Below are 57671 nucleotides of genomic sequence, written 5' to 3'. Positions count from 1 at the left end.
GGCTGGGCGGGGTGCCCTTGGTGCAGTTGGAAATGGTTGGCAGCTTGGCGCGCGGCGGCATGCATGAAGCGCTGCTGCTGTCTGCGGGCCAGCTGTTTCGTGTGCGCCCAGGCGATCGCTTGGGCCGCGATGAAGGCGTTGTGGTGCGCGTCGATGCGCAGCAGGTCGAAGTGCGCGAGCGATGGTTCGTGGCCAGTGCATGGCAAGAGCGCACAGCAATACTCACGCTCAGAAAACCCTTGGACAAGGAGGTCCTGGACAACGATGAAGAGGCTATGGAAATGGGTGGCGGCGTTCGCGCTGTCAATCCCGATAGCGTCAGCAACGTCCTACCGGGGTGAGCCGCTGTCGCTGAACTTTCAGGATGTGCAGGTGCGCGCCGTGTTGCAGGTGCTGGCTGATTACGCCGGTGTGAACCTGGTCGCCAGCGACTCGGTGCAGGGCAGCATCACCTTGCGCCTGCAGGACGTGCCGTGGGACCAGGCGCTGGATCTGGTGCTGCGCAGCAAGGGCCTGGCCCGCCACGAGGAGGGCAATGTGCTGCTTGTGGCGCCTGCGGCCGAACTCGCCGGGCAATCGCTCGACGCCCGGGTGGGCCAGGTGTTGGATGCGCAGTTGCAGCCCTTGCGGCGCGAGCTGATGCCGATCCATCACGCCAAGGCCTCAGAGCTCGCAGAGCTGTTGCTGGCAACCCTGGCGGACGACGGCATCCTGACCGGGCGAGGCAGTTTGAGCGTCGATGCGCGCACCAATACCCTGGTGGCGTATCAACCCGCTGATCGCCTTGCCGAGCTGCGCCAACTGGTGGCGCAACTGGATGTGCCGGTGCGCCAGGTGGCGATCGAGGCGCGCATCGTCGAAGCCAATGTCGATTACGAAAAGAGCCTTGGCGTGCGTTGGGGCAAGCCCTTGTACGCCGAGAATGTGCGGCCAGGCAAAGAGCTGTTCGTCGACCTTGGGGTGGAACGGACCGCCGCCAGTGTGGGCCTGGGCCTGCTGCGGGGAGACATCTTGCTCGACCTTGAGCTCAGTGCCATGGAAAAGAGCGGCAATGGTGAAATCATCTCGCAGCCCAAGGTCGTCACGGCCGACAAGGAAACCGCCAGAATCCTCAAAGGCACCGAGGTGCCCTACCAGGAAACCAGCAAGAGTGGCGCCACCTCCGTGTCGTTTCGCGAAGCGTCGCTGTCGCTGGAGGTCACCCCGCAAATCACCCCGGACAACAAGGTCATCATGACCGTCAGGGTGACCAAGGACGAACCAGATTACGTCAATGCCTTGAACAATGTGCCGCCAATCCGCAAGAACGAGGTAAACGCCAAGGTTCGCGTGGCTGACGGCGAGACGATCGTGATCGGTGGCGTCTACTCGACCACGCAAAACAATGTGGTCGACAAGGTGCCATTTTTCGGCGATCTGCCGTATGTTGGGCGGCTGTTTCGACGCGATGTACTACAAGAGAAAAAATCCGAGCTGCTGGTCTTCCTGACTCCGCGTATCATGAGTGACCAGGCGATTGCTGTGAGTCGTTGATTCTGTGCGAAATTTGATACTTGTGGGGCCCATGGGCGCTGGTAAAAGCACCATCGGACGCCTATTGGCCAAAGAGCTGCGCCTGCTGTTCAAGGATTCCGACAAGGAAATCGAACTGCGATGCGGCGCCAACATCCCGTGGATCTTCGACAAAGAAGGCGAGCCGGGTTTCCGTGACCGTGAGCAGGCGATGATCGCCGAGCTCTGCGCGCTCGATGGCGTGGTTCTGGCGACCGGTGGCGGCGCGGTCATGCGTGAAGCCAATCGCCAGGCGCTGCACCAGGGCGGCCGGGTGATCTACCTGCATGCCTCGGTGGAGCAGCAGGTCGGGCGTACCGCTCGCGATCGCAATCGCCCTCTGTTGCGCACCGCCAATCCGGAAGCGACCCTGCGTGCCTTGCTCGAAGCCCGCGATCCGCTGTACCGCGAGATCGCCGACCTGGTCGTTGAAACCGACGAGCGGCCACCGCGCATGGTGGTGATCGATATTCTCGAACGCTTGCAGCAGTTGCCGCCCCGATAAGCCGGGACTATTCTCGGCCACCAGCGCCGAGGCGAGGTTCAACTTACCGCGTGCGTCGCTCAAGCGGCGCCGCGCCCAAGTACATTGTGGGGATACATGCAGACACTAAAGGTCGACCTGGGCGAGCGTAGCTACCCGATCTACATTGGCGAAGGCCTGCTGGACCAGCCTGAGCTGCTGGCGCCGCATATTGCCGGGCGGCAGGTCGCCATCGTTTCCAACGAAACCGTCGCGCCACTGTACCTCGAACGCCTGGCCAAGACCCTTGGTGCGTATTCAGTGTTGCCCGTGGTGTTGCCTGATGGCGAAGCCTACAAGAACTGGGAAACGCTGCAGTTGATCTTCGATGGCCTGCTCACCGCCCGCCACGACCGTCGCACCACCGTGGTGGCCCTCGGCGGCGGCGTGATCGGCGACATGGCCGGTTTTGCCGCCGCCTGTTACCAGCGCGGCGTTGATTTCATCCAGGTGCCAACCACCCTGCTGTCCCAGGTCGATTCCTCGGTCGGTGGCAAGACCGGCATCAACCACCCGCTGGGCAAGAACATGGTCGGTGCTTTCTATCAGCCCAACGCAGTGCTGATCGACACCACCAGCCTCAAGACCTTGCCCGCGCGTGAGTTGTCCGCGGGCCTGGCCGAAGTGATCAAGTACGGTCTGATCTGCGACAAACCTTTCCTCGGTTGGCTTGAGGACAATATGAATGCCCTGCGTGCCCTGGATAGCGCGGCGCTGACCGAAGCCATTCGCCGCTCCTGCGCGGCCAAGGCTGCCGTGGTCGGCGCAGACGAGCGCGAATCGGGCGTGCGGGCGACTCTGAACCTTGGACATACCTTCGGGCATGCCATCGAAACCCATATGGGTTACGGCGTCTGGCTGCACGGCGAAGCCGTGTCGGCGGGCACGGTGATGGCCCTGGAAATGTCCATGCGCCTGGGCTGGATCGACCAGACCGAGCGCGATCGCGCAATCCGCCTGTTGCAGGACGCAGGTTTGCCGGTGGTGCCACCACAGGAAATGACCCCGGCGCATTTCATGGAGCATATGGCGGTCGACAAGAAGGTGCTCGACGGTCGTCTGCGTCTGGTGCTGTTGCGCCAGATGGGCGAGGCCGTGGTAACCGACGACTATCCGAAAGAGATTCTTCAGGCCACGCTGTCGGCGGATTACCGCGCGATCGTGGCCCAGCTTTGAGGTTGTGACAGCGCAATGACCAGTTTGCATGCCGATGAGGCCTTTCTCGACCATTACCAGTTGAGCCACGATCCGTTCGCGCCCCGCGTGCCCGGATTCAAGTTTTTCCCGGCCCAGCGCAAGCCTGTGCTGGGCCAGCTGCATCACCTGGCCCGCTACAGCCAGCTGATGCTGGTTGTCACCGGCCCCCTGGGCAGCGGCAAGACCTTGCTGCGCCAGGCCCTGGTGGCCAGTACCAACAAGCAATCGGTGCAGAGCGTGGTGGTTTCCGCCCGTGGCGCAAGCGACGCGGCCAGCGTGCTCGGCCAGGTCGCGCAGTCGCTGGAAGTGGCTCAGCCCGAGGTCCAGGCCATCCTGTCCAAGGTGGTGCAACTGGCGCTGACCGGGCAAGAAGTGTATTTGCTGGTGGATGATGCGGAACAACTCGACGAGTCGGCACTCCAAGCGTTGCTGGAGCTGGCGGCGGGTGTTCCGGAAGGGCGCCCGCACGTGTTCCTGTTCGGCGAATCGTCGCTGATTGCTGGGTTGGATGAGCTGAGTATCGAGGACGAACGATTCCACGTCATCGAGCTCGCCCCCTACAGCGAAGAAGAGACCCGCGAGTACCTGGAGCAGCGTCTGGATGGCGCCGGTCAGGGCATCGAGGTGTTCACCCGTGAACAGATCGTCGATATCCATGAGCACTCCGACGGTTGGCCTGGCAATATCAACCAGGTTGCCCGTGACACTTTGATCGAAGCCATGATCGCCAGCCGTTCGACGGCCAAGCGACCATCCATGGGGTTGAAAATGCCTAAGAAACACGTGCTCGCGCTGTCCGCTGTGGTCGTGGTCGCCGTTGCTGCCGCGGTTCTCATGCCCAAAAAAGGCGACAAGGCACCTGCCGAGGTGCCGGCTACCCAGGCTCAGTTGCCATCAGGTGAAGGCCAGCCGGGCGCTGCCCAGGCCAATAACGGCAACCCGGCCATCGAGTTCTCCGGCTCGTCCCAGCCGATGCCACTGCCGCTGGTTGGGCAGTCGCAGCCGGTGATGCGTGAGCCGCTGGCCCAGGCCGCTGGCATGGGTGATGGCGAAGAAGGCAGCCCGGCAGGCAATACCGCACTGCAGCCTGGCAACCCGCCGACCGTGACCACCATCGCACCGCCGCAAGGTGTACCGGCGGGGCCTGCACCTGCGCCTGCGCAGCCAATCGCCAGTGCGCCGGTGCAAGCGGTTGCGCCTGCGCCAAAACCTGTCGCAACCCAGCCTGTAAAACCGGTTGCGCCTGCCAAGCCTGCGCCTGCGCCGACCCAGGTCGCTACCGCCAAGCCAGCCCCCAAGCCAGCGGCCAAGCCTGTCGAGAAGCCAGCGGCCAGCGGCAGCAGCGGTGGTGGCTGGTATGCAGGCCAGAAGCCGAGCAATTACGTGGTGCAGATCCTCGGCACCAGCTCCGAAGCGTCGGCCCAGGCGTTCGTCAAGGCTCAGGGTGGCGACTATCGCTACTTCAAGAAAAACCTGCAGGGCAAGCCACTGTATGTCGTGACCTACGGCAGCTTCGCCAACCGCGACGCAGCGGTAGCGGCAATCAAGAACTTGCCAGCGAAGGTCCAGGCTGGTAAACCTTGGCCACGTACCGTCGCCAGCGTCCAACAAGAGCTGGCCTCGGCCCGCTGATACCTGCCGGGCGGCATCACCCCGCCGCCCAGTTGCTGAGCGAATCCTGACTTTTCGTCTAGCCTGCTGCGCCTGAGCGCGGCAGGCTTTTCTGTCCCAGACTGCCGGCCACAAGCCTCTCTTGCAGTCATGGCTGAAACGCTTCAGACTCAAGCCGAGCCGCTATCACGGCGCATGGCGCAAAACATTCAAAATTGCGACATAAATTTTCAATGGTGAGACATGAAAATTTGTGGGCATCGCTGTCGCTGTGCAACAATGGTTTTCCATGACCACCGCAAAAAAAGCTGGCGTTTGATCGGCGTGGATGGTAAGTGGTTGTTAAAAAAGAGATTTGCCTCCGGTTGAGAGGTGAACCTGGTGAGAAAGTGTCTATGAAAACAGGTCTGTACCATCCCGAAGAATTCAAGGACAACTGTGGTTTTGGCCTGATCGCCCATATGACGGGCGAGCCAAGTCACCACCTTCTGCAAACCGCCATGCAGGCATTGACGTGCATGACCCACCGCGGCGGCATCAACGCCGACGGCAAGACCGGTGACGGTTGCGGTCTGCTCATGCAGAAGCCCGATCAATTTCTGCGTGCCGTGGCCCAGGAACAGTTTGCCGTCGAGCTGCCCAAGCAGTACGCCGTCGGCATGGTGTTCTTCAACCAGGACCCGGTCAAAGCCGAAGCCGCCCGCGCCAACATGGACCGCGAGATCCTCGCAGCCGGCCTCACGCTGGTTGGCTGGCGCAAAGTGCCGATCGACACCAGCGTGCTCGGCCGCCTGGCCTTGGAGCGCCTGCCGCAGATCGAGCAGGTGTTCATCGGCGGTGAAGGCCTGAGCGATCAAGAATTCGCCATCAAGCTGTTCAGTGCCCGTCGTCGTTCGTCCGTGGCCAACGCCCACGACACCGACCACTACATCTGCAGCTTCTCGCACAAGACCATCATCTACAAAGGCCTGATGATGCCGCGCGATCTCGCGGCGTTCTATCCAGACCTGGGCGACGAGCGCCTGCAGACCGCAATCTGCGTGTTCCACCAGCGTTTCTCCACCAATACCCTGCCGAAATGGCCGCTGGCGCAGCCGTTCCGCTTCCTCGCCCACAACGGCGAGATCAACACCATCACTGGCAACCGCAACTGGGCCATGGCCCGTCGCACCAAGTTCGCCAATGACCAGATTCCAGACCTCGAAGAACTCGGCCCGCTGGTCAACCGCGTGGGTTCCGACTCGTCGAGCATGGACAACATGCTGGAGCTGATGGTCACCGGTGGCATCGACCTGTTCCGCGGCGTGCGCATGCTGGTACCGCCAGCGTGGCAGAACGTCGAGACCATGGACGCCGACCTGCGCGCCTTCTACGAATACAACTCCATGCACATGGAGCCGTGGGATGGCCCGGCCGGTATCGTCATGACCGAAGGCCGCCACGCGGTGTGCCTGCTCGACCGTAACGGCCTGCGCCCGGCGCGCTGGGTGACCACCACCAATGGCTACATCACCATCGCGTCGGAAATCGGCGTATGGGATTACAAGCCTGAAGACGTCATCGCCAAGGGCCGTGTCGGCCCAGGCCAGATCTTCGCCGTGGACACCGAAACCGGCCAGATCCTCGACACCGATGCCATCGACAACCGTCTGAAGTCGCGCCACCCGTACAAGCGCTGGCTGCGTCAGCACGCCACGCGTATTCAGGCGACCTTGACCGATGACCAGGGCGCGGCCAGCTACGATGCTGACCAGCTCAAGCAATACATGAAGATGTTCCAGGTCACCTTCGAGGAGCGTGACCAGGTGCTGCGCCCGCTGGGTGAGCAAGGCCAGGAAGCGGTCGGTTCGATGGGTGACGACACGCCGATGGCCGTGTTGTCGCAGCGCGTGCGTTCGCCGTATGACTTCTTCCGTCAGCAGTTCGCCCAGGTCACCAACCCGCCGATCGACCCGCTGCGCGAAGCGATCGTCATGTCGCTGGAAATCTGCCTGGGTGCCGAGCGCAACATCTTCCAGGAGTCCCCGGAGCACGCTTCGCGGGTAATCCTCAGCTCGCCGGTCATCTCGCCTGCCAAGTGGCGCTCGCTGATGAACCTGGAGCGCGAAGGTTTTGACCGCCAGTTGATCGACCTTAACTACGAGCAAGGCATCGGTCTGGAAGCGGCCATCCGCAACATTGCCGACCAGGCTGAAGAGGCCGTGCGTAGCGGCAAGACTCAGCTGGTGCTGAGCGACCGTTACATCGCCCCAGGCAAGCTACCAGTGCACGCGTCGCTCGCCGTGGGCGCGGTGCACCACCGCCTGACCGAGCAGGGCCTGCGTTGCGACAGCAACATCCTGGTCGAAACCGCCACTGCCCGTGACCCGCACCACTTCGCCGTGCTGCTGGGCTTCGGTGCCTCGGCCGTCTACCCGTACCTGGCCTACGAAGTGCTGGCCGACCTGATCCGCACCGGTGAAGTGCTGGGCGATCTGGACGAGGTGTTCAAGTACTACCGCAAGGGCATTTCCAAGGGCCTGCTGAAGATCCTGTCGAAGATGGGTATCTCCACCATCGCTTCGTACCGGGGTGCGCAGCTGTTCGAAGCCATTGGTCTGGCCGAAGAAGTGGTCGGCCTGAGCTTCAAGGGCGTATCGAGCCGCATCAAGGGTGCGCGTTTCGAAGACCTGGAGAGCGACCAGAAGCTGCTCGCGGCCGAAGCCTGGAGCGCGCGCAAGCCGATCCAGCAAGGTGGCCTGCTCAAGTTCGTCCACGGGGGTGAATACCACGCCTACAACCCGGACGTGGTCAACACCCTGCAGGCCGCTGTGCAGCAGGGCGACTACGCCAAGTTCAAGGAATACACCACGCTGGTCGACCAGCGCCCGGTGTCGATGATCCGCGACCTGCTCAAAGTCAAAGTGGCCGACCAGCCGCTGGCGATCGAGCAGATTGAACCGCTGGAGGCCATCCTCAAGCGCTTCGACTCCGCCGGTATCTCGCTGGGTGCACTGTCGCCAGAAGCCCACGAGGCGTTGGCCGAGGCCATGAACCGCCTGGGCGCACGCTCCAACTCCGGCGAGGGCGGTGAAGACCCTTCGCGCTACGGCACCGTGCGCAGTTCCAAGATCAAGCAGGTGGCCACCGGCCGCTTTGGCGTCACCCCGGAATACCTGGTCAACGCCGAAGTGCTGCAGATCAAGGTGGCCCAGGGCGCCAAGCCCGGCGAAGGCGGGCAACTGCCAGGCGGCAAGGTCAACGGCCTGATCGCCAAGCTGCGCTATGCGGTACCAGGCGTGACCCTGATCTCGCCACCGCCGCACCACGACATCTACTCGATCGAAGACCTGGCCCAGCTGATCTACGACCTCAAGCAGGTCAACCCGCAGGCACTGGTTTCGGTCAAGCTGGTGGCCGAGGCGGGCGTTGGCACCATCGCCGCAGGCGTGGCCAAGGCCTATGCCGACCTGATCACCATCTCTGGCTACGACGGCGGTACCGGTGCTTCGCCACTGACCTCCATCAAGTACGCCGGCGCGCCATGGGAGCTCGGCCTTGCCGAAACCCACCAGACCCTGCGCGGCAACGACCTGCGCGGCAAGGTACGGGTGCAGACCGATGGTGGCCTGAAAACCGGCCTCGACGTGATCAAGGCGGCCATCCTCGGCGCTGAGAGCTTCGGCTTCGGCACTGCGCCGATGATCGCCCTGGGCTGCAAATACCTGCGCATCTGCCACCTGAACAACTGCGCCACCGGCGTGGCCACCCAGAACGACAAGCTGCGCAAGGACCACTACATCGGCACCGTCGACATGGTGATCAACTTCTTCACCTTCGTCGCTGAAGAAACCCGCGAGTGGCTGGCCAAGCTGGGCGTACGCAGCCTGGGTGAGCTGATCGGCCGTACCGACCTGCTCGACGTGCTGCCAGGCGACACCGAGCGCCAGCAGTACCTGGACCTGACGCCACTGCTGGGCAGCTCGCACATTCCGGCGGACAAGCCGCAGTTCTGCGAAGTCGACAAGAACCCGCCGTTCGACAAGGGCGAGCTGGCCGAGAAGATGGTCGACATGGCCATGCCGGCCATCCGCGACCAGGCCGGTGGCGAGTTCAGCCTCGATATCTGCAACTGCGACCGTTCCATCGGCGCGCGTATCTCCGGTGAGATCGCCCGCCTGCACGGCAACCAGGGCATGGCCGCTGCGCCGATCACCTTCCGCTTCAAGGGTACTGCGGGCCAGAGCTTCGGCGTGTGGAACGCCGGTGGCCTGAACCTGTACCTGGAAGGCGACGCCAACGACTATGTCGGCAAGGGCATGACCGGTGGCAATGTCACCATCGTGCCACCTGCCGGCAGCCCGTTCGAAACCCAGCACAGCGCCATCGTCGGCAACACGTGCCTGTATGGTGCCACTGGCGGCAAGCTGTTTGCCGCCGGTACCGCGGGCGAGCGCTTCGCTGTGCGTAACTCTGGCGCCCACGCTGTTGTCGAGGGCACTGGCGATCACTGCTGTGAATACATGACCGGCGGCTTTGTCTGCGTTCTGGGCAAGACCGGTTACAACTTCGGTTCTGGCATGACGGGCGGCTTCGCCTACGTGCTCGACATGGACAACAGCTTCGTCGACAAGCTCAACCATGAACTGGTGGAAATCCAGCGCATCAGTGGTGAAGCGATGGAGGCGTACCGCAGCCACCTGGCGCGGGTCCTTGCCGAATACGTGGACGAAACCGGCAGCGAGTGGGGGCGTGAGCTCTCGGAGAACCTGGACGACTACGTGCGACGCTTCTGGTTGGTCAAGCCGAAGGCGGCCACCCTCAAGCAACTGCTGTCCAGCACCCGTGCCAACCCGCAGTAAAAACAGCTGCAAGTGGCAAGCCTCAAGCTGCAAGTAAACGCAGTGCGAGGTTTGCCCGGCTTAAGTGATCGTCTTGCGGCTTGCAGCTTGTAGCTTGCAGCTGCTGTTAAGAGGTTTTGAAAAATGGCTGAACGTCTGAGTAACGACTTCCAGTTCATCGAAGTGGGCCGCAAGGACCCGAAGAAAAAGCTGCTGCGCCAGCGCAAGAAAGAGTTCGTCGAGATCTACGAACCGTTCAAGCCCCAGCAGTCCGTGGAGCAGGCGCACCGTTGCCTGGGCTGCGGCAACCCGTATTGCGAATGGAAGTGCCCGGTGCACAACTTCATCCCTAACTGGTTGAAGCTGGTGTCCGAAGGCAACATCCTGGCAGCGGCGGAGCTGTCGCACCAGACCAATACCCTGCCGGAAGTCTGCGGCCGCGTATGCCCGCAAGACCGCCTGTGCGAGGGCGCCTGCACCCTGAACGACGGTTTTGGCGCGGTGACCATCGGCTCGGTGGAGAAGTACATCACCGACACCGCGTTCGCCATGGGCTGGCGCCCGGACATGTCCAAGGTCAAGCCAACCGGCAAGCGTGTCGCCATCATCGGCGCCGGCCCGGCAGGCCTGGGCTGCGCCGACGTGCTGGTGCGTGCCGGCGTGACCCCGGTGGTGTTCGACCGCAACCCGGAAATCGGTGGCCTGCTGACCTTCGGCATCCCTGAGTTCAAGCTGGAAAAGACCGTGCTGAGCAATCGCCGCGAAGTCTTCACCGGCATGGGCATCGAGTTCCGCCTGAACACCGAGGTAGGCAAGGACATCACCCTGGAACAGCTGCTCGCCGAGTACGACGCGGTGTTCATGGGCATGGGTACCTACACCTACATGAAGGGTGGCTTCCCGGGCGAGGACCTGCCGGGCGTGCATGACGCGCTGGACTTCCTGATCGCCAACGTCAACCGCAACCTGGGCTTCGAGAAGTCGCCGGAAGATTTCGTCGACATGCAGGGCAAGAAGGTCGTGGTGCTGGGCGGTGGTGACACCGCGATGGACTGCAACCGCACCTCGATTCGTCAGGGCGCCAAGTCGGTAACCTGCGCCTACCGTCGTGACGAGGCCAACATGCCGGGTTCGCGCAAAGAGGTGAAAAACGCCAAGGAAGAGGGCGTGAAGTTCCTCTACAACCGCCAGCCAATCGCGATTGTCGGCGAAGACAAGGTCGAAGGCGTGAAGGTGGTCGAGACCCGTCTTGGTGAACCGGACGCCCGTGGCCGCCGCAGCCCCGAGCCGATTCCGGGTTCTGAAGAGATCCTGCCGGCCGATGCCGTGGTGATCGCCTTCGGCTTCCGCCCGAGCCCGGCGCCGTGGTTCGAGCAGTTTGGCATCCAGATGGACAGCCAGGGCCGGGTGGTTGCGCCAGAGAAGGGCAAGTTCAAGCACCAGACCAGCAACCCGAAAGTGTTTGCCGGTGGCGATATGGTGCGCGGTTCGGATTTGGTGGTAACGGCTATTTTCGAAGGCCGCACGGCTGCCGAGGGTATCCTGGATTACCTGGAAGTCTGATTGAATGCTGGGGCCGCTTTGCGGCCCATCGCGGCACAAGGCCGCTCCCACAGGAGGAATGCATTTCCCTGTGGGAGCGGCCTTGTGCCGCGATGGGCTGCAAAGCAGCCCCTTTGGCGTTTTGTATACAAAATTGCTTGATCCATGGCATCCAATAGACAAAACGCATGGCCTTGGCCGTGCCTTTTGTGCTGGCGTCTGAGAAAATGCCCGCACTTTTTTGCCGGATGCCGACATGACTGCCCTGAAGAACGATCGTTTCCTGCGTGCACTGCTCAAGCAACCCGTAGACGTCACCCCGGTCTGGATGATGCGCCAGGCTGGCCGTTACCTGCCGGAATACCGCGCCAGCCGTGCCAAGGCCGGTGACTTCATGAGCCTGTGCATGAACCCGCAGTTCGCCTGCGAGGTCACCCTGCAGCCGCTGGACCGCTACCCGCTGGACGCAGCGATCCTCTTCTCGGACATCCTCACCATCCCCGACGCCATGGGCCTGGGCCTGTACTTTGAAACCGGCGAAGGTCCGCGCTTCAAGAAAGTGATCAGCACCCCGGCCGACATCGAGGCGCTGCCGATCCCCGATCCGCAGAAAGACCTGGGCTACGTGATGGACGCCGTCAGCACCATCCGTCGCGAGCTCAACGGCCGCGTACCGCTGATCGGCTTCTCGGGCAGCCCATGGACCTTGGCCACTTACATGGTCGAAGGCGGTTCGTCCAAGGACTTCCGCAAGACCAAGGCCATGGCTTACGACAACCCGCAAGCCCTGCACCTGTTGCTGGACAAGCTGGCCCAGTCGGTCACCAGTTACCTCAACGGCCAGATCCTGGCAGGCGCGCAGGCTGTGCAGATCTTCGACACCTGGGGCGGCAACCTGTCGGCAGCGGCGTACCAGGAGTTCTCCCTGGCCTACATGCGCAAGATCGTCAGCGGCCTGATCCGCGAGCACGACGGCCGCAAGATACCGGTGATCCTGTTCACCAAGAACGGTGGCATGTGGCTAGAAAGCATCGCTGAGGCCGGTGCCGATGCATTGGGCCTGGACTGGACCTGCGAAATCGGCGATGCCCGCCGCCGTGTCGGCGACAAGGTTGCGCTGCAAGGCAACATGGACCCGACCGTGCTTTACGCCAAGCCCGAGGCCATCCGCCAGGAAGTGGCGCGCATTTTGGCCAGCTATGGCAAGGGCACCGGCCATGTGTTCAACCTGGGCCACGGCATTACCCCGGAAGTCGACCCAGAGCACGCTGGTGTGTTCATCAACGCCGTGCACGAGTTGTCGGCGCAATATCACCAGTGATTTGATGCCCTGCATAAAAAACCCGGCTCGATGCCGGGTTTTTTTGTATTAAGTTTCAATTCAGCGATTGTCGCTAGTCTGGTCCCATCGAAACCGAAACAGGACCTGATCCTCATGAAAACCCGTTACCTCGCCCTGATCCTTGCCCCTTTGTTCAGCACTGCTGCCCTGGCGGCCGGCTACACCGGCCCGGGTGCCCAGTCGGTGACCACCGTGGCGGCTGCGAACGATGCCGCTGATGACACGCCGGTTGTGTTGCAGGGCTACGTCACCAAGAAGCTGAACAACGACGACAAGTACGAGTTCAAAGACAACACCGGCACCATCACCGTCGAAATCGACGACGAAGACCTGCCGCCGACGCCGTTCAATGACAAGACCAAGGTCAAGCTGACCGGTGAGGTGGAGAAGCACCTGATGAGCCGGGAAGTGGATGTAGATATTGTCGAGATCATCAATTGATCTGAGCGTGTGAGGCTGCTTTGCAGCCCCGTTGTTCAGCTGGCCTTAGGCGGCAACTTGCTCAAGTGCAGAGCCACCAGCAACGCCACCGCCAGCAAGCCACCAATGAACAACCCGATCCCATTCCAGCCCCATTGATGCCAGAACACCCCACCCGCAGTGCCCGCGACACTCGACCCTGCGTAGTAGCAGAACAGGTACAGCGACGACGCTTGCCCCTTGGCCTTCAACGCCCGGCGCCCGATCCAGCTGCTGGCCACCGAATGCGCACCGAAGAAGCCGAAGGTGAACACCAGCATGCCGAGGATCACCATCACCAGCGGGTTGGCCAAGGTCATCAGCAGGCCGCCTGCCATCACCACAATGCTGACCCAGAACACCTTGCGTCGCCCCAGCTTGTCAGCCAGCGCGCCCACCTGCGCAGAGCTGTAGATCCCCGACAGGTACACCACCGACAGCAAACCGACCAGCGCCTGGTTCATATGGTAAGGCCCTGCCAGCAGGCGGTAGCCGATGTAGTTGAACAGCGTGACGAAGGCGCCCATTAGCAGGAACGCCTCAAGGAACAGCCAAGGCAGCCCGGCGTCCTTGAAGTGCATGACAAAGCCATCCAGCAGGCTGCGCGGGTTCACGGCCTGCGGGCGGAAGTTGCGTGATTCGGGCAGGACCTTCCAGAACACCAGCGCCGCGACCAGGGCCAGGCCACCGATGGTCAGCATCGCCGTGTGCCAGCTGACGAAGTCGATCAGCACCCCGGTGATCAGCCGCCCACTCATGCCACCAATCGCGTTGCCGCCAATGTACAACCCCATGGCCAGGCCGATGTGCTGCGGGTGAATCTCTTCGCTCAGGTAGGTCATGGCCACCGCCGCCAGGCCGCTCAGCGACAGGCCGACCAAGGCTCGGGTCGCCAGCACCGCTTCCCAGGTCGGCATCACCGCGCTGGCCAAGGTCGACAGGGCGGCGCAGACCAGCGCAAAGACCATCACCGGCTTGCGCCCGATGCGGTCGGAGATCGGCCCGGTGATCAACAGTCCGAACGCCAGCATGGCGGTCGAGACCGACAGCACCAGGCTGCTCTGCGCTGCATTGATGGAAAACTCCTGGGACAGCAGCGGCATCATTGGCTGCACGCAGTACAGCAGGGCGAACGTGGCGAAGCCGCCGCTGAACAGGGCCAGCACGGTCTTCATGAAGGCGGGGGTGCCTTTTTCGATCCACATTTCGTTCAGCGGGGCAGGTTCTGGGTCGGCGGGAAGGGGAGCTACAGCAGTTTTCACGGGCGGGTACCTCTGGCGCAATGAAAAAAGCATATAGCTGGCTAATGATTAGATCCAATATATTGTTCGACCTATTTAAGACGTTCTACGACTTGTTTGGAGCCGACTATGGAACTGCGCCATCTGCGTTACTTCATTGCCGTGGCCGAGGAACTGCACTTTGGCCGTGCAGCCCAGCAGTTGGGCATTTCGCAGCCGCCCTTGAGCCAGCAGATCCAGGCGCTGGAGCAGGAGTTGGGCGCTCGTCTGTTCGACCGTACCAACCGTCGGGTCGAATTGAGCGAGGCAGGGCGGTTGTTTCTGGAGGAAGCGCGCCAGGTGCTGGCGCAGGTCGAGAAGGCGGCCGATGTAGCCCGGCGTGCGCAGTTGGGTGAATTGGGCGAGATGAAGATCGGTTTCACGTCTTCGGCGCCGTTCACATCAAAAATCCCCAAGGCCATTCATGCCTTTCGCCAGCGTTTTCCAGCGGTGCACCTGAACCTCAAGGAAATGAGCAGCCGCGATGTGGCCGAGGCGGTCTTTGACGAGTCCATCGAGGTGGGGCTGATGCGGCCGATGCCATTGCCGGAGGGCCTGGTGGCGACCGAGTTGTTTCGCGAGCCGTTGGTGGCGGTGATCAATGCCTCGCATCCATTGGCCACAGGCACGGAGGCGGGGGTACACATGGCTTCTCTGGCGAACGAACCGTTTGTGTTTTTCCCGCGTAGCTATGGCAGTGGGCTGCATGCCCAGTTGCTCAGCTTGGCCCGGCAAGCGGGGTTCAGCCCGCATTTTGCCCAGGAGGCGGGGGAGGCGATGACCATTATCGGGCTGGTGTCGGCGGGCCTTGGGGTTTCGGTGCTGCCGGCGTCGTTCCAGCGCATGCGAATCGAGGGTGTGGTGTATCGCACGCTGCTGGACGAGGGCGCGATGACGGCGGTGTGGCTGGTGGAACGTGAACGTGGGGGCTCGGCCATGGCCAAGGCGTTTGCCGAGTTGTTGACCGGGCAAGTGGTGAGGCCTTCATAGCGCCGGGATTGCCATCATCCCCCGACAATTGCCGCTGGCCTTAGCTGCCGAGCCGCCACATACTCGGGCATTCGTTGGAACACGGAGGTCAATCATGCGTCGCGTGGTGTTCAATCAGAAAGGTGGCGTGGGCAAGTCGAGCATCGCTTGTAACCTGGCGGCGGTCAGCGCCAGCGAAGGTTACCGGACCCTGTTGATCGACCTGGATGCCCAGGCAAATTCGACCCAGTACCTCACCGGCTTGACGGGTGAAGATATCCCCATGGGGATCGCTGATTTCTTCAAGCAAAGCCTGTCCAGCGGGCCGTTCAGCAAGAAGAACAAGGTCGATATCTACGAAACGCCGTTCGACAACCTGCATGTGGTGACCGCCACTGCGGAACTGGCCGACCTGCAGCCCAAGCTTGAGGCCAAGCACAAGATCAACAAGCTGCGTAAGTTGCTTGACGAGCTGGACGAGGATTACGAGCGGATCTACATCGATACGCCGCCTGCGCTCAATTTTTATGCGGTTTCTGCGTTGATCGCAGCTGATCGTGTGCTGATCCCCTTTGACTGCGACAGCTTCTCGCGCCAGGCCCTGTACGGCCTGCTGGCGGAAATCGAAGAGCTCAAGGAAGACCACAACGAAGACCTGCAGGTCGAAGGCATCGTGGTCAACCAGTTCCAGTCCCGCGCCAGCCTGCCCCAGCAAATGCTCGATGAACTGCTGGCCGAAGGCCTGCCGGTGCTACCGGTGTACCTGAGCAGCTCGGTGAAGATGCGTGAGTCGCACCATGCCAGCTTGCCGCTGATTCACCTGGAGCCACGGCACAAGCTGACCCAGCAGTTTGTCGAGTTGCATTCGCTGTTGGAAGAAAACGCCTAGACCCCTTGGCTGCGCAACCACTCCAGCAACGACTGGAGTGGAAACGCCCCCGCCTGGCGGCTGACTTCACGGCCGTCCTTGAACAGCAGCAGGCTGGGGATGGAGCGGATGCCCAATTGCCCGGCCAGGTTTCGGTTGGCTTCGCTGTCGAGCTTGGCCAGGCGGCAGCGGCCGCTAAGTTGCCGGGCGGCCTGCTCGAAAGTGGGGGCGAACGACTTGCACGGCCCACACCAGTCGGCCCAGACGTCGATCAGCAGCGGCAGGTCGCCTTTGATCTGGCTGGCGTAGCTGGCTTCTGTGAGCTCGAAGGGTTTGCTCAGCAGCACGTCCTGTTTGCAGCGGCCGCATTTGGGGGCGTCGCCCAGGCGCTCGGTGGGCAGGCGGTTGAGGCCGTTGCAGTGTGGGCAGGGGATCAGCAGCGGGTCGGACATTGTTTTTTCCTTAGCATTCTCGGGGCTGCAAAGCAGCCCCAGGATCATGATGAACAGCTGATTTCCAGGTGTTTGCCCCACTCCGGCGGGCGCTGGGCATAAGCCTGCATCCCGGCCTGCTCCTCGAACGGCCGGCTCAGCACCTGATGCAACCGTCGCACTTCACTGTAGTCCCCGGCCTCGGCCGCTTCGATGGCCTTTTGCGCCAGGTAGTTGCGCAGCACGTACAGCGGGTTCACCGCCTGCATGCGTTCACGCCGCCCTTTTTCATTACCCGCTTCGCGCTCGCAGCGGGCAAGATAGTCCGCGCCCCAGGCATCGAAGCCCGCCAGGTCGATGAAATCGTCACGCACCACATTCAGCGCCTCGGCCACCGGCTGCTCACCCAGCTTACGGAAGAACAGGTTGTAGTCCACGCCGCCCTTTTGCATGCATTGCAGCAGGCGCTCGACCAGGGCGAGGTCTTCATCCTCGGCGGCCGTCAGGCCCAGGCGCCGACGCATCAGGTCCAGGTAATGCGCCTGGTACAGCGGCAGGAACAGCCCCAGCGCCTCTTTGAGCGGCTCTACCTCGACCACCGTGGTCAGCGCCTGGGCCAGCGCACTGAGGTTCCAGTGGGCGATAGGCACCTGGTTGCTGTAGCTGTAGCGGCCACGGTCGTCGGAGTGGTTGCAGATGAAATTGGCGTCGAAGTCGTCAAGGAAGGCAAAGGGGCCGAAATCGAAGGTGATGCCGAGGATCGACATGTTGTCGGTGTTCATCACCCCGTGGCAGAAACCATAGGCTTGCCAGCGGGCAATCAGTTCGGCGTTGCGCTCGACGATCGTGCGGAACATGGCCAGGTAGGGCTGTTCGGCCTCGCGGCATTCGGGGTAGTGCTGCTCCAGCACGTGGTCGATCAGCACGCGTTGTTGCTCGGGCTGGCGGGTGTAGTAGAAGTACTCGAAATGGCCGAAGCGTATGTGGCTCTGTGCCAGGCGCGTGAGCATGGCGGCGCTTTCGCGGCTTTCGCGCCATACCGGGGTACTTGAGCCAATCACGCACAGCGCCCGGCTGGTCGGGATGCCCAGGGCGTGCAGGGCTTCGGAGGCGAGGAACTCGCGGATCGACGAACGCAATACCGCGCGGCCGTCGCCCATGCGCGAATAGGGCGTCTGGCCGGCGCCCTTGAGGTGCAGGTCCCAGTGTTCGCCGGCATCGTTCAGCACTTCGGCTAGCAGCAGGCCGCGGCCATCGCCCAGGCGCGGGTTGTACGAGCCGAACTGATGGCCGGAATAGACCATCGCCCGTGGGTCGGCCTCTTCCCACAGTTTGTGGCCGCTGAACAACTCGGCGAAAACCGGCAGTTCGGCCTGCGCGGGGTCGAGGTCGAGCAAGGCCATGGCCGACTCGCTTGCCACCACCAGGCGTGGGTCTGCGATGGGTTCGGGCAGGACCTGGGTGGAGAACGCATCGCCCAGGCGGGCGAAGCGGTTGTCGAAGCTGAGTTGGTCGAGGGCTTTCACGGTTTGCTCCTGGGGACGGTGCCAAGGGGGCCGCTTTGCGGCCCATCGCAGGCAAGCCAGCTCCCACGGTTACAGCGGTGAACGCTGTGGGAGCGGGCTTGCCCGCGAACGAGGGCACAGCCCTCGCAAGGATTTTGGACAGAATACGGTATTCGAGCCCATTTACACCGCTTGAGTGCCATCCGATTTCGGCTGTTCCTGGGCAATCAACTGCTGCTTGCCGCCCTTCGCGTCCATCAGGAACACCTCGACCTGGCGCACCGAGATCTTGATGTTGTGCGCCTTGAACTCGCGGTTGATGTAGCGGTTGATCTCGTCCAGCGTCGGGTTGCGGTCGCCCAGGTCACGCACGTGCATGCGCAATTCGTGGTCCAGCGAGCTTTCGCCGAAGTTGAGGAAGTACACGATAGGTTCCGGGTCTTTGAGCACCCGTGGGTTTTCGTGGGCGCCCTTGAGCAGCAGATCACGCACCAGGTCCAGGTCGGAGCCATAGTCGATGCCCAGCTTCAGGGTCACCCGGGTGACCGTGTCGGTCAGCGACCAGTTGATCAACTGGCCGGTGATGAAGGTCTTGTTAGGGACGATGATGTCCTTGCGGTCGAAGTCGGTGATGGTGGTGGCGCGGATGCGGATCTTGCTCACCGTGCCGGACAGGTTGCCGATGGTGATGGTGTCACCAATGCGCACCGGGCGCTCGAACAGGATCATGATGCCGGAGATGAAGTTGGCGAAGATCTCCTGCATGCCGAAGCCCAGGCCGACCGAAAGCGCCGCCACCAGCCACTGCAGCTTGTCCCAGCTCACCCCGAGGGTAGACAGGGTACTGACGATGCCGACACCGACGATGGTGTACGACAGCAGCGTGGTGGTGGCGTAGGCGCTGCCCTGGGCCAGGTTCAGGCGCGACAGCACCAGCACCTCCAGCAAGCCCGGCAAGTTGCCGGCCAGGGCGAAGGTGATGCCGACGATCACCAGCGCGCCGAGCAAATCGCCGAGGCTGATCGGCACCATGCTGGCGGCAGCGCCGGTGCCACTGGTGTATTCGTACAGGGTGAAGTTGTTGAGGTAGGCGAACACCGAGATCAGGTCAGACCATACCCAGTACAGGCCGGCAATGAAGCCGCCCAGCAAGGCCAGGCGGATCAGGCGCAGCGACTGCTGGTTGACCTGCTCGATGTCCAGCGTCGGCTCTTCGGTGATGACCTCGCCATCCAACCCTTCCTTGGCTGCTGCGCGTTTGCTGAGGGCACGTTGGTAGGCCAGGCGCCGCGCGGCCACAGACAGGCCACGCACGAAGGCCGCCTCGATCACCAGCCAGAACATCAGCAAGTACAGCGTGTAGATCAGCCGGTCGGTGAGCTTGAGTGCGGTGTAGTAATAGCCGAAGCACACCGCCACGAACAACGCGATCGGCAGGGCGGTGAACGCCACGCCTACCGCCCGGCGGAACAGCGAAGTGTCGCGATGCGCCGGGCTGCTTAGCAGCAAACGGCTGAGCAGCCAGGCCATCAGTGCGTAGCAGGTCAGCACCACGCCGATGCCGAGTACGTCATCGGCCAGGGCCGAGGGTTGATGCTCGGCCACGGCCACCACGCCGACCAGCGCCAGCACCACGGTGCCAAGCCTGCGCACCCAGCCGCGCAGGAACTCGACCTGGGGCTTGTGCCAGCGGAAGTGGATTTCCGCCACGCCACCGGGTGCCAGAATGCGGTAGGCGGTGTAGAACACCAGCCAGGCCTGGGCCAGTTGCCAGAGCGCCGCGCCAAGGTTGGCATTCTGCCCGCGGGCGTCAATCTGCAGGGCGTAGCTGCACAGGGCCAGGCCCAGGCTTACCGGCATCGCCAGGAGGATGTTGATCAGGATTGCCTGGGGCGTATGCCACTGGCTGTCACGGCGGAAGTGGCCGATGTCCTGGTGCACTTTGCCAAGTCGTTGATACAGGTACTTGCGGCGCCACAGCAGGCCGCCGATCACCAGCAGCAGCGGCAGGAACAGCAACGGCCGCTGGCTGAGGCCGTCGGCCAGTTCCTTGAGGCCCGAGCCCCAGGGCAGGCTGGCGACTTGGTCGGCAAATCGCTCAGGTACGTAGCGCAGCCAGTCCCAGTCCAGCGGCTTGTTGCTGGGGATCCAGAACATCTGCTCGTCGAGGGTGGTGCGCAGGCCCTGGGCCGTACCCAGCAGCTGCTTCTGGTTGAGCTGCAGGGTGATCGATTCGTTGAGCAGTGCCGAGAGTTCGCGGTTCAGGCGCTCCAGCAGGTCGGTGCGGGTGATCGCCACTTCCAGCAGGGCCTTGCGCAGCTGCGGGGTAACGTCTTCCGGTGGTTGATTGGCCAGCAGCTTGTCGACGTAGGTGACCGGGCTGCTCATCTGCTCGCGCTGCTGGTTGATCTCGAACTGGTACAGGCGGGTGTCGGCGATCTGGTCGGCCAGGTCGCGGTCGACCTTCAAGTGCGGCAGGGTCTGCTTCTGTTTGTAGAGGATCTTGGACAGCAGCAGGCTGCCCTTGAGCACGTTGATCTGCTCGTCCAGCGCCTGGTCGGCCTGGGTCAGGCTGTCGAGCTGTTGCTTGGTGCGCAGGTTCTGCTGGGTCAGCTCGTTGAGGCGGTCGGTGCTTTTGAGCAGGTAGTCGGAGAGCTTGAGGTTGATCGTGCTCTCCGTGGCCAACAGGCTGCTGCCGCCTACCTTTTGGGCTTCGATCGACTGCTGGGTGACGGCCTCCTGGGACTGGGCCAGGCGCTTGTCGTTGATCAGTGTCTGCAGGTCCTGGATTTCTTGTTCCAGGCGTGCGGCACGTTCGATCAGCAAGTCGTGACGGGCATTGCCAAGGTCTTGCAGCAGGCTGTTGCCGGCCAGTTCCTGACGGCGTAGCAGGGTCAATGCGTTGAGCGAGGCCAGCTCGGCGTTGAGCTGGTTGCGTTGGTCGGCGTTGAGGGCCTTGCCGTTGTCCTTGCCCGACTTGAGGCTGTTGTTGATCTGCTGGGTGCGGGCCTGGCTGTTGCTGATTTCGGCCTGAGCGCGCTCCGGGCGGGTCTGGGAGTTGATGATCAGGCTGTTGGCTTCAGACAGCGCCTTTTGCAGTTCACCTTGCAGAGTGCTGCGTTCGCTGAGCAGCTGCTCCAGCTGTGGCACCGTGAGGTTGGCGTAGCGCTGGGCGACTGGTTGCGGCTTGCTGTCCTTGAGCCTGGCCAGTTCTTTCTGGCTGTCGCTGGTCTCCTTTGGTGCGCTGGCCAGTTGCTGCTTGAGCGCGGCCAGCTTCTTCTCGCTGTCTTCCTTGTTGGCAAGCAGGCTCAGGGTCTGCTCCAGCACCTGCTGCAAGGCCTTCTGATCGGCCTCGGGCAGTTTGCGCTCGGCAATCTTGTCGAGGCTGTGCTGAATGCTGGCAGTGGTCGGCGCTTCGGCCGCGGCATTCGCAGCAGTGGCGAACGAGAGGGACAGGCACAGCCCGAACAGGGCTGTGCGAAGGTACACACGCAGGGACATAGGCAGACTACATTGTGGATCGGGGCAGAATCGGAGTTTAGAGGAACAATCCTGGTCCGGGTCGCGTTCCTTCGGGGAATCTGACGCCCACTTTCTGGACATTGTTCCCGTCCATGGTCGCCACGGTCCAGATCGTGCCATGCCATTCGACCTGGTCACCTACTACTGGAGCGCCTCCGACCTTCTGTCGGATGAACTGCGCCAGCGGCATTTTCGCGTCCAGGCCATCGAGTTTCAGGCCGTAAAGCGCAGCCACGGCGCCCAGCTCGGCGTCGCCTTCGAGCACGAAGTCGCCGAAGAAGCGCAGGTCCAGGCCGCGCTGCGGTGCCTGGCTGAACAGCTTGCCCAGCGCGGGCAGGTTATGTTCGTGGCCGATCACGCACAGCATGTCGCCGACTTCCAGCACGGTACTGCCCGATGGGTGCAACAGCTGCTCACCCCGGAACAGCGCGGCAATCCGCGTGCCTTCGGGCATCTTCAGCTCGCGCAAGGCGGCGCCGATGCACCATTTTTCGGCACCCAGGCGGTAAACGAACAGCTCCCATTCACTGGTGATGTGTACTTCCAGCGCGGAGCGCGAGATCGGCGCCGGGTCTGGCGGTACTGTGACCTTCAACAGCTTGGCCATCCACGGCAGGCTGGTGCCTTGCACCAGCAGCGATACCAGCACGATGAAGAACGCCAGGTTGAAGAACAGCTGCGCATCCGGCAGCCCGGCCATCAGCGGGAACACCGCCAGAATGATCGGTACCGCACCGCGCAGGCCAACCCAGGAAATAAAGCCCTTTTCGCGCCCGTGGAAGGCCTTGAACGGCAACAGTGCGGCAACCACCGACAGCGGCCGTGCGACCAGGATCATCCACAGCGCCAGGCCCAGGGCCGGCAGGGCGATCGGCAGCAGGTCATGCGGCGTGACCAGTAGGCCCAGCACCAGGAACATGCCGATCTGCGCCAGCCAGGCCATGCCGTCGAGCATGTGCAGGATGCCGTGGCGGCTGCGGATTGGTTTGTTGCCCAGTACCAGGCCGCACAAGTACACGGCCAGGAAGCCACTGCCATGCAGGGCGTTGGTCAACGAGAACACCACCAGGCCGCCCGCCACCACCAGGATCGGGTACAGGCCGCCGGCCAGGTTGATGCGGTTGACCAGTTGCAGCATCAGCCAGCCGCCACCCAGGCCCAGCAGGCCACCGATACCAAACTCGCGCAGCAGGTGGGTCAGCAGGCTCCAGTGCAGGCCGGTCTGGCCGCTGGCGATCATGTCGATCAGGGTGACGGTGAGGAACACTGCCATCGGGTCGTTGCTGCCCGACTCGATCTCCAGCGTGGCTGTGACCCGCTCGTTCAGGCCTTTGCCGCCGAGCAGCGAGAACACCGCCGCGGCGTCGGTGGAGCCGACGATGGCGCCGATCAGCAGGCCCTGGATCAGGCTCAGGTTGAACAACCAGGCAGCGACCAGGCCGGTGAGGGCGGTGGTGATCATCACGCCAACGGTGGCCAGCGACAAGGCCGGCCACAACGCCACGCGGAAACTGGCCACGCGGGTGCGCAGGCCGCCGTCGAGAAGGATCACCGCCAGTGCCAGGTTGCCCACCAGGTAGGCGGTCGGGTAGTTGTTGAAGATGATGCCGCCACCGTCCACGCCTGCGACCATGCCGACGGCGAGGATGATGACCAGAATTGGGATGCCCAGGCGTGAAGACAGAGAACTGACCAGGATACTTGCACCCACCAGCAATGCGCCGATCAGAAACAGGCTGTTGATGGTGCTGGCATCCAAAGGCAGTACTCCGGGAAACGCGGGGGAAGAGGACGTGGTAGCGTTGATGAACTAGCAGGTCGCGTGCCAATTGATTCTAACCTGATGAATTGGCAGCCTGTAAAGCGTTTCTGCAGATGTAGAAAAGGCACCGCGGTGGGTGCCTTTTCTATATTGCCAGGGTGGGCCTCTTCGCGGGGCAAGCCCGCTCCCACAGGAACCATGTAGCATCGAATGCTGTGGTATCCCTGTGGGAGCGGGCTTGCCCGCGAAAGGGCCGGTGCAGGTCAGGCCTGCTTCACTTCACGCATCGGCTTGCCTTTGACCGGCGCACCGTTGGCCACGTAGTACTTGGCAGTGCTGCGCGCCAGCGGCTTGCGGTTGCGGATCTTGTCCGAGATTTTCTCGGCGATCATGATCGTGGTGGCGTTGAGGTTGCCGGTGATGATGATCGGCATGATCGACGCATCGACCACGCGCAGGCCCTGCATGCCATGCACGCGGCCTTCGCCATCGACCACCGCCATGTCGTCGGTGCCCATCTTGCACGAGCAGGACGGGTGGAAGGCAGTTTCGGCGTGCTCGCGGATGAACTTGTCCAGTTGCTCGTCGGTTTGCACGTCGGCGCCTGGGCTGATCTCGCGACCACGGTATGGGTCCAGTGCCGGCTGGGCCATGATCTCGCGGGTCAGGCGGATGCCGTCGCGGAACTCTTGCCAATCCTGCTCGGTGGCCATGTAGTTGAACAGGATGCTTGGGTGCTGGCGTGGGTCTTTCGACTTGGCCTGGATGCGCCCACGGCTTGGCGAACGCATCGAACCCATGTGCGCCTGGAAGCCGTGTTCCTTCACGCCATTGGAGCCGTTGTAGTTAATCGCGACGGGCAGGAAGTGGTACTGGATGTTCGGCCACTCGAACTCAGGGCGGGTGCGGATGAAACCACCGGCCTCGAACTGGTTGCTGGCGCCGATGCCGGTGCCGTTGAACAGCCACTCGGCACCGATGGCCGGCTGGTTCCACCACAACAGCGACGGGTACAGCGACACCGGCTGGGTGCAGGCGTATTGCAGGTACAGCTCAAGGTGGTCCTGCAGGTTCTCGCCGACGCCTGGCAGGTCGTGCACGACCGGGATGTCGAGGCTTTCCAGCAGGGCACGCGGGCCGACGCCGGAACGCTGCAGCAACTGCGGCGAAGCAATGGCGCCGGAGCTGACGATGACTTCCTTGCGGGCACGGGCTTCGACGCGCTCTTCGCTGTCGCCGACCAGGTAGGTCACGCCAACGGCACGCTTACCGTCGAACAGCACACGGTCGCTCAGGGCGTGGGTGACGATGGTCAGGTTAGGGCGCTTTTTGGCCTGGTCCAGGTAGCCGCGCGCGGTGCTGGAGCGGCGACCTTTCTTGGTCACCGAACGGTCCATCGGGCCGAAGCCTTCCTGCTGGTAGCCGTTGAGGTCTTCGGTGCGCGGGTAACCGGCCTGCACGCCAGCCTCGACCATGGCGTGGAACAGCGGGTTGTTGCCAGCCTTGGGCGTGGCGACGCTGACTGGGCCTTCGCCGCCGTGGTAGTCGTTAGGGCCGATGTCGCGGGTTTCTGCCTTGCGGAAGTACGGCAGGCAGTCCAGGTAGGTCCAGTCTTCAAGGCCTGGCAGTTCTGCCCAGCCGTCGAAGTCCATGGCGTTACCGCGGATGTAGCACATGCCGTTGATCAGCGACGAGCCACCCAGGCCCTTGCCGCGGCCACACTCCATGCGGCGGCCGTCCATGTGCGGCTCCGGGTCGGTCTCGTAGGCCCAGTTGTAGCGGCGGCCTTGCAGCGGGAAGGCCAGGGCGGCTGGCATCTGGGTGCGGAAGTCGAAGCGGTAGTCGGGGCCACCGGCTTCGAGCAGCAGCACGGTGACGCTGGCATCTTCGGTCAGGCGGGTGGCCAGGGTGTTACCGGCGGAACCTGCGCCGACGATGATGTAATCGAATTCTTGGGACATTTAAGTACCCTCGTTTGGCGGTGATCAGGGAGCGGGAACGCCCGTGCGCGCTGGCACGGGCGTGACTACACGCGGTTTAGAAAACCGAGGTGTAGCCGCCCAGCTCGACCTGGACCGACTTGATGCGCGTGTATTGAGCCAGCGAGCTGACGCCGTTTTCACGGCCAACGCCCGACTGCTTGTAGCCACCGACCGGCATTTCGGCCGGCGATTCGCCCCAGGCATTGATCCAGCAGATGCCGGCTTCGAGCTTGTGGATGATGCGGTGGGCACGGGTGATGTCGTTGGTGCACACGCCCGCAGCCAGGCCGTACTCGGTGTCGTTGGCGCGGCGGATGACTTCTTCCTCGGTCTCGTAGCTGAGGATGCTCATTACCGGGCCGAAGATTTCTTCTTTGACGATGGTCATGTCTTCGGTGCAATCGGTGAATACGGTCGGGGCCACGAAGGCGCCCTTGGCGAAGTCACCCTCGGTCAGACGCTCGCCGCCGCACAGTACGCGGGCACCTTCTTCTTTACCCTTGGCGATGTAGCCCAGCACGCTTTCCATGTGCTGGAAGCTGACCAGCGGGCCGAAGTTGGTGTTTTCGTCTTCCGGGTTGCCGACACGGATGCGGGCAACGCGTTCGGCGATCTTGGCTTCGAAGGCGGCTTTCATCTCGGCAGGGATGAACACGCGGGTGCCGTTGGTGCAAACCTGACCGGAGCTGTAGAAGTTGGCCATCATGGCGATGTCGGCCGCCTTGTCCAGGTCGGCGTCGGCGCAGATGATCAGTGGCGACTTGCCGCCCAGTTCCATGGTGACTTCCTTGAGCGAGGAGCTCGAGGCGCTGGCCATGACTTTCTTGCCGGTGGTGGTGCCGCCGGTGAAGGAGACTTTTTCGATGCGCGGGTGCTCGGTCAGCCAGGTGCCGACTTCGCGGCCGCTGCCGGTCAGGACGTTGAACACGCCGTCTGGCAGGCCGGCTTCGGTGTAGATCTCGGCCAGCTTCAGGGTGGTCAGCGAGGTGACTTCCGAAGGCTTGAAGATCATCGCGTTGCCAGCGGCCAGGGCCGGGGCGGACTTCCACAGGGCGATCTGCACCGGGTAGTTCCAGGCGCCGATACCCACGGTCACACCCAGTGGTTCGCGACGGGTGTAGACAAAGGAGCTTTCACGCAGCGGGATCTGCTCGCCTTCGATGGCCGGGATCAGGCCTGCGTAGTATTCCAGCACGTCGGCGCCGGTGACGATGTCGACGTAGCGGGTTTCGGAATACGACTTGCCGGTGTCCAGGGTTTCCAGCTGGGCCAGCTCATCGTTGCGCTCGCGCAGGATGTCGACGGCGCGACGCAGGATCCGCGAACGCTGCATGGCGGTCATTGCGGCCCAGACTTTCTGGCCACGCTCGGCGCTTTCGACGGCTTTTTCGACGTCGGCCTGAGTGGCGCGCTGCACATGGGCGAGGACTTCGCCGGTAGCCGGGTTGATGGCTTCGAAGGTGGCGTCGGAGCCAGCGTCGACATAACCGCCATCAATGTAGAGTTTTTGCGTTCCGAAACGGGCCATAGTGTCCTCGCAAGTGCAGTGTGTGGTTGGCTATCGCGTCACGCGCCTGCCTGTTTGGCAATCGCCGTGCGCGGTTGTTCAGAGGCCTGGTTGGTAGTGCCCAGGGTCTGCTGTTTAGCCAGTTGTAGATCCATGTATTCGTAAGCGATGCGTATCGCTTGATCGGTGTCGAAAGCATCTCCCGACAGCGCGCCACGCAGCCACAGACCGTCGATCAGGGCCGCCAGCCCGCGGGCTGCCTTGCGCGCATGGTAAAGCGGCAAAACACGGCGGAACTGACAGCATAGGTTGGAGTACAAGCGGTGATCGTTGATCCGCTGCAACCTGTGCAAGTCGGGCTGGTGCATGCTGGAAGCCCAAAAGGCCAGCCAGGTTTTCATTGCCGGGCCGTTCACCTGGCTGGCATCGAAGTTGCCCTCGATGATCACTTTCAGGTGGGCACGCGGGCTGTCGTCCGTCAGTGCCTGACGCCGTGCTCTAACGCCTTCGTTGAGCATGTTCATGATGTAACCCATCGTCGCTGCGATCAGGCCGTTCTTGTCCCGAAAGTAGTGACTGATGATGCCGTTCGACACGCCGGCCAAACGGGCAATGAGCGCAATGCTGGCATCTCCCAGCCCCACCTGATCGACCGCTAGCAGGGTGGCTTCGATCAATTGCTGGCGGCGGATGGGTTGCATACCGACCTTGGGCATCTTGCATTCTCCTCAGGCCTGACAAGCAGACGACAAGCGGCTGACTCGGCGAAGGCCAGTCTATTTTGTTTTGATTGAACGTTCAATCAATAAAGAATAAGCTCTGCGACAATTTGTGCCATTGACAGTTTTTCAGGCTGTTTCGAGCGCACGGATTGACACCCCAGGAAATCGCGTAACCCCCGGAATACAAGGCGTTGACGGGCATGTGCGATGCGAAATGCAGATTCTGCCGAACGGTCATCGACCTGCGGCGGGCCCTTGGAGCGGGCGGGGTGCTCTGTGACGAATGCGCGCACCCCGGTGTTGGGCGCGGCATTGTTTGCAGACCACCTGTCTGTTTTTTTGCAACGTATCGATTCGGGATCACGGTTTCCAGGGTGCTTTTATAACACCTGACGCAGTGGGGGTATTCCACCAATTGCTCGGGAAAGATTGATTAGCCTCCATAAGCCGTACTGCCCGGAGCATTCGTGCAATGAGTTCTGCCTCCCTAACCAACCCCCCCGCCGAGAGGGTACGGGTCAATCGCGTGGTGTTCTTCACCTCCGCGCTGATGATCCTTGTTCTGACTGCCTTGTTGATCGCTGTACCCGATACCGCCGGCCAAGTGTTGGGCGTGGCCCAGAAGTGGCTGACGCGTACCTTCGGCTGGTACTACATGCTGGTGATCTGCAGTTACCTGCTGTTCGTCGTCTACATGGCGTTCTCCGACTTCGGCAAGCTTAAGCTTGGCGGCAAGGACGACCAGCCCGACTTCAGCTACGGCGCCTGGGCCGGCATGCTGTTCTCCTCCGGTATCGGTATTTCGCTGCTGTACTTCGGTGCCTCCGAGCCGTTGGACCACTATTTCAACCCGCCGGAAGGCACGCCTGCCAGCCTCGAGGCCGCGCGCCAGGGCCTGCAGCTGACCTTCCTGCACTGGGGCCTGCACGGCTGGGCGATCTACGCCCTGGTCGGCCTGGCCGTGGGTTACTTCGCCTATCGCCACAACCAGCCGCTGGCACTGCGCTCGGCGCTGTACCCGCTGGTGGGTGAGCGTTGGGTCAAGGGCGCTGCCGGCAATGCCGTGGACATCTTCGGCATGTTCGTCACCCTGCTGGGCCTGGTGACCAACCTGGGCATCGGCTCGATGCAGGTGTCCTCGGGCCTGGAATACCTGTTCGGCATGGACCACAGCAAGACCAACCTGCTGGTGGTCATTCTGGTCATGGCCGGGGTTGCCACCGTGGCGGCGGTGTCGGGCGTGGAGAACGGCATCCGCCGTCTGTCCAACCTGAACATCATGCTGTTCAGCGGCCTGCTGATCTTCGTGCTGCTGGGCGGCGAGACCCTGCACTTGCTCAACGGCCTGGTGCAGAACGTCGGCGACTACCTCAACGGCATCGTGCTCAAGACCTTCGACCTGTACGTCTACGAAGGCGAGGCCGGCAAGTCCGAGCGCTGGTTGGGCCTGTGGACCGTGTTCTACTGGGCCTGGTGGATTTCCTGGGGCCCGTTCGTCGGCATGTTCATTGCCCGTATCTCCAAGGGCCGCACCGTGCGCCAGTTGGTCATGGGCGTGTTGTTGATCCCGCTGGGCTTCACCCTGGCCTGGCTGTCGATCTTCGGCAACACCGCGTTGGACCTGGTGATCAACCAGGGCGCCGTAGAGCTGGGCAAGACGGCCCTTGAACAGCCGTCGATGTCGATCTACCAGCTGCTGGAATACTTCCCGGCCGCCAAGATCGTGATCGGTGTGGCGGTGTTCGTCGGCTTCGTGCTGTTCCTCACCCCAGCCGACTCCGGCGCGGTGATGATGGCCAACCTGTCGTGCAAAGGCGGCAAGGTAGACGAAGACGCCCCGCACTGGATGGTGGTGTTCTGGTCGGTGATCATCACCCTGGTCACCATCGGCCTGCTGTTTGCCGGCAACTTCGAAGCCATGCAGACCATGGTGGTGCTGGCGGGCCTGCCGTTCTCGGTGGTGCTGGTGCTGTTCATGTTCGGCTTGTACAAAGCCATGAAGCAGGACGTTGCGGTGGAACAAGAGCGCGCCGAGTTGGCCGCCCGTGGCCGCCGCGGTTTCAGCGAGCGCCTGAGCCAGCTTGACCTGCAGCCGACCCAGGCCGTGGTGCAGCGCTTCATGGACAAGCACGTTAGCCCGGCCTTGAAAGAAGCGGCCGAGCAGTTGCGTACTCTGGGCTTCGAGGTTGAAACCCGTGTGGGCCAGTCGCGCAACATGATGGGCCTGCGGGTGATGATGGAAGAGGGCAACCCCTTCGTCTATGAGGTTAGCCTGGACGGCTACCTGGCCGCGCCAAGCGAGGCGCCGGTGGAGGGCGCGCCGGAAGTGCAACAGCGCTTCTACCGTGCCGAGGTGTACCTGCACGACGGCAGCCAGGAGTACGACCTGATGGGCTTCGCGCCGGAGCAGATCGTGCGTGATGTGCTGGATCAGTTCGAAAGCCACCGCCAGTTACTGGGGCGCGTGTACAGCTGATTTCGGTGAGTGTATGAAAGGGCCAGACTCGAATGAGTCGGGCCCTTTTTTTTGCAGGTAGCTACCTGTACGGCTGTGGCTCAGGGAGTGGATACCTGTAACAGGTCGGTCTGGAACGCCGAACTTTGCATCAGCAGGTCGATGGCAACGCTGCAGATCTTCAACGGTAGCTGTGATGCTGGTATCACTCGCTGGGTGCCCGGCAGCAGGCGATAGCCGGCGTGATCATCACAGTCGGTTAGCTCTGGTGCACCGCGTTTGACCCGGTAGAAAACAACGTCGGGTGCTTTCAACCAGGTGACCCGGATGCTGCCGTCGGCAAGTGGCGCTGTGGTCACCTGTACTTGCGGCCTACCGGGTGGCAGTAGCTCGGTCATCAGGGTGAGGCTGTTGGCCATGAGTGCGGGTGACGACAGTTGTTCTGGGGACTGCACGCCGACGATACACAAGTAATGCGTACCGGGTTCGGGGCCGATAGGGTTTTCGATAACAGCCTCGCTCGAAGGAATGGTGCCGCTATAGCCGGTGGGGTCTTCACAGGCCAGGGCATCACGGGTGAGTTTGTAGCGGTAACGTGGCGTATCGATCAGAAAGGCGAAACCCCAGGTCGGCTGCTCAAGTGAGCCGTCAGCCAGTGTTCGCGCCTTGGTAAGGGTTTTGAAGGCGCTGTCTTGCCGTTGCACCAGCTGAAAGCCTGGGGACAATTGGCAGTCCTCCAGGTCGAGATCAGCTTTGCCTCCCGTGAAGCAACCTTGTACCCGCTGCACAGGCACCGCGCCGACGGCAGTGTCATGCAGGCTGGTGACCACACTGACCAGCCGCCCGGTGGCGGGGTCAACAACCGGGCTGCCCGAGGCGCCTTCGTCGATCCCTTTGCAATCGTTGCGCCTGACGTGGCGCATTACCCGGTTGTCCACCGTGTCCATCGCTTGGTAGTGCTCCGTGCACTGCGAGAGACGCAGGCCTTTGCCAACCGAAGAGGGCTCACCCACGACCTGTACCTCGCGGCCGGATGCCGGAGAAGCGCCAAGTTTGAGCGGTGTGATGCCTTTAGCCAACAGGTCTGCCAGCGTCGTGTCCAGTTCAAGTAATGCCAGGTCAGTGCCTTGCAGGCTGTTCCAGATCGTGCGTTTCAAGGCGACTGTATGACGTTGCTGCGTTGTGTCGGTGAAGTAGTTGAAGGCAACGCTGCCGCTGGCCGGCTGGTCTGCGAGGATTTTCCCGTTGTCGCCGCCTGTGCAATGGCCGGCGGTCAGCATGTAGGCGGGACCGCTGGCGTTGGCGGGCGTATCGCGGGTGTCGAGCAGGGTGCCAATGCACAGCCTGTTCTGCCACGAGAGCCGACCGACGCCGGTCCATTGAGCGCTCTCACCCTGGCCGTTGTACAAGGCCTGCGGCAGTGAGGGAAGGGATAATGTGCCCGCAGTGTCGCTGCTACTGGCATGTGCCAGCGTGCTGAACAGCACAAGGTAAAGGGTTGAGTATAAAGATCGTGCTTGCATGTCCTGCGTCCTCAGGTGTGGAGGCCGTAGGATCGGTGCGCTGCCGGGCAACCTGGCTGTACTCGGGTACTGCGGGCGCAGTGAGCGAGTGACACCTGTCTGTGCCTGCATTATGTAGCACCGGCGCTGCAAGGGTTCGCGCAAGGCTTCCGGTTCATCTATCAGGAGGCGTCAAGCATGACCCGTTCCGACACGTCGACATTCGACTTCAAGCGCGCCGCTGCTCTGCAGTTCGGCGACCGTCCCACCTTGCGCCAGGTCGTCAGTGATCAGTTGCTCAAGCTGTTGCTGATTGAACTACCGTGGTTGGCAGCTACCAAACCTGCCCTGGCGTCTGCCGACGCGCTGACGCTGGATAGCCCGGACCCTTCGACGCCTTATTGGACGACTCAGCCGCTGGTCGATCGGGTTTTGCAAGCCCTGCTCGAAACGCACGCAATCGACCTGGAGCCGCTAAACGGGCGTCACCACAACCTGGGCTTGGTCGACCCTTACCGATTCGCCGGCTCCAGCAGCAAGTTTGATACCCGGCAACTGACGGGTCTGACGGGCCCGCTCACTGAGCTGATCGAACAGCTGCCGCAGCACTTTTGCCAGGCTCAGCTCGACTACTGGCGCAGCTTGGGCAGCACCGGAGCAAGCCGCGATGAGTGGCTGCAACTGCTATTGAAGACAGCCCTCTTGCGTGGCCTGCCCCTGCAGGGGCTGGATGCTCAGGAGCAGGCCTGCATCCGCGGCCTGATTCGTGGTGGGCATGACCAACCGGCGGTGAGCTTTGTGCGAACCCAACTGACGGCGGGCACTAGGCAGTGGGATGAAATGCAGTGCCACTTGCTGGTGACCGGGGAGTGGGATGAGCGCCAGGTGGTGTTGTGGTGTGCGCCGTCTGGCAAGGTGCGCGGCTTTGCCTCGTTGGCGGCGTTTGCCCTGGCCCTGCGTGATGACCTGGCACAGCGTTACAGCTTCGACGGCATGTCCTGGCAGCGTTTTCCGGTGGAGGGCAATGTATTCGCTCAGCAGGTTGCACTGCTGCTCGACACCCTGTTCGTCAAGGTGGACCGCGTGCGCTACGGGCGCTTGGCCGATGTCGCGGCGCTTGAGGGGCTTTTCGCTCAATTGAGCAACCCGGCGCATTGGTTTGAAAGCTACCCCGACGATGCCCCGGCTGTAAGCCCACCTCCGGGCCTGCGGCGCGGCGCCAGCGGCAACAGTGTCGCTTACCATGCCGCCTTGCTACAGCTTGCGGTGGACCAGCTTGACGCCGAAAGTGTTGCCGCGCTGGACGGCATCCAGGGATTGACCGACTACACCCGCCAACGGCTGAGCGAGCAGATGCGTGTGGCCCATGGCGATGACACCTCCCCGGACGAACTGATGCTGGAGTTCTTCGTCGCCTACGGCGTGCCCGGAGGCGCTGCTGCAGGGGCGGGAGGGGGCGAAGCGTTGGTCCTTGAAGGCAAGAAGACCCTCACCGAGTTCGCGATAGGCAACCTCGGCACGCTCAAGGGCGCCTCGATCAGGCGCATTCGCCGCGCGAACGGGGAAGACGCACCCACGTGGCTGGATGCCGACGCAGCCAAGCGTTTGGTGAGCCAGATTGATGTGGGGGGTAACTATCCAGCTTACGTCGCCAGCCAGTTGGGCGACCCGCTGCAGCGTGTTCAACGCGTGAGGCGATTCGGACGGGAATGGCGCAGCGCCCTGCGGTTCAGTGCGCTAACCAGCAAGCTCGATGACAAAATCACTGAAGCGGGGCTGCAATGTGTCGTTGATTTCTGCGCAGGCCATCTTGACCCGGAAACCCCGCGGGTGTCCTTGATGCCGCTGGCGTTCAAGCGCCGGCCGAACGCTCAAGAACATGACCGGGTGCGCGACATGTATGTGCTGTTTTGCGCCGAGCCGCCGTTAGTGCTGTTGTATCGCCCGTTGTACCGGCAGGACACCCTGCGCGAGTATGCAAGCCTGGGCGCGTTGCTGGAGCATATTCAGCAGTCTCCCCTGTTGCAGGCGAGCATTCTGGATTGGCTGGACCCTCAGGTTCGCCATGTCTACGACCATGGCGGATTCAGCGAACCGCATCTCGCCAGTATCGGTATCGACCCCTTCAACCTGCCTGAGCGACCTAAGCCCCCGGTCATCGCTGCGCAGCTCTGGTCGGGCGACCTGGACGACAAGCTTTACAACGCCAACCGCGACCTGCTGGTAGATCTGGCGGACCTGCAATCCACTTCCAATGCCGAACGGCGTTGGGAAGTCCTGTGCCAAGGCGCCTGGTTGCTGTTCGATGTCGTTACTCTGGTGTTGCGCGGTCCGGTGGCCAGCGTCGCGTGGCTGGTGCAACTGCTGACATCGTTGGAAAACGATCTGCTGGCACTTGAACAGGGTGAAGCGTTTGACCGGTCCGCCGCTACCGCAGACCTGTTACTGAACCTGGGGATGGCATTGCTGCATGCGCGCCAACCGAGTATCGAGCCTGGCATGGTCGGCCAGCTTCCCGACGCTGCTGCATTCGAAGGCCCTGCAGCACAGCGCGGCGCATTTGCCGAAGTCTCGGTGACGCCCGCCAACCAAGGGACGGCGGCGGTTGGTGCGCTGGCAACGTTGCCAGCGCGTCAGCTGGACTTCGCCTGGCGCGGCAACCATGGGTTCAACTGGCTGCCGCCTGCGCAGCGCAAGGCGTTGCGGGCCATGCGCGTGGATGTTTCGCTGGACGCGTCGAATCTGCAGGCTACAGGCGATGCGGCAGGCCTGCACCGGGTTGACGGGCGTCTGTACGCGAACATGAACGGTGATGTTTACCCGGTCGAAGTGGTCGCGCAGGGTGTTCGAGTCATCGACGGCAAAGGTGGGTACGGGCCCTGGTTGACCTCGACGCTAGGGATCTGGCGAGTAGACATGACACTTCGCCTGGCTGGCGGAATGCGGCGAGGTGGCACGCGGGCAAAGCTGGCCCGTCGCTTCGATACCCTGCGCATTTCTGCCGACACCCTTAATCAGCAGGTCAATACGGCAACGGCTCAGTTTTCAGCGGTTGGGGCTGAAGTCACGAAACTGGTAGGCAACGTCACCCAGCTCAAGGCCTTGCGCGCAAGGGAACAGACCAAGCTGGACTCGGGTGCCACCGACGTTCAGCCGGATGTCTCCCGAGGCCTCATTGAGCAGTACGACGCACGCATCGCCGAGTGGGAGGCAAAAATCGCCAGCAAGCGTGAAGAGGCGGTCAGCCACCTTGAGAGCGCTGTTCAGAAGGACAAAGAAATACTGAGCATGCTCGAGACCCTGTTCGAACCCAAGTACGCCAGCGCTCGGCAGGAGTGGGAAGAGGTCATGTCAACGCAGAAGCGCACCGTTCAGATCAATCAGATTCGCAACAACGATTTTATCCTCAACGAATTATGGGCACTGGCGGATTACCCAGGGCTGGTTGAAGTGCAAGTGAAACTCGATGGCCAGCCGGTGCAGCAGGTGCTTGAACTCTATGGGCAGTTCCGTCGCAAGCTAGAAACCCTAGTGGCACTTCAAGATCGCATGCTGATTGCCTATGAGCGTCTTGACGCGCTACTGGCTGATGCGCCAGGTAATCTGGTAATTAGCGGTCCCGTCGAGGCGCCCCCTCCCACCGTTGACGAGCTCATTTCAAAGCGCACCTTCAGCACGGTTCAGTTTCGTTTCCATCAGGCGTTGAACCTTGCCGACCTGGCGCTGCACCTGGACGCCAAGACCGAACAGCGCAAAGTTGCCGTGTACAGGGAAGAGCTCTCGGGGCTCGTACTGCGCAATGCGGCGGGCGCCCATGGTGAACTGGACTTCTCCAACCTCCCGGCTGAGGACCGGGTGGCCATCCTCCAGGAGGCCTGGGATGAATACGCCGAGGCGCTGGTCAACAGCGCACGGATCAGCAAAGAAGGTGGGGCGCTGGTCGAAGTCACGATGATCGACCGTTACCGTGACCAGCTGGAAAAACTCAAACGCGATGCCGGCCTTCGCCTGGTTGAAGCGATCAAGGAGCAAGAGGGCGCAAGCGTTCCCCCAAAGCACTCCCCTTACAGCGTTTCAAGCGAATCACAACGTGCGGTACGCAACGCCGAAGGGCAGACACTCATCGGCACCGAGCGCGAGGTGGATGGGAAACGGGTGCTTGAAGTGCGTGAATCATTCACCCGCACCGTACTGGCTGACTTCGTCTGGGAAGGGGGCCAGTGGCGCGAGCGTGCGACTGAGCCGGTTTCGATCGAATCGCCGAGTCAATCAACCGATACGGTCATGCGCGTGCAGACTTTGCTGGAGGAGAACGACGAGCTCGTCCTCAAGGCGCAAGCGTACATTGATAACGACCTCAATGGCCCCCGGCTGGCACGGCTGTTCGAGCGCCAGATAAACAAGCTTGGCCGCGAGGCGACGACGCTGGGTGACGAGGGCGCCAACCCTGCCTTGATCAGACGCCTGGAAGCCGCCTCAGACCGGCTGCGCTCGGAAATGAACCTCAAACTGACGACGCTCTATACCAACACGCACTACCCGAGCGCCGAAGCACTGCGGTTCCTGCATGATCAGAAGCTACTCAAGGTGGAATATGTCGGCCCCAGGCAAGTCATGGGCAATGGCAGTACCTTCGACGAGTACAAGATCATGCGCCTGGCGCAGCCTGGCGCGACGTCGGGGCGGCCGTTGTGGGTTGCGCATTTCCACATGCGCTCGGCTGATGCGTTGGCGCGGGACTTTACCCAGGGCCATCTGAAAACCTGGAGCCAGCGCCGCATGAGTGGTCGCGAGGAGGCTGCCGCGAGCGTTCGTGTGCACCGCGGGAAACTGACCCTGGAGCAGGCGAGCGGCATTATCCCGTTCGACTGATAGCGTCAGCGGTTGCTGTAACGGCCATGCTTGCCGTGGGCAGGCATGGCTTGGTTGCCACGTTCGGCGATCATCTGATGAAGGCCGATCAGCACGATACCTTCTGCCTTCAATCGGGGCAGCTCGCGCTCAAGCACCTGCAGCGTTTGCGGGTAGGGGTGGCCGATCAGGACGGCTGAGCCCTGCCGGCGCGCAAGCTCCACCCCCAGGCGCAACTGGCGGCCGATTGCCTCGACCGTGCGCTCGTCGTCGAGGAAGACGTCACGGGAAACATGTGCCAGGCCAACGTCCTGCGCCTGGGCCGCTGCCACGGTGGCTGCACTGGTGCGGCTATCGACGAAGAACAGATGACGCCGTTGCAGCTCGCCCATCAACCAGGTCATGGGCTCACGCTGGGCGGTCATGCGGCTGCCCATGTGGTTGTTGATGCCGGCGGCGTAGGGCACTTTGGCCAGGGCCGCTTCCAGGCGGCTGGCCAGTTCCGGTAGCGCCAAGCCGGGGTGCCAGGCGTAAGGGCCGGTAGCCGGGTCCATGGGCATGTGCAGGATCACCGTCTTGCCGGCCTTGTGCGCCTGGCGGGCGAAGTCGGTGGCGTGTGGGGTGTCGGGCATGATCGCCATGGTCACGGGCCCGGGCAGGGCAAGCGTGCGGCTGTCGCGCTCGCTGCTCTGGCCCAGGTCGTCGATGATGATGCTCATGTAGGCCTTGTTGGCCGGCGCCGCGTGGGCGGCACCGGCTAACAGGCAGAACAGCAGACACAGCACAGCGCGCATAGGGGGGATCATTTGCCCGAGGTGATGTTCAGCCCCTTGAGCAGGCTCAGGGCCTGGCTCAGTTGGAAGTCATCATCCTGCGGGCGTTCCTTGCGCTTGCTGCTGCCGGTCGGGCGGTCGGCGCCGCCATTGCCGTTGCCCAGGTGGCCCTGCAGGTCGGCTTCCTTGAAGTTGTCGGTATCGACTTCGGCGGTGAGCTTGGCCGGGCGCACCTCGATGTCCGGGACGATGCCCTGGGCCTGGATCGAACGGCCGTTGGGGGTGTAGTACAGCGCCGTGGTCAGCTTGAGGGCGCGGTCGTTGGCCAGCGGCAAGACGGTTTGCACCGAACCTTTGCCGAAGCTGTCGGTGCCCATCAGCACGGCGCGTTTCTGGTCCTGCAAGGCGCCGGCGACGATTTCTGACGCCGAAGCACTGCCGCCGTTGATCAGCACCACCAATGGTACGCCTTCGCTGGCGTCGGCCGGGTCGGCAGAGAAGCGCAGCTCGGAGTTGGCGATGCGGCCCTTGGTGTAGACGATCAAGCCCTTGGTCAGGAAGTGGTCGGCCACTTCCACCGCCGACTGCAGCACGCCGCCGGGGTTGTTGCGCAGGTCGAGCACGACCCCGCGCAGTTTCTTGCCGTTTTCCTTGCGCAGCTTGGCCAGGGCCTTGCCCACTTCATCGCCGGTCTTGACCTGGAACTGGGTGATGCGGATGTAGCCGTAGTCGTTTTCCAGCAGCTGGCTCTTCACGCTCTTGACCTGGATTACCGCGCGGGCAAGGGTCACGTCGAACGGGTTGCCGCCATCGCGGACCAGGGTCAGGGTGATTTTCTCGCCAACCTTGCCGCGCATCTTGTCGACGGCTTCGGTCATGGTCTGGCCGCGGGTCGGGGCGCCGTTGATCTTGACGATCAGGTCGCCGGCCTGCACACCGGCCCGGGAAGCGGGGGTGTCATCGATGGGCGAAACCACCTTGATGAAGCCGTCTTCCTGGCCAACTTCGATGCCCAGGCCGCCGAATTCGCCGCTGGTGCTCTCTTGCAGCTCCTGGAAGTCCTCGGGGCCGAGGTAGGCCGAGTGCGGGTCAAGGTTGCTGAGCATGCCCTTGATGGCGTTTTCCAGCAGGGTCTTGTCGTCCACGGGCTCTACGTAAGCGGCCTTGATGCGGTCCATGACCTCGGCGAAGGTGCGCAGCTCTTCCAACGGCAGCGGCGCCTTGGCCGTCACCTCGGTGGCCGGCACCGCTGCTGGCTTGGCCGGCTCTGCGGCAATGGCCAGGGGCGCGCCGACCGCCAGGGCGATGGACAGGGCCAGCTGGGTGAGACGAGGCGAGTGCAGCATGTCGAACGAACTCCTGATCCTGTAGGCGCTCCGTGAGGAGCATCGGCGCAGCACTCAGGCTACGCCGTAAAAAGGTGAATGGGTTGCAACCCTAACCTCTGCACCACTGCGAGGGGTCGGTAGGCCGGCCCTGCTGGCGGATGGCGAAGTACAAGCCTGCGCTGTCCTGTCCACCGCTGTCACCTACGGTGGAGATGGCTTCGCCGGCCTTGACGATGTCGCCGGCGCTCTTGAGCAGGCTCTGGTTGTGGCCGTACAGGCTCAAATAACCATTGCCATGATCGAGAATGACCAGAAGTCCAGCGCCGCGCAACCAGTCGGCAAACACCACGCGGCCGCCGTGTACGGCGCGTACTTGAGTGCCTGGGTTGGCGCTGATCATCACCCCGTCCCATTTGGCCCGGGCGTCACTGCCGCGTGCTTCGCCGAAGCGTGCCAGCAATCGACCATTAACGGGCCAAGGAAGTTTGCCCCGTGCGGCAGAAAATGCGCCGCCATAGTTCGCGCCATCGCTGGAAACCATCGGGCCAAGGGTGGTGCGGGCCTTTTTCGGCGGCTCGGCGGCCTCGCGGGCGTCTTCACGCGCAGCGGCGGCGGCCAGGGCTTCCTGTTGGCGACGTTTTTCCGCTTCCTGCTGGGCCAGCAAGGCTTTCTTGCGCGCTTCTTCAGCTTCACGGGCCTGGCGTGCCAGGGTTTCCTCGATGGTCTTGAGGACTTTGCCAAGGTCTGCCTGGTCCTGCTCGCGGGCCTGAAGTTTCTGGTCGCGGTCTTTCATGTCGCTGTTGAGCTTGGCCAGTACTTGCTGACGCTTGCTGCGCTCGGTTTCGAGCGACTGACGGCGGCTGTCGAGGTCGGCGCGCTGGGCCAGCAGTTGCTCCTGCTGGCGAGCGATGTCCTGTTCGACATTGGCCAGCTGGCGCAGGGTCTCGTTGAAGGTGCGCAGTTGCTCCAGGCGCGCCTTGCTCAGGTAATCGTAATAGGTGAGGGCGCGGGCGAATTTCTCGGGGTTCTGCTGGTTGAGCAGCAGCTTGAGGTATTCCTCGCGGCCGTTCTGGTAGGCAGAACGGGCCTGGATGGCGATCAGTCGCTGTTGTTCAACGCGGGCGCTCTGGAGTTTTTTTTTCTCGGTATCAAGGCGCTCCAGCTCGCCCTCGGTCTTTTTTAGTTCTTGTTGCAGCGCCTCCACCTGCTTTTCGAGATCGCCGATGTCGGTCTCGGTGGACTTGAGGTCTTTCTGCACGCCCGACTTCTCATCCTGGAGCTTGCCCAGCATCTTCTTGAGCTCGGCGATGTCCTGGCGGGTGGCGTCCAGTTGTTGCTGGGTCTGTGCGCGCTCATCGGCGAACGCCGGGCTGAGCAGGCAAGACAGGGCGAGTAGGATCAGGGCGCGGAGCATGGGGTTTGGGCGTACCAGGGATGGAGACTGGCCTAGTATGCCCGCGCGAGCCTGCAAAAAAAACGCCTCGCGGCAGATGCGGCGAGGCGTTTGTCTGGAATTCATCAGTAAAGGGGCTGCTTTGCAGCCATTCGCGGGGCAAGCCCGCTCCCACAGGTAAGTAGTACTGTTCAACTGTGTGGGAGCGGGCTTGCCCCGCGAATGGGCCGCAAAGCGGCCCCCTACACCGATCAGGCGTCGATCAGGATCGACGTGCCGGTCATTTCCACAGGCTTTTCCAGCCCCAGCAGTTTCAGCATGGTCGGCGCCACGTCGGCCAGCACGCCGCCTTCGCGGACCTTGACCTTGCGCTTGCCGACATAGATGAACGGCACCGGTTCGGTGGTGTGCGCGGTGTGCGCCTGGCCGGTGCAGGCATCTTCCATCTGCTCGACGTTGCCGTGGTCGGCGGTAATCAGCGCTTCACCGTCTACTTTATCCAGTGCCTCGACGATACGCCCGACGCAGGTATCCAGCGCTTCGACGGCCTTGACCGCTGCCTCGAACACGCCGGTGTGGCCGACCATGTCGCCGTTGGCGTAGTTGACGATGATCACGTCAAAACGCTGGTGCTCGATGGCTTCGACGATGCGGTCGGTGACTTCCGGTGCGTTCATTTCCGGTTGCAGGTCATAAGTGGCGACCTTTGGCGACGGGATCAGGATGCGCTCTTCGCCTTCGAACGGCTCTTCACGGCCACCGGAGAAGAAGAATGTGACGTGTGCATACTTCTCGGTTTCGGCGATGCGCAACTGGGTCTTGCCGTTCTTGGCCAGGTATTCGCCCAGCACGTTGTCCAGGCTGGACGGGGCAAAGGCTGCCGGTGCCGGGATTTTCGCCGAGTACTGGGTCAGGCCGATGTAGGCTGCCATCTTCGGCAGGCGCGCACGCTGGAATTCGTTGAAGTCCGGTTCGACGAAGGCACGCGACAGTTCGCGGGCGCGGTCGGCGCGGAAGTTCATGAAGATTACGGCGTCGCCGTCTTCGACCTTGACGGCCTCGCCAATGCGCGTGGCTTTGACGAACTCGTCGCTTTCTTCACGGGCGTAGGCGGCTTCAAGGCCGGCGAGGGCGGTTTCTGCGGTGTAGTCGGCAACGCTGTCGACAATCAGGTTGTAGGCTGCGGCGACGCGGTCCCAACGGTTGTCGCGGTCCATGGCGAAGTAGCGGCCAATGAGGCTGGCGATACGGCCCTTGCCCAGCTTGGCAAAGGTGTTGTCGAGCAGCTCGATGGACGACTGCGCGCTACGGGGCGGTGTGTCACGACCGTCGAGGAAGGCGTGCAGGTAGATCTTTTCTGCACCGCGCTGCGCAGCCAGTTCGGCCATGGCCACCAGGTGGTCCTGGTGGCTGTGCACGCCACCGTCGGACAGCAGGCCGAGGATGTGCACGGCCTTGCCGGCACCGGCAGCCTTGTCCACTGCGCCAGTGAGCACAGGGTTGCTGAAGAACTCGCCATCACGAATGGCCTTGGTCACGCGGGTGAAGTCCTGGTAGACGACGCGCCCGGCACCGAGGTTCATGTGGCCGACTTCGGAGTTGCCCATCTGCCCGTCTGGCAGGCCCACATCCATGCCTGAACCGGAAATAAGGCCATGCGGCGCAGTGGCGCGCAGGCGGTCATAGACCGGTGTGTTGGCGGCATAGATGGCGTTGTATTCGGGGCTTTCGCTGTGGCCGAATCCATCCAGGATGATCAGGACCAGGGGTTTGGGCGTACTCGTCATCAATCAAACTCACGGTTGTTCAAAGATGATAAAGACACGCATTTTAGGGCAAATCCGCCATCAAGGGCGAATATTCGTCCCATCGCCCGACCGGCGCGGTCAAGGTGCCAGGGTAAAGGTGCTTTCCCGGCCGGCCGGTCGGGCTTTGGTGGTCATGGGGGGCTGTGTATACTGGCCGGCATTTTCAATCGCCTGGAACACCGCTGATGGTTGCTCACCTGATTCAATTCGCGACAGATCACTACATCCTGGTTGCGATCTTCGTTGTTCTGCTAATCCTGCTGCTCATCAATGAAGTCCGCCGTGGCGGCCAGAGCTTGAGCAATGGCCAGTTGACCGCCCTGGTCAACGCCGACAAGGCCTTGGTCATCGACATCCGCACCTCCAAGGAATATGCCGCAGGCCACATCGTCGGTGCGGTGAACATCCCGCAGGACAAGCTGATCAGCCGCATGGCCGAGCTGGAAAAACACAAAGAAAAGACCCTGATCATCGTCGATGCAATGGGCCAGCAGTCCGGCACCCTGTGCCGCGAACTGCTAAAAGCTGGTTACAACGCCGCCAAGCTGAGCGGTGGCGTTTCCAGCTGGAAAGCCGATAACCTGCCCCTGGTGAAGTGATATGAATCCCGTCATCGTTTATTCCAGCGACTACTGCCCCTACTGCATGCGCGCCAAGTACCTGCTCGAGAGCAAGGGCATTGCCTTCGAGGAAATCAAGGTCGATGGCAAACCGCAGGTTCGCGCCGAAATGAGCCAGAAGGCCGGCCGTACGTCGGTGCCGCAGATCTGGATCGGCAGTACCCATGTCGGTGGATGCGATGACCTCTATGCCCTGGAGCGCGCGGGCAAGCTCGACGCGCTGCTGGCGGCCTGATTTGCACTGCATTCAAAAACATTAGGATAAGGATCTGCCATGACTGACCAACAGACCAACGGCGCAGCTGCCGAAGACACCAGCCCTCAGTTCTCCCTGCAGCGCATCTATGTGCGTGACCTGTCGTTCGAGGCCCCGAAAAGCCCGCAGATCTTCCGCCAGCAGTGGGAGCCGAGCGTTGCTCTGGACCTGAACACCAAGCAGAAAGCCCTGGAAGGCGACTTCCATGAAGTGGTGCTGACTCTGTCGGTTACCGTTAAGAACGGTGACGAAGTGGCCTTCATCGCAGAAGTGCAGCAGGCCGGCATCTTCCTGATTGCCAACCTCGACGCTTCCTCGATGAGCCACACCCTCGGCGCCTTCTGCCCGAACATCCTGTTCCCGTACGCCCGTGAGACCCTGGACAGCCTGGTGACCCGTGGTTCGTTCCCGGCACTGATGCTGTCGCCGGTCAACTTCGACGCCCTGTACGCGCAAGAGCTGCAGCGTATGCAGGAAGCGGGCGAAACGCCGACTGTGCAGTAATAGCTGCCGGTTTCAGAAAAGCGCCTCTCGGGGCGCTTTTTTATTACCTGTTCTGGCCTTTTCGCGGGGCAAGCCCGCTCCCACATTGAAAATGTGTACGCCAAACCATTGTGGGAGCGGGCTTGCCCGCGAAGAGGCCGGCAAAGGCGTTAGATCAACTTCCGGCAAACCCATTCTGCCGCCACGCCTCATACACCGTCACCGCCACGGTGTTGGACAGGTTCAGGCTGCGGCATCCCGGCCGCATCGGCAGGCGCAAGCGCTGCTCGGCCGGCAGGCTGTCCAGCACCTCGGCTGGCAATCCGCGGCTCTCTGGCCCGAAGAGGAAGGCATCGCCCGGCTGGTAAGCCACTTCATGGAAGGGGTGCGAGCCCTTGGTGGTGAACGCGAACAGCCGTGGGTTACCCAGGCTTTCCAGGCATCCGGCCAGGCTCTCGTGGCGCTTGAGCGTGGCATACTCATGGTAGTCCAGCCCCGCCCTGCGCAGGCGCTTGTCATCCAGTTCGAAGCTGATGGGCTCGATCAGGTGCAGGTGGCAACCACTGTTGGCGCAGAGGCGAATGATGTTGCCGGTATTCGGCGGAATTTCTGGTTGAAAAAGGATGACGTGAAACATGCACGGCTCCAGGCGTGAAGATGACGAGCATTCTACCCCTGAACCGGACCTGCGTTCGAAGGCCTTCCCGCGGGTAATGCTTTCGTTGGCCATTGTCGGCCTGATGGTAGGCCTGATGATCGGCCGCCTGACCACCCCCGATGAGCGGGTGCTGGAGCAGGTGGAAGTGGTGCAGGACGGGCTCGACCTGTGGTTCAACGAAGAACCCAAGCTGCACGGCGAGAACGTCGAGGGGACGGTCGCCCTGCTGTTCGAGGCCCAGGGCAAGGCCCAGCGTGGGCAATTGAGCTTGCAGGGTAAGCCGGTGGGCTGGCGTGTGCAGAACAGCGAGGAAGGCTTGCTGCTGACCGTGGTTGCCGCGCGCCCCCTGCAGGGCGAGTGGGCCGGTGCAGAGGACGCTGGGCGTTGGCGTGTGCAGGTGAGGCTGCACGAATAAAAGAGGGGATGTCCCGGCCTGCCTGTACCAGGGTCCCCAAAACTTGCACGGTTGCAATAAAAGAGGGGTTTCCCGGCCTGCCTGTACCGAGGACCCCAAAACTGGAGATACAGTACTTATTGCAGGGGGCGTGCCAGTTTTGCAAAACCCGCAGATACTGGCTTTCAGGGCTTTTTGGCCAGGGTTTGCGGGTTTTTGTGCCTTAGCACAGTGCACGGAGCACGGGATCGGTGCAGGAAGCTTTACCAAATTTATCCAGGGTCGCTTCAGTCTTACCTTCGATACCGGCGCATTCGCCATCAATCGATACTGGAGTAGAACCATGAGCGAAACCCAACAGCCCAATACACTGGATCAAGCGCTCCAGACCTTGGATGAACTGTCCCAGCTAGGCAGTGTTGAAGCGGCGAGCACGGAAAAACTGGAGTCGCTGAGAACCGTGGTTGACAAGGTTTTGGGTGTCCGAGGGGCATTCGACGCGTGGCGGGCAGCCACAGAAAAGAACAAGTGATTTAAGGCGGGTCAACCCACCCCACCAACCTGCTGGGCAGGTCGGTGGGGTGGCATATCGGATCCCAAGACTCTGCTTCAGCTTTCTTCGTCACCCTCGTCATCTGCACCCGCGACATTCATCCCCAGCTCCTTGATCTTGCGCGTCAAGGTGTTGCGCCCCCAACCCAGCAGCAACGCCGCATCCCGACGCCGCCCGGCCGTGTGCTTGAGCGCGGTCTCGATCATGATCCGTTCAAAACTCGGCACCGCGCTGTCGAGCAGGTTCGATTGGCCACGGGCCAGCGCCTGGTCTGCCCACTGACGCAGTGCCTGTTCCCAGTTGGTCACGGGGGCGGCGTCCTGCGGCAGGTTCAGCAGCTCGGGTGGCAAGTCACCGATCAGCACTTCACGGCTGGAAGCCATCACGGTGATCCAGCGGCAGGTGTTTTCCATCTGCCGCACGTTGCCAGGCCAGGGTAGGTTGCGGATGAATTCTTCGGTTTCCGGCTTCAGCAGTTTTGGCTCCACCGCTAGTTCCTGCGCGGCGCGGGCGAGGAAGTGGCGGGCGAGGGCGGGGATGTCTTCGCGGCGGTCGGCCAGGCGCGGAATATGGATGCGGATCACGTTGAGGCGGTGGAACAAGTCCTCACGAAACTTGCCAGCCTGCACCAGCGACTCCAGGTTCTGGTGGGTGGCGGCAATGATGCGCACATCGACCTTGACCGGCACGTGGCCGCCCACGCGGTAGAATTCGCCATCGGCCAGTACCCGCAGCAGGCGGGTCTGGGTGTCGGCGGGCATGTCGCCGATCTCGTCGAGAAACAGCGTGCCGCCATCGGCCTGCTCGAAGCGCCCCCGGCGCAGGTTGGCCGCGCCAGTGAAGGCGCCTTTTTCATGGCCGAACAGCTCGGACTCCATCAGGTCCTTGGGGATGGCTGCCATGTTCAGGGCAATGAACGGTGACGTCGCCCGCGGGCTGTGACGGTGCAGCGCATGCGCCACCAGCTCCTTGCCGGTGCCGGACTCACCGTTGATCAGTACCGTGATGTTGGAATGGCTCAGGCGACCGATGGCGCGGAACACCTCCTGCATCGCCGGGGCTTCGCCGATGATCTCAGGCGTGCGGGCCAGTGCCTGTGGCACATCGAGGCCTTGCTGCTCCTGGGCATGCTGATTGGCGCGTTTGACCAGCGACACCGCCTCGTCCACGTCGAACGGCTTGGGCAGGTACTCGAAGGCACCGCCCTGGTAGGACGCCACGGCACTGTCGAGGTCGGAGTGCGCGGTCATGATGATGACCGGCAGGCGCGGGTGCTGTTCGCGGATCTGCGCCAGCAGGTCGAGGCCACTGGTACCTGGCATGCGGATGTCGGAGATAATCACATCCGGTTGCTGGCGGGCCAGGCGGCCCATGACGCCATCGGCGCTGTCGAAGCTCTGGGTGGTCATGCCTTCCTGTTGCAGGGCTTTTTCCAGGACCCAGCGGATGGAACGATCATCGTCGACGATCCATACGGTTTCACTTCGGCTCATGAGGCGGTGGCTCCTTGTTCCAGAGGCAGGTAGATCGAGAAGGCGGTATGGCCTGCATGGCTTTCGCACTCGATCAGGCCCTGGTGCTGGCTGATGATGTTCTGGGTGATGGCCAGGCCCAGCCCGGTACCGTCCGGGCGCCCACTGACCATGGGATAGAAAAGGGTGTCTTGCAGTTCAGGCGGGATGCCCGGGCCGTTGTCGATGATCTCGACCCGTGCCACCAGGCGATGCCGTACATGGCCGATGGTGAACTGGCGCAGGGCGCGGCTGCGCAGGGTAATGCGGCCCAGGCGCAACTCGTTCTGCGAGCTGATCGCCTGCATGGCGTTGCGCACGATGTTGAGCACCGCCTGGATCATCTGTTCGCGGTCGATCAGGACATCCGGCAGGCTCGGGTCGTAGTCGCGCACCAATGTGATGCAGCCCTGGCTTTCGGCCTCCACCAGGCTGCAGACCCGCTCCAGCACTTCGTGAATATTGGTCATGGCCAGCGAGGGCAGTTTGTTCGAACCCAGCATGCGGTCGACCAGATTGCGCAGGCGGTCGGCCTCTTCGATGATCACGTTGGTGTAGTCGCGCAGGCCGTCCTCAGGTAGCTCGCGGGCCAGCAGCTGCGCCGCGCCGCGGATGCCGCCAAGCGGGTTCTTGATTTCGTGTGCCAGGCCACGCACCAGCATCTTGGTGGTTTCCTGCTTGCTCAGCTGGGCTTCTTCCTTGGTGATGCGCAGCAGTCGGTCGCGGGGGTGGACCTCAAGCAGCAGCAGGGTTTGCCCCTGGTGCAGAATCGGCGTGACCGCGTAATCGACGGTGATGGTCTGCCCGGTCAGCGAGGTCAGTTGCGCCTCGCGCTTGGTGAACGGGTGCGCCTGCTCGACCGCTTGGCGCAGCGAGCTGAGCGCTTCGGTCGATTCAGTGAACAGCTCGCTGATGAACTGCCCATGGCTGCGCTGGCCACTAATGGCCAGCAGCATTTCTGCAGCCGGGTTCATGTACTCCAGGCGCAGTTCGGCATTGAGCAGGAGTGTGGCAGTGGTCAGGTTGTCCAGAAGCAGACGGTGCTGTGCATCGCTGATGGTCATAAGGCGTCGTTGACCTCTTTTGGCGCTTGCCTGGCACTGAGGTGGCCAGAGCCGGGCGCGCTGTGGATCCGCTGATGCAAGCAAAATGCAAGAAACAAACCAAAGCTCCGAAAAGAAGCGAGATTTGCCGATAAAGGCCTGTATCTGCGCAGTTTCGGATCAGAAACTCTGGATGAAACGTTTCACTTGACCCAGATTGGGGAGCAATTAGGGGCACGGCGCGAAGTTATGCACCAAGATAGAGCATAGCGGGAGTGGCGAGGGTTCCGCGTGGGCAGAAACAAAAACGGCCTCCCGAAGGAGGCCGTCTTGATCACGTCATCGGCGCCAGGCGCCGATCAGATCAGCAGCTGTAGTACAGCTCGTATTCCAGCGGGTGCACGAAGGTACGGACCTTGATTTCTTCTTCGCTCTTCAGCTCGATGAAGGCATCGATGAAGTCGTCGGAGAACACGCCGCCCTTGGTCAGGAACGCACGGCCTTTATCCAGCTCTTCCAGGGCTTCTTTCAGGCTGCCGCAGACTTGCGGGATGTCTTTGGCCTCTTCAGGCGGCAGGTCGTACAGGTTCTTGTCGGCAGCATCGCCTGGGTGGATCTTGTTCTGGATGCCGTCCAGGCCAGCCATCAGCAGGGCCGCGAAGGCCAGGTACGGGTTGGCCGATGGGTCCGGGAAGCGCGCTTCGATACGGCGGGCTTTCGGGCTGCCGACGTAAGGAATACGGATCGAGGCGGAACGGTTGCGAGCCGAGTAGGCCAGCATTACCGGGGCTTCGAAGCCTGGGACCAGACGCTTGTACGAGTTGGTCGACGGGTTGGTGAAGCCGTTCAGGGCCTTACCGTGCTTGATGATGCCGCCGATGAAGTACAGGGCGGTGTCGGACAGGCCGGCATAGCCTTCACCCGAGAAGGTGTTCTTGCCGTCTTTCCAGATCGACATGTGCACGTGCATGCCCGAGCCGTTGTCGCCGTACAGTGGCTTCGGCATGAAGGTGGCGGTACGGCCGTAAGCGTCGGCAACGTTGTGCACGACGTATTTCAGGGCCTGTACTTCGTCAGCTTTCTTCACCAGGGTGTTGAACTTGACGCCGATTTCGTTCTGGCCGGCAGTCGCCACTTCGTGGTGGTGAACTTCAACGATCTGGCCCATTTCTTCCAGTGCGTTGCACATGGCAGTACGGATTTCGTGGTCGTGGTCGAACGGCGGAACCGGGAAGTAGCCGCCTTTGACGCCAGGACGGTGGCCTTTGTTGCCGCCTTCCACGTCAGCGCCAGTCATCCACGAGCCTTGCTCGGAGAAGATCTTGAACATCGAGCCGGAGATGTCCGACTGGAACTTCACTTCGTCGAAGATGAAGAACTCAGGCTCTGGGCCTGCGAACACGGTGTCACCGATGCCGGTGCTCTTCAGGTACTCTTCGGCGCGCTTGGCGATGCCGCGTGGGTCGCGGTCGTAGCCCTGCATGCTCGACGGGTCGACGATGTCGCAGGTGATGATCAGGGTCGGCTCTTCGGTGAACGGATCCAGCACGGCGGTGTCATCGACCGGCATCAGGATCATGTCGGAGGCTTCGATGCCTTTCCAGCCAGCGATGGAGGAACCGTCGAACATCTTGCCGACTTCGAAGAAGTCTTCGTCCAGAGCATCACGCGCCGGCATGGTCACGTGGTGCTGAATGCCTTTGGTGTCCGTGAAACGCAGATCAATCCACTTGACGTCATGATCTTTGATGAGTTGAACCGACTTCGACATGTTGTCCTCCGGAGGGTCTAGAGCGCGGTGGGCCGCTGCCCTGGAAAAAGGGTGTTGCCGGGCGCGGATAGTCGGCCAAGCTTACCTGCCTCACAAGGGAGCAAATTGCATGCCAGTGCCCGAAAATGGCGAGGGCGGGATAAAAGGGGGCGTTTGCGGGCACTTGGTGCTGGGTTGGCGGGGAAAAGTGCACCCTTTAGATGCGATTTTTTCTGTTGATGCACCAATAAGGTGCGTTGCGTGGGTGGTGTGCCAGCTTCGAGGGCGCCTTCGCGGGCAAGCCCGCTCCCACAGGGTTAGCACCGCCTGCGCAATCTGTGGGCCTTTATGGGGGCGGCCCTGACCGCGAAAGGGCCGGAGCAGGCCCTACAAAACCCACCTCATGCATTTATCTGAAAGCTTCTGACCAAAAGTTGGTCAAATCCTGAGCAATTTCCGATATAATTCGCGCCCCTCATTTTCGGCAGGCCTTGCGCGCGCTGTTAAACCAATGAAACTTATCGTCAAAGTCTTCCCAGAGATCACCATCAAGAGCCGGCCAGTGCGCAAGCGCTTCATCCGCCAGCTCGGCAAGAACATCCGCAACGTGCTCAAGGACCTCGATCCTGAGCTCGCGGTCGATGGTGTCTGGGACAATCTCGAAGTGGTCACCCGCGTCGAGGACGAAAAGGTCCAGCGCGAGATGATCGAGCGCCTCACCTGCACCCCGGGTATCACCCACTTCCTGCAGGTCGAGGAATACCCGCTCGGCGACTTCGATGACATCGTCGAGAAGTGCAAACAGCACTTCGGGCATCTGCTGGCGGGCAAGCACTTTGCGGTGCGCTGCAAGCGCGGCGGCCACCACGACTTCACGTCGATGGACGTCGACCGCTACGTCGGCAGCCAGCTGCGCCAGCAGTGCGGCGCCGCCGGCATCGAGCTGAAGAAGCCGGAAGTCTTGGTGCGCATCGAAATCCGCAACCAGCGCCTGTACGTGATCCATAACCAGCACCAGGGCATTGGCGGCTACCCGCTGGGCGCCCTGGAGCAGACCCTGGTACTGATGTCCGGTGGCTTCGACTCCACCGTGGCGGCCTACCAGATGATGCGCCGTGGCCTGATGACCCACTTCTGCTTCTTCAACCTCGGCGGCCGTGCCCACGAGCTGGGGGTGATGGAAGTCGCCCACTACCTGTGGAAGAAATACGGCAGCAGCCAGCGCGTGCTGTTCATCAGCGTGCCGTTCGAAGAAGTGGTCGGCGAGATCCTCAACAAGGTCGACAACAGCTACATGGGCGTGACCCTCAAGCGCATGATGCTGCGCGGCGCTGCCCATATGGCCGACCGCCTGCAGATCGAGGCGCTGGTCACCGGCGAGGCGATTTCCCAGGTCTCCAGCCAGACGCTGCCGAACCTGTCGATCATCGACTCGGCGACCGACAAGCTGGTCCTGCGCCCGCTGCTGGCCAGCCACAAGCAGGACATCATCGACCAGGCCACCGAAATCGGCACCGCCGACTTCGCCAAGCACATGCCTGAATACTGCGGCGTGATCTCGGTAAACCCGACCACCCACGCCAAGCGTCACCGCATGGAGCATGAAGAAAAGCAATTCGACATGGCCGTGCTGGAGCGCGCCCTCGAACGCGCCAAGTTCATTTCGATCGACCACGTGATCGACGAACTGGGTAAGGACATCGAGGTAGAAGAAGTACGCGAGGCGCTGCCTGGCCAGATCGTCATCGACATTCGTCACCCCGATGCCCAGGAAGACGAACCGTTGGTGATCGAGGGCGTCGAAGTTCAGGTGATGCCGTTTTATGCAATTAATAGTCGCTTCAAGCAGCTGGATGAAACCCGCCAGTACCTGCTGTATTGCGACAAGGGTGTGATGAGCCGTCTGCACGCACACCACCTGCTCAGTGAGGGACATGCCAATGTGCGTGTTTATCGTCCGGCATAAGACGCCAGGGCTGTATGGCGGCAGCATCCGCCATCGCCCTCCCGACCGCCGGGCCTGCTGAGCCTTATACCTTACATATTGGTCGCCTAGACTAGGCGGCAACCGAATCCTCTGATCGAGATACACTTGTGATCGAAAATCTGCGTAACATCGCCATCATCGCCCACGTTGACCATGGTAAAACCACCCTGGTCGACAAACTCCTGCGTCAGTCCGGCACTCTGGAGCGTAACGAGCTCAACGACGAGCGCGTCATGGACTCCAACGACCAGGAAAAAGAGCGCGGTATTACCATTCTGGCGAAAAACACCGCCATCAACTGGAACGGCTACCACATCAACATCGTCGACACCCCCGGCCACGCCGACTTCGGTGGCGAGGTTGAGCGTGTAATGTCGATGGTTGACTCGGTGCTGCTGCTGGTCGACGCCCAAGACGGCCCGATGCCGCAAACCCGCTTCGTGACCAAAAAGGCCTTCGAAGCTGGCCTGAAGCCAATCGTTGTGATCAACAAGGTTGACCGTCCGGGCGCGCGTCCTGACTGGGTTCTGGACCAGATCTTCGACCTGTTCGACAACCTCGGCGCTACCGACGAGCAGCTGGACTTCAAAGTGGTCTACGCCTCGGCCCTGAACGGCATTGCCGGTCTGGACCACGCCGAAATGGGCGAAGACATGACTGCCCTGTACCAGGCTGTCATCGACCACGTTCCAGCGCCAGCTGTTGACCGTGACGGCCCGTTCCAGATGCAGATCTCCGCACTGGACTACAACAGCTTCCTGGGTGTGATCGGTGTTGGCCGTATTGCCCGTGGTCGCGTCAAGCCGAACACCCCGGTTGTTGCCATCGACGCCGACGGCAAGAAGCGTAACGGCCGTATCCTCAAGCTGATGGGCCACCACGGTCTGCACCGCGTTGACGTCGAAGAAGCCCAAGCGGGCGATATCGTCTGCATCAGCGGTTTCGACGAGCTGTTCATCTCCGACACCCTGTGCGACCCGACTGCCGTTGAGGCGATGAAGCCGCTGACCGTTGACGAGCCTACCGTTTCGATGACCTTCCAGGTCAACGACTCGCCGTTCTGCGGCAAGGAAGGCAAGTTCGTCACCAGCCGTAACATCAAGGACCGTCTGGACAAAGAGCTGCTGTACAACGTTGCCCTGCGCGTTGAGGAAACCGACTCCCCAGACAAGTTCAAGGTCTCGGGCCGTGGCGAGCTGCACCTCTCGGTACTGATCGAAACCATGCGTCGCGAAGGCTTCGAACTGGCCCTGGGCCGTCCGGAAGTGATCATCCGTGAAGTGGACGGCGTGAAGCAGGAACCGTTCGAAAACGTCACCATCGACATCCCTGAAGAATCCCAGGGCAAGGTCATGGAAGAAATGGGTCTGCGTAAAGGCGACCTGACCAACATGGTTCCGGATGGCAAGGGCCGTGTACGCCTTGAATACAACATCCCGGCGCGTGGTCTGATCGGTTTCCGTAACCAGTTCCTGACCCTGACCAACGGTGCAGGCATCCTGACTTCGATCTTCGATCGCTACGACACCGTGAAGTCGGGCCACATGTCCGGCCGTCAGAACGGCGTACTGGTTTCGGTCGAAACCGGCAAGGCGCTGACCTACTCGCTGGAAACCCTGCAGGCGCGTGGCAAGCTGTTTGTCGAGCACGGTCAGGAGATCTACAACGGTCAGATCGTCGGCCAGAACAGCCGCGACAACGACCTGGGCGTCAACCCTACCAAGGGCAAGAAGCTCGACAACATGCGTGCTTCGGGTAAAGACGAAGTCATCGCCCTGGTTCCGCCTGTTCGCTTCACCCTGGAACAGGCTCTGGAATACATCCAGGAAGACGAGCTGTGCGAAGTAACGCCGAAGTCCATCCGTCTTCGCAAGAAGATCCTGGACGAAAGCGAGCGTACCCGCGCTGCCAAGAAAGCCAAGAACAGCTGAGTTAGCTCTGGCTGAATGAAAACGCCCCCGGTCGAAAGGCCGGGGGCGTTTTTTTTGTCTTGAGATTTTGGGGCCGCAAAGCGGCCCAAAAATCTCAAATGCAAAGCGCCATCAACGCCCAACCACCTTGGGCTTGTAAGCACAATACCCCGGCCGCGGCCCGACCTTAGGGTGATTGCGACAGGTGTCCGGGCGCTTGTCATAAATGGTGCACAGCCGGCTCTTACGATCCAGGTACATGCAGTCATCGTTGCTCATCCGGGTCAGGGTGAAGATCCCCGACTTCTGGTTGAAGCGCTCGATGATGCCTTCCTTCTGCAGGCGTTTGGCGACGTTTTTCGGCGGTTCGTCTTTTTCGAACTCATCTACCACGCCGATGCGGATCAGATCCTTGATCTTCACCTCCACCGGCAGGGTGCAACAGGTCGAGTGGCAGCCACCGCACATGTGGCTGGCATAGCGCTGCCAAGTCTCCAGGCGGTCGACTTCGGCGGCGGCGATCAGGGTCGTTTTCATCGTTATGGGGGTGAATCACGGTCTTGGGGCGCGCGATCATACCGGAGTTGTTCAATTTGTGAACAACCTTTTGCCTGATTCCTTCTTCAGGCATGAAAACTGCGAACAGGAACGGTCAGTCCCTGTCGAAGGGTCTAGTCTCATCACTCTCCCTCCGTATTCGTCAACTTGCCCGAGGATGCAGCATGTCCCAGGAACCCAAAGCACGTGACGCCGAGGTGGCCGATTTTCGCGCCGCTGTGCTGGATAAGCTGACCTACGCGGTCGGCAAGGACCCCGAGCATGCCTTCGACCATGACTGGTTCGAAGCCATTGCCCTGGCGGCGCGTGATCACATGGTTGATCACTGGATGGACCACACCCGTCAGGCCTACCGGCGCAGTCAGAAGCGGGTGTATTACCTTTCCCTGGAATTTCTCATCGGGCGGTTGCTGTACGACAGCCTGAGCAACCTCGGCTTGCTGGACATCGCCCGCGAGGCTCTCGATGGGCTGGATGTCGACCTGGAGCGTATTCGCCTGCTGGAGCCGGATGCGGCGCTGGGCAACGGCGGCCTGGGGCGGCTGGCAGCGTGCTTCATGGAAAGCATGTCAACCCTCGGTATTGCCGCCCACGGCTACGGCATTCGCTATGAACACGGCCTGTTTCGCCAGGCGGTGGTCGATGGCTGGCAACAGGAACAGACCGAGAACTGGCTGGATTTTGGCAACCCCTGGGAGTTCGAGCGGGCCGAGGTGATCTACCCGATCAGTTTTGGTGGCAGCGTCGAAACAGTGCAGGACACCCATGGCCAGCAGCGGCAGGTCTGGTGGCCCGGCGAGACGGTACGGGCGGTGGCCTATGACACGCCGGTGGTCGGCTGGCGTGGCGCCAGCGTCAATACCTTGCGCCTGTGGCGTGCCCGGGCCCTTGAAGAGCTGCACCTGGAGCGCTTCAATGCCGGCGACCACCTCGGTGCGGTCGCCGAGGTGGCGCGCGCCGAGAGTATCTCGCGCGTGCTGTACCCGGCCGACAGCACAGAGGCCGGGCAAGAGCTGCGTCTGCGCCAGGAGTACTTCTTTGTGTCGGCCTCGCTGCAAGATTTGCTGCGCCGCCACCTGAACATGCATGACAACCTGCTCAATCTGCCTGATGCCGCCGCCATCCAGCTCAACGATACCCACCCCTCGATCGCCGTCGCAGAATTGATGCGGTTGCTGGTCGACCAGCATGAAGTCCCGTGGGACACCGCGTGGGAGCTGACCGTCGGCACCCTGGCCTACACCAACCACACCTTGTTGCCAGAGGCGCTGGAGACCTGGCCCGTGGCGCTGATGGAGCGCATGCTGCCGCGGCACATGCAGATCATCTACCTGATCAACGCCCACCATATCGACGCCCTGCGTGCGAAAGGGCTGCACGACTTCGACGTACTGCGGGCGGTGTCGCTGATCGAAGAAGACAATGGCCGTCGGGTGCGCATGGGCAACCTGGCGTTTCTGGGCTCGCACAGCGTCAACGGTGTGTCGGCGCTGCACAGCCAGTTGATGAAAAGCACGGTGTTCGCCGAGCTGCACAAGCTCTACCCGCAGCGCATCAACAACAAGACCAACGGCATCACCTTCCGGCGGTGGCTGTTCCAGTCCAATCCGCAGTTGACCGAAATGCTGGTCGAGGCGCTTGGGCCGGAGCTCAAGGACGACCCTGAAGGGCTGCTGGCCAACCTCGTGCCATTTGCCGACAAGAGCAGTTTCCGCAAGCAGTTCGCCGCCCAGCGCCTGCACAGCAAGCGCGCCCTGGCCGGCATCATCCAGGACCGTATCGGCGTTACCGTGAACCCCGAGGCGCTGTTCGATGTGCAGGTCAAGCGCATTCACGAATACAAGCGTCAACTGCTCAACCTGCTGCATACCGTGGCCCTGTATCAGGCCATGCGCAACGACCCAGGCACCAACTGGGTACCGCGGGTGAAGATCTTCGCCGGCAAGGCCGCTGCCAGTTACCACCAGGCCAAGCTGATCATCAAGCTGGCCAACGACATCGCCCGTGTGGTGAACAACGACCCGACTGTGCGCGGCCTGCTCAAGGTGGTGTTCCTGCCCAACTACAACGTCAGCCTGGCGGAAAGCATCATCCCGGCGGCGGACCTGTCCGAGCAGATCTCCACGGCCGGTTACGAGGCTTCGGGCACCAGCAACATGAAGTTCGGCCTCAACGGTGCACTGACCATCGGCACGCTGGACGGCGCCAACGTGGAGATGTGCGAACACGTCGGAGCCGACAACATGTTCATCTTTGGCCTGACGGCGCAGCAGGTCGAGGCGCGGCGGCGAGCCGGGGACTTTGGCGCCAGTGCGGCGATTGCCGAGTCGAGCCGTTTGAGTGACGTGCTTCAGTCGATTCGCAGTGGGGTGTTCTCGCCCGATGATCCTTCGCGCTATGCCGGGTTGATCGATGGGCTGGTGGCTTATGACCGCTTCCTGGTGTGCGCCGATTTCGACGCCTACTGGGATGCCCAGCGGCGCGTCGAGGAGCTGTGGCACTCGCCGCAGGAATGGTGGCGGATGGCGGTGCTGAACACCGCGCGGATGGGCTGGTTCTCGTCGGACCGGACCATTCGGGAGTATGCGGGCGAGATCTGGAAGGCACTGGATTGACGTGCCGGGGCCGCACAGCGGCCCCAGTCGACAGTCGGCCTGGCAAAGGCTGAACTACCGACCTATTGTGCCGTCTGAGACCCGTGGCGAGTCTCATTACTCGCTAGCCCGCCACTCTCCCTGTAAACTGCGGGGGTTTTTCATTCCCCCAATCCGTTCGGAGCCATACATGTCCCGCGTTACCCTGAGTCGCTATCTGATTGAGCAGACCCGCAGCAACAATACCCCTGCCGATCTGCGCTTCCTGATCGAAGTGGTGGCGCGTGCGTGCAAGGAAATCAGCCATCACGTGTCCAAAGGCGCCCTCGGTGGTGTGCTGGGCAGCATGGGCACTGAAAACGTGCAGGGCGAAGTCCAGAAGAAGCTGGACGTGATTTCCAACGATATCCTGCTGGAGGCCAACGAGTGGGGCGGCCACCTGGCAGGCATGGCGTCCGAAGAAATGGACAACGCCTACCAGATCCCGGGCAAGTACCCTAAAGGCGCGTACCTGCTGGTCTTCGACCCGCTGGACGGTTCGTCGAACATCGACGTCAACGTCTCGGTCGGCACCATCTTCTCGGTGCTGCGTTGCCCTAACCAGTACCTGAGCCAGAACGAAAGCCTCAACGAAGAAGCCTTCCTGCAGCCAGGCACCGAGCAGGTCGCCGCCGGTTATGCCATCTACGGCCCGCAGACCATGCTGATCCTGACCCTGGGCAATGGCGTCAAGGGCTTCACCCTGGACCGCGAACTGGGCAGTTTCGTCCTGACCCACGAAAACATCCAGGTTCCGGCAACCACCGCCGAGTTCGCCATCAACATGTCCAACCAGCGCCACTGGGAAGCCCCGGTGCAGCGCTACGTCGACGAGCTGCTGGCCGGTGAAACCGGTCCGCTGAAAAAGAACTACAACATGCGCTGGATCGCCTCGATGGTGGCCGACGTGCACCGCATCCTGACCCGTGGCGGCCTGTTCATGTACCCGCGCGACGCTCGCGACCCGAGCAAACCGGGCAAGCTGCGCCTGATGTACGAAGCCAACCCGATGTCGTTCATCATCGAACAGGCTGGCGGCGCCTCCACCAACGGTTACGATCGCATCCTCGACATCAAGCCACAGAGCCTGCACGAGCGCGTGTCGGTCATCCTGGGCTCGAAGGAAGAGGTCGAGCGCGTCACCGCCTATCACAAGGAGTAAGTCATGCTCGCACCTTGGCAGCCGTTGCTGGAGTGGTGGTTCGGTTGGGGCACAAGCCCCCAGGCTGTGGCCGACGACAAGAGCGCGCTGTGGTTCGGCAAGCATCACGATGCCGAGGCCCAGGCGCTGTTTGGCGACCTGGTCGAGCATGCCCTGGCGGGCGGGCTCGAGGACTGGCAACAGAGCCCGCAAGGCTGGCTCGGCCTGCTGCTTTTGCTGGACCAGCTGCCGCGCATGATCTACCGCGACACGCCGCGCGCCTTCGAGGGTGACCGGCGTGCCCAGGTGGTGGCCATGCAGGGGCTGCAGAAGGACTGGGATTACCAGTTGCTGCCGATCCAGCGGGTGTTCGTGCTGCTGGTGCTGGAGCATGCCGAGGTGCTGGACTGGCAGAACCTGTGCGTCGAGCGTTACCAGGATCTGCTGGACGAGCAGCCCGAGGCCCATCGG

At 62.1% G+C, this 57671-nt stretch carries 41 protein-coding genes (2 of these 41 only partly in view); 23 read left to right on the top strand and 18 right to left on the bottom strand.

Annotated features, from left to right (window positions below; translation table 11 throughout):
* The 9 genes from ACSSU5_RS09070 to ACSSU5_RS09030 form a co-directional block, all read left to right on the top strand.
* Positions 1-341, top strand: the 3' end of a protein-coding gene (locus tag ACSSU5_RS09070; protein WP_492561032.1) for a pilus assembly protein PilP. It extends 643 nt beyond the left edge of the window; only the last 341 of its 984 coding nucleotides appear in the window; its start codon lies off the left edge, out of view; it ends in the stop codon at positions 339-341.
* Positions 265-1533 carry a type IV pilus secretin PilQ gene (locus ACSSU5_RS09065; protein ID WP_492561031.1) on the top strand — a complete coding sequence of 423 codons (1269 nt, stop codon included), beginning with the start codon at positions 265-267 and terminating at the stop codon, positions 1531-1533. Before ACSSU5_RS09070 ends, ACSSU5_RS09065 begins: the two co-directional genes overlap by 77 nt.
* 4 nt (positions 1534-1537) lie before the next feature.
* Positions 1538-2056: a shikimate kinase AroK gene (gene aroK, locus ACSSU5_RS09060; protein WP_028698445.1), complete on the top strand. Its 519-nt coding sequence runs from the start codon at positions 1538-1540 to the stop codon at positions 2054-2056.
* Positions 2057-2152: 96 nt separating this feature from the next.
* Positions 2153-3250 carry a 3-dehydroquinate synthase gene (gene aroB / locus ACSSU5_RS09055; RefSeq protein ID WP_264311198.1) on the top strand — a complete coding sequence of 366 codons (1098 nt, stop codon included), beginning with the start codon at positions 2153-2155 and terminating at the stop codon, positions 3248-3250.
* A gap of 15 nt (positions 3251-3265) precedes the next feature.
* Positions 3266-4903 (top strand): SPOR domain-containing protein, encoded by a 1638-nt coding sequence (locus ACSSU5_RS09050; RefSeq protein WP_492561030.1) that lies wholly within the window; start codon positions 3266-3268, stop codon positions 4901-4903.
* Positions 4904-5277: 374 nt separating this feature from the next.
* On the top strand, positions 5278-9723 hold the full coding sequence (gene gltB / locus ACSSU5_RS09045) for a glutamate synthase large subunit (protein ID WP_492561029.1): 4446 nt from the start codon (positions 5278-5280) through the stop codon (positions 9721-9723).
* Between the two features lie 123 nt (positions 9724-9846).
* The gene (locus ACSSU5_RS09040) at positions 9847-11265 is read left to right on the top strand and encodes an FAD-dependent oxidoreductase (RefSeq protein ID WP_264311201.1); all 1419 of its coding nucleotides are present in this window, start codon (positions 9847-9849) and stop codon (positions 11263-11265) included.
* A 235-nt stretch (positions 11266-11500) separates the two neighbouring features.
* Positions 11501-12565, top strand: a complete 1065-nt coding sequence (gene hemE / locus ACSSU5_RS09035) for a uroporphyrinogen decarboxylase (RefSeq protein WP_492561028.1) — start codon at positions 11501-11503, stop codon at positions 12563-12565.
* 114 nt (positions 12566-12679) lie between these two features.
* On the top strand, positions 12680-13027 hold the full coding sequence (locus tag ACSSU5_RS09030) for a YgiW/YdeI family stress tolerance OB fold protein (RefSeq protein WP_264311203.1): 348 nt from the start codon (positions 12680-12682) through the stop codon (positions 13025-13027).
* A 35-nt stretch (positions 13028-13062) separates the two neighbouring features.
* On the opposite strand, the gene ACSSU5_RS09025 is transcribed toward ACSSU5_RS09030, so the two are convergent.
* Positions 13063-14250 (bottom strand): MFS transporter, encoded by a 1188-nt coding sequence (locus tag ACSSU5_RS09025; protein ID WP_264314004.1) that lies wholly within the window; start codon positions 14248-14250, stop codon positions 13063-13065.
* Between the two features lie 165 nt (positions 14251-14415).
* On the opposite strand from ACSSU5_RS09025, the gene ACSSU5_RS09020 reads away from it, so the two are divergent.
* Positions 14416-15315 carry a LysR family transcriptional regulator gene (locus ACSSU5_RS09020; protein ID WP_264311204.1) on the top strand — a complete coding sequence of 300 codons (900 nt, stop codon included), beginning with the start codon at positions 14416-14418 and terminating at the stop codon, positions 15313-15315.
* Positions 15316-15409: 94 nt separating this feature from the next.
* A complete protein-coding gene (locus ACSSU5_RS09015; RefSeq protein ID WP_264311205.1) occupies positions 15410-16183 on the top strand; it encodes a ParA family protein in 774 nt (257 codons plus the stop codon).
* Here the strand turns inward: ACSSU5_RS09015 and trxC are convergent.
* The 7 genes from trxC to betI form a co-directional block, all read right to left on the bottom strand.
* Positions 16180-16614: a thioredoxin TrxC gene (trxC, locus tag ACSSU5_RS09010; RefSeq protein ID WP_264311206.1), complete on the bottom strand. Its 435-nt coding sequence runs from the start codon at positions 16612-16614 to the stop codon at positions 16180-16182. The two genes, ACSSU5_RS09015 and trxC, sit on opposite strands and share 4 nt — an antisense overlap.
* A gap of 44 nt (positions 16615-16658) precedes the next feature.
* A complete protein-coding gene (selO, locus tag ACSSU5_RS09005; RefSeq protein ID WP_492561027.1) occupies positions 16659-18119 on the bottom strand; it encodes a protein adenylyltransferase SelO in 1461 nt (486 codons plus the stop codon).
* Positions 18120-18281: 162 nt separating this feature from the next.
* Positions 18282-21599 carry a mechanosensitive channel MscK gene (mscK, locus tag ACSSU5_RS09000; protein ID WP_492561026.1) on the bottom strand — a complete coding sequence of 1106 codons (3318 nt, stop codon included), beginning with the start codon at positions 21597-21599 and terminating at the stop codon, positions 18282-18284.
* 37 nt (positions 21600-21636) lie between these two features.
* Entirely contained in the window at positions 21637-23379 is a 1743-nt protein-coding gene (locus ACSSU5_RS08995) for a potassium/proton antiporter (protein ID WP_264311209.1), read from the bottom strand.
* Positions 23380-23645: 266 nt separating this feature from the next.
* Complete coding sequence (gene betA, locus ACSSU5_RS08990; RefSeq protein ID WP_264311210.1) at positions 23646-25343, bottom strand: choline dehydrogenase; 1698 nt, start codon at positions 25341-25343, stop codon at positions 23646-23648.
* A 76-nt stretch (positions 25344-25419) separates the two neighbouring features.
* Entirely contained in the window at positions 25420-26892 is a 1473-nt protein-coding gene (gene betB, locus ACSSU5_RS08985; protein WP_492561025.1) for a betaine-aldehyde dehydrogenase, read from the bottom strand.
* 38 nt (positions 26893-26930) lie between these two features.
* Positions 26931-27587: a transcriptional regulator BetI gene (gene betI, locus ACSSU5_RS08980; protein ID WP_264311212.1), complete on the bottom strand. Its 657-nt coding sequence runs from the start codon at positions 27585-27587 to the stop codon at positions 26931-26933.
* A 535-nt stretch (positions 27588-28122) separates the two neighbouring features.
* On the opposite strand from betI, the gene ACSSU5_RS08975 reads away from it, so the two are divergent.
* Positions 28123-30069, top strand: a complete 1947-nt coding sequence (locus ACSSU5_RS08975) for a BCCT family transporter (RefSeq protein WP_264314005.1) — start codon at positions 28123-28125, stop codon at positions 30067-30069.
* 80 nt (positions 30070-30149) lie between these two features.
* On the opposite strand, the gene ACSSU5_RS08970 is transcribed toward ACSSU5_RS08975, so the two are convergent.
* The gene (locus tag ACSSU5_RS08970) at positions 30150-31571 is read right to left on the bottom strand and encodes a trypsin-like serine peptidase (RefSeq protein WP_492561024.1); all 1422 of its coding nucleotides are present in this window, start codon (positions 31569-31571) and stop codon (positions 30150-30152) included.
* Between the two features lie 177 nt (positions 31572-31748).
* Here ACSSU5_RS08970 and ACSSU5_RS08965 point away from each other — a divergent pair, with 177 nt between their 5' ends.
* Positions 31749-36422 (top strand): hypothetical protein, encoded by a 4674-nt coding sequence (locus tag ACSSU5_RS08965; protein ID WP_492561023.1) that lies wholly within the window; start codon positions 31749-31751, stop codon positions 36420-36422.
* 5 nt (positions 36423-36427) lie between these two features.
* On the opposite strand, the gene ACSSU5_RS08960 is transcribed toward ACSSU5_RS08965, so the two are convergent.
* From ACSSU5_RS08960 to gpmI, 4 genes are all read right to left on the bottom strand, one after another.
* Positions 36428-37195 (bottom strand): divergent polysaccharide deacetylase family protein, encoded by a 768-nt coding sequence (locus tag ACSSU5_RS08960; RefSeq protein ID WP_264311215.1) that lies wholly within the window; start codon positions 37193-37195, stop codon positions 36428-36430.
* An 8-nt stretch (positions 37196-37203) separates the two neighbouring features.
* Entirely contained in the window at positions 37204-38520 is a 1317-nt protein-coding gene (locus tag ACSSU5_RS08955; protein ID WP_264311216.1) for a S41 family peptidase, read from the bottom strand.
* A gap of 91 nt (positions 38521-38611) precedes the next feature.
* Entirely contained in the window at positions 38612-39916 is a 1305-nt protein-coding gene (locus tag ACSSU5_RS08950) for a murein hydrolase activator EnvC family protein (RefSeq protein ID WP_264311217.1), read from the bottom strand.
* A 230-nt stretch (positions 39917-40146) separates the two neighbouring features.
* Complete coding sequence (gpmI, locus tag ACSSU5_RS08945; protein ID WP_264311218.1) at positions 40147-41682, bottom strand: 2,3-bisphosphoglycerate-independent phosphoglycerate mutase; 1536 nt, start codon at positions 41680-41682, stop codon at positions 40147-40149.
* 206 nt (positions 41683-41888) lie between these two features.
* Here gpmI and ACSSU5_RS08940 point away from each other — a divergent pair, with 206 nt between their 5' ends.
* The 3 genes from ACSSU5_RS08940 to secB are packed head-to-tail and all read left to right on the top strand — an operon-like array spanning position 41889 to position 43083.
* A complete protein-coding gene (locus ACSSU5_RS08940) occupies positions 41889-42302 on the top strand; it encodes a rhodanese-like domain-containing protein (protein WP_264311219.1) in 414 nt (137 codons plus the stop codon).
* Between the two features lies 1 nt (position 42303).
* Entirely contained in the window at positions 42304-42558 is a 255-nt protein-coding gene (gene grxC, locus ACSSU5_RS08935) for a glutaredoxin 3 (RefSeq protein ID WP_264311220.1), read from the top strand.
* A gap of 39 nt (positions 42559-42597) precedes the next feature.
* Positions 42598-43083: a protein-export chaperone SecB gene (gene secB, locus ACSSU5_RS08930; protein ID WP_264311221.1), complete on the top strand. Its 486-nt coding sequence runs from the start codon at positions 42598-42600 to the stop codon at positions 43081-43083.
* 154 nt (positions 43084-43237) lie between these two features.
* Here the strand turns inward: secB and trmL are convergent, their stop codons facing one another.
* Positions 43238-43699 (bottom strand): tRNA (uridine(34)/cytosine(34)/5-carboxymethylaminomethyluridine(34)-2'-O)-methyltransferase TrmL, encoded by a 462-nt coding sequence (gene trmL / locus ACSSU5_RS08925; protein WP_012274606.1) that lies wholly within the window; start codon positions 43697-43699, stop codon positions 43238-43240.
* Here trmL and ACSSU5_RS08920 point away from each other — a divergent pair.
* Both ACSSU5_RS08920 and ACSSU5_RS08915 read left to right on the top strand, forming a co-directional pair.
* Positions 43698-44135, top strand: coding sequence for a hypothetical protein (locus ACSSU5_RS08920; protein WP_492561022.1), 438 nt, complete (start codon positions 43698-43700; stop codon positions 44133-44135). The two genes, trmL and ACSSU5_RS08920, sit on opposite strands and share 2 nt — an antisense overlap.
* A gap of 322 nt (positions 44136-44457) precedes the next feature.
* Positions 44458-44646, top strand: coding sequence for a hypothetical protein (locus ACSSU5_RS08915; protein WP_492561021.1), 189 nt, complete (start codon positions 44458-44460; stop codon positions 44644-44646).
* 77 nt (positions 44647-44723) lie between these two features.
* Here ACSSU5_RS08915 and ntrC read toward each other — a convergent pair whose 3' ends face one another.
* From ntrC to glnA, 3 genes are all read right to left on the bottom strand, one after another.
* Positions 44724-46160, bottom strand: coding sequence for a nitrogen regulation protein NR(I) (ntrC, locus tag ACSSU5_RS08910; RefSeq protein ID WP_492561020.1), 1437 nt, complete (start codon positions 46158-46160; stop codon positions 44724-44726).
* Positions 46157-47242: a nitrogen regulation protein NR(II) gene (gene glnL / locus ACSSU5_RS08905; protein WP_264311224.1), complete on the bottom strand. Its 1086-nt coding sequence runs from the start codon at positions 47240-47242 to the stop codon at positions 46157-46159. Before glnL ends, ntrC begins: the two co-directional genes overlap by 4 nt.
* Positions 47243-47585: 343 nt before the next feature.
* A complete protein-coding gene (gene glnA, locus ACSSU5_RS08900) occupies positions 47586-48992 on the bottom strand; it encodes a type I glutamate--ammonia ligase (RefSeq protein ID WP_264311225.1) in 1407 nt (468 codons plus the stop codon).
* 490 nt (positions 48993-49482) lie between these two features.
* On the opposite strand from glnA, the gene thiI reads away from it, so the two are divergent.
* Positions 49483-50937, top strand: a complete 1455-nt coding sequence (thiI, locus tag ACSSU5_RS08895) for a tRNA uracil 4-sulfurtransferase ThiI (protein ID WP_264311226.1) — start codon at positions 49483-49485, stop codon at positions 50935-50937.
* Between the two features lie 128 nt (positions 50938-51065).
* The gene (gene typA, locus ACSSU5_RS08890; protein ID WP_264311227.1) at positions 51066-52889 is read left to right on the top strand and encodes a translational GTPase TypA; all 1824 of its coding nucleotides are present in this window, start codon (positions 51066-51068) and stop codon (positions 52887-52889) included.
* 111 nt (positions 52890-53000) lie between these two features.
* On the opposite strand, the gene ACSSU5_RS08885 is transcribed toward typA, so the two are convergent.
* Entirely contained in the window at positions 53001-53405 is a 405-nt protein-coding gene (locus ACSSU5_RS08885; RefSeq protein ID WP_016712459.1) for a YkgJ family cysteine cluster protein, read from the bottom strand.
* A gap of 185 nt (positions 53406-53590) precedes the next feature.
* Between ACSSU5_RS08885 and ACSSU5_RS08880 the strand changes: the two genes are divergently transcribed.
* The 3 genes from ACSSU5_RS08880 to ACSSU5_RS08870 form a co-directional block, all read left to right on the top strand.
* The gene (locus tag ACSSU5_RS08880; protein WP_492561019.1) at positions 53591-56041 is read left to right on the top strand and encodes a glycogen/starch/alpha-glucan phosphorylase; all 2451 of its coding nucleotides are present in this window, start codon (positions 53591-53593) and stop codon (positions 56039-56041) included.
* A gap of 169 nt (positions 56042-56210) precedes the next feature.
* Positions 56211-57221 carry a class 1 fructose-bisphosphatase gene (locus ACSSU5_RS08875; protein WP_264311231.1) on the top strand — a complete coding sequence of 337 codons (1011 nt, stop codon included), beginning with the start codon at positions 56211-56213 and terminating at the stop codon, positions 57219-57221.
* 3 nt (positions 57222-57224) lie between these two features.
* Positions 57225-57671, top strand: the 5' portion of a protein-coding gene (locus ACSSU5_RS08870) for a DUF924 family protein (RefSeq protein ID WP_264311232.1). 150 nt of this gene lie beyond the right edge of the window; only the first 447 of its 597 coding nucleotides appear in the window; the start codon lies at positions 57225-57227; the stop codon falls past the right edge of the window.

The organism is Pseudomonas sp. E1MeOHC2, from assembly GCF_058745025.1.
The sequence above is the reverse complement of the archived record's forward strand: the minus strand, read 5'-3'. Positions and strand labels throughout refer to the sequence as shown.

What these genes read in the sequence shown, in the direction of transcription:
- ACSSU5_RS09065 (WP_492561031.1), top strand. Translation starts at nt 265, where the DNA reads ATGAAGAGGCTATGGAAATGGGTGGCGGCGTTCGCGCTGTCAATCCCG.
- aroB (WP_264311198.1), top strand. Translation starts at nt 2,153, where the DNA reads ATGCAGACACTAAAGGTCGACCTGGGCGAGCGTAGCTACCCGATCTAC.
- ACSSU5_RS09050 (WP_492561030.1), top strand. Translation starts at nt 3,266, where the DNA reads ATGACCAGTTTGCATGCCGATGAGGCCTTTCTCGACCATTACCAGTTG.
- gltB (WP_492561029.1), top strand. Translation starts at nt 5,278, where the DNA reads ATGAAAACAGGTCTGTACCATCCCGAAGAATTCAAGGACAACTGTGGT.
- ACSSU5_RS09040 (WP_264311201.1), top strand. Translation starts at nt 9,847, where the DNA reads ATGGCTGAACGTCTGAGTAACGACTTCCAGTTCATCGAAGTGGGCCGC.
- hemE (WP_492561028.1), top strand. Translation starts at nt 11,501, where the DNA reads ATGACTGCCCTGAAGAACGATCGTTTCCTGCGTGCACTGCTCAAGCAA.
- ACSSU5_RS09030 (WP_264311203.1), top strand. Translation starts at nt 12,680, where the DNA reads ATGAAAACCCGTTACCTCGCCCTGATCCTTGCCCCTTTGTTCAGCACT.
- ACSSU5_RS09025 (WP_264314004.1), bottom strand. Translation starts at nt 14,250, where the DNA reads ATGTGGATCGAAAAAGGCACCCCCGCCTTCATGAAGACCGTGCTGGCC.
- ACSSU5_RS09020 (WP_264311204.1), top strand. Translation starts at nt 14,416, where the DNA reads ATGGAACTGCGCCATCTGCGTTACTTCATTGCCGTGGCCGAGGAACTG.
- ACSSU5_RS09015 (WP_264311205.1), top strand. Translation starts at nt 15,410, where the DNA reads ATGCGTCGCGTGGTGTTCAATCAGAAAGGTGGCGTGGGCAAGTCGAGC.
- trxC (WP_264311206.1), bottom strand. Translation starts at nt 16,614, where the DNA reads ATGTCCGACCCGCTGCTGATCCCCTGCCCACACTGCAACGGCCTCAAC.
- mscK (WP_492561026.1), bottom strand. Translation starts at nt 21,599, where the DNA reads ATGTCCCTGCGTGTGTACCTTCGCACAGCCCTGTTCGGGCTGTGCCTG.
- betA (WP_264311210.1), bottom strand. Translation starts at nt 25,343, where the DNA reads ATGTCCCAAGAATTCGATTACATCATCGTCGGCGCAGGTTCCGCCGGT.
- betB (WP_492561025.1), bottom strand. Translation starts at nt 26,892, where the DNA reads ATGGCCCGTTTCGGAACGCAAAAACTCTACATTGATGGCGGTTATGTC.
- betI (WP_264311212.1), bottom strand. Translation starts at nt 27,587, where the DNA reads ATGCCCAAGGTCGGTATGCAACCCATCCGCCGCCAGCAATTGATCGAA.
- ACSSU5_RS08970 (WP_492561024.1), bottom strand. Translation starts at nt 31,571, where the DNA reads ATGCAAGCACGATCTTTATACTCAACCCTTTACCTTGTGCTGTTCAGC.
- ACSSU5_RS08965 (WP_492561023.1), top strand. Translation starts at nt 31,749, where the DNA reads ATGACCCGTTCCGACACGTCGACATTCGACTTCAAGCGCGCCGCTGCT.
- ACSSU5_RS08960 (WP_264311215.1), bottom strand. Translation starts at nt 37,195, where the DNA reads ATGCGCGCTGTGCTGTGTCTGCTGTTCTGCCTGTTAGCCGGTGCCGCC.
- ACSSU5_RS08955 (WP_264311216.1), bottom strand. Translation starts at nt 38,520, where the DNA reads ATGCTGCACTCGCCTCGTCTCACCCAGCTGGCCCTGTCCATCGCCCTG.
- ACSSU5_RS08950 (WP_264311217.1), bottom strand. Translation starts at nt 39,916, where the DNA reads ATGCTCCGCGCCCTGATCCTACTCGCCCTGTCTTGCCTGCTCAGCCCG.
- gpmI (WP_264311218.1), bottom strand. Translation starts at nt 41,682, where the DNA reads ATGACGAGTACGCCCAAACCCCTGGTCCTGATCATCCTGGATGGATTC.
- ACSSU5_RS08940 (WP_264311219.1), top strand. Translation starts at nt 41,889, where the DNA reads ATGGTTGCTCACCTGATTCAATTCGCGACAGATCACTACATCCTGGTT.
- grxC (WP_264311220.1), top strand. Translation starts at nt 42,304, where the DNA reads ATGAATCCCGTCATCGTTTATTCCAGCGACTACTGCCCCTACTGCATG.
- secB (WP_264311221.1), top strand. Translation starts at nt 42,598, where the DNA reads ATGACTGACCAACAGACCAACGGCGCAGCTGCCGAAGACACCAGCCCT.
- ACSSU5_RS08920 (WP_492561022.1), top strand. Translation starts at nt 43,698, where the DNA reads ATGCACGGCTCCAGGCGTGAAGATGACGAGCATTCTACCCCTGAACCG.
- trmL (WP_012274606.1), bottom strand. Translation starts at nt 43,699, where the DNA reads ATGTTTCACGTCATCCTTTTTCAACCAGAAATTCCGCCGAATACCGGC.
- ACSSU5_RS08915 (WP_492561021.1), top strand. Translation starts at nt 44,458, where the DNA reads ATGAGCGAAACCCAACAGCCCAATACACTGGATCAAGCGCTCCAGACC.
- ntrC (WP_492561020.1), bottom strand. Translation starts at nt 46,160, where the DNA reads ATGAGCCGAAGTGAAACCGTATGGATCGTCGACGATGATCGTTCCATC.
- glnL (WP_264311224.1), bottom strand. Translation starts at nt 47,242, where the DNA reads ATGACCATCAGCGATGCACAGCACCGTCTGCTTCTGGACAACCTGACC.
- glnA (WP_264311225.1), bottom strand. Translation starts at nt 48,992, where the DNA reads ATGTCGAAGTCGGTTCAACTCATCAAAGATCATGACGTCAAGTGGATT.
- thiI (WP_264311226.1), top strand. Translation starts at nt 49,483, where the DNA reads ATGAAACTTATCGTCAAAGTCTTCCCAGAGATCACCATCAAGAGCCGG.
- ACSSU5_RS08885 (WP_016712459.1), bottom strand. Translation starts at nt 53,405, where the DNA reads ATGAAAACGACCCTGATCGCCGCCGCCGAAGTCGACCGCCTGGAGACT.
- ACSSU5_RS08880 (WP_492561019.1), top strand. Translation starts at nt 53,591, where the DNA reads ATGTCCCAGGAACCCAAAGCACGTGACGCCGAGGTGGCCGATTTTCGC.
- ACSSU5_RS08875 (WP_264311231.1), top strand. Translation starts at nt 56,211, where the DNA reads ATGTCCCGCGTTACCCTGAGTCGCTATCTGATTGAGCAGACCCGCAGC.